Source organism: Ruegeria sp. CF4, assembly GCF_056537345.1.
The window spans coordinates 334692-390337 of the sequence record NZ_JBQFRJ010000002.1; the positions used below are offsets into that span (position 1 = coordinate 334692).

The 55646-nt window shown below is 59.3% G+C and carries 53 protein-coding genes (1 of these 53 only partly in view); 22 read left to right on the forward strand and 31 right to left on the reverse strand.

The features are described 5' to 3' along the window. The first annotated feature begins 158 nt into the window (after window positions 1-158). From ACR0NF_RS08385 to ACR0NF_RS08400, 4 genes are all read left to right on the forward strand, one after another. The gene (locus ACR0NF_RS08385) at window positions 159-878 is read left to right on the forward strand and encodes a helix-turn-helix transcriptional regulator (protein ID WP_480470886.1); all 720 of its coding nucleotides are present in this window, start codon (window positions 159-161) and stop codon (window positions 876-878) included. An 81-nt stretch (window positions 879-959) separates the two neighbouring features. Next, window positions 960-1598 carry an acyl-homoserine-lactone synthase gene (locus ACR0NF_RS08390; RefSeq protein WP_480470885.1) on the forward strand — a complete coding sequence of 213 codons (639 nt, stop codon included), beginning with the start codon at window positions 960-962 and terminating at the stop codon, window positions 1596-1598. A 61-nt stretch (window positions 1599-1659) separates the two neighbouring features. Continuing rightward, window positions 1660-3192: an ATP-dependent DNA helicase gene (locus ACR0NF_RS08395; RefSeq protein ID WP_480470884.1), complete on the forward strand. Its 1533-nt coding sequence runs from the start codon at window positions 1660-1662 to the stop codon at window positions 3190-3192. Then, window positions 3189-3917, forward strand: a complete 729-nt coding sequence (locus ACR0NF_RS08400; RefSeq protein ID WP_480470883.1) for an SDR family oxidoreductase — start codon at window positions 3189-3191, stop codon at window positions 3915-3917. Before ACR0NF_RS08395 ends, ACR0NF_RS08400 begins: the two co-directional genes overlap by 4 nt. Window positions 3918-3920: 3 nt before the next feature. Here the strand turns inward: ACR0NF_RS08400 and ACR0NF_RS08405 are convergent, their stop codons facing one another. From ACR0NF_RS08405 to ACR0NF_RS08465, 13 genes are all read right to left on the reverse strand, one after another. Continuing rightward, window positions 3921-4685, reverse strand: coding sequence for a TIGR02186 family protein (locus ACR0NF_RS08405; protein WP_480667269.1), 765 nt, complete (start codon window positions 4683-4685; stop codon window positions 3921-3923). A gap of 1 nt (window position 4686) precedes the next feature. Continuing rightward, window positions 4687-5607, reverse strand: a complete 921-nt coding sequence (locus ACR0NF_RS08410) for a sulfite exporter TauE/SafE family protein (protein WP_480470881.1) — start codon at window positions 5605-5607, stop codon at window positions 4687-4689. A 227-nt stretch (window positions 5608-5834) separates the two neighbouring features. Next, window positions 5835-6845 (reverse strand): ABC transporter permease, encoded by a 1011-nt coding sequence (locus tag ACR0NF_RS08415; protein ID WP_480470880.1) that lies wholly within the window; start codon window positions 6843-6845, stop codon window positions 5835-5837. Next, window positions 6845-7939, reverse strand: coding sequence for an ABC transporter permease (locus ACR0NF_RS08420; RefSeq protein WP_480470879.1), 1095 nt, complete (start codon window positions 7937-7939; stop codon window positions 6845-6847). The genes ACR0NF_RS08415 and ACR0NF_RS08420 overlap by 1 nt, the downstream gene beginning before the upstream one ends. Before the next feature lie 3 nt (window positions 7940-7942). Continuing rightward, window positions 7943-9472: an ABC transporter ATP-binding protein gene (locus tag ACR0NF_RS08425; RefSeq protein ID WP_480778064.1), complete on the reverse strand. Its 1530-nt coding sequence runs from the start codon at window positions 9470-9472 to the stop codon at window positions 7943-7945. A gap of 81 nt (window positions 9473-9553) precedes the next feature. Beyond that, on the reverse strand, window positions 9554-10552 hold the full coding sequence (locus ACR0NF_RS08430; protein ID WP_480778065.1) for a BMP family lipoprotein: 999 nt from the start codon (window positions 10550-10552) through the stop codon (window positions 9554-9556). A 149-nt stretch (window positions 10553-10701) separates the two neighbouring features. After that, entirely contained in the window at window positions 10702-11121 is a 420-nt protein-coding gene (locus ACR0NF_RS08435; protein ID WP_480659310.1) for a GNAT family N-acetyltransferase, read from the reverse strand. After that, a complete protein-coding gene (gene tsaB, locus ACR0NF_RS08440; RefSeq protein WP_480659311.1) occupies window positions 11118-11705 on the reverse strand; it encodes a tRNA (adenosine(37)-N6)-threonylcarbamoyltransferase complex dimerization subunit type 1 TsaB in 588 nt (195 codons plus the stop codon). The genes ACR0NF_RS08435 and tsaB overlap by 4 nt, the downstream gene beginning before the upstream one ends. Further along, window positions 11695-12258: a NifU family protein gene (locus tag ACR0NF_RS08445; RefSeq protein ID WP_480470874.1), complete on the reverse strand. Its 564-nt coding sequence runs from the start codon at window positions 12256-12258 to the stop codon at window positions 11695-11697. Before ACR0NF_RS08445 ends, tsaB begins: the two co-directional genes overlap by 11 nt. Before the next feature lie 69 nt (window positions 12259-12327). Beyond that, complete coding sequence (locus ACR0NF_RS08450; protein ID WP_480778066.1) at window positions 12328-12921, reverse strand: DsbA family protein; 594 nt, start codon at window positions 12919-12921, stop codon at window positions 12328-12330. A 9-nt stretch (window positions 12922-12930) separates the two neighbouring features. Next, window positions 12931-13386, reverse strand: a complete 456-nt coding sequence (locus ACR0NF_RS08455) for a universal stress protein (protein WP_480470872.1) — start codon at window positions 13384-13386, stop codon at window positions 12931-12933. 53 nt (window positions 13387-13439) lie between these two features. Next, window positions 13440-14303, reverse strand: coding sequence for a branched-chain amino acid aminotransferase (locus ACR0NF_RS08460; RefSeq protein ID WP_480778067.1), 864 nt, complete (start codon window positions 14301-14303; stop codon window positions 13440-13442). Between the two features lie 58 nt (window positions 14304-14361). Beyond that, the gene (locus ACR0NF_RS08465; RefSeq protein WP_480778068.1) at window positions 14362-14823 is read right to left on the reverse strand and encodes an Lrp/AsnC family transcriptional regulator; all 462 of its coding nucleotides are present in this window, start codon (window positions 14821-14823) and stop codon (window positions 14362-14364) included. Between the two features lie 129 nt (window positions 14824-14952). On the opposite strand from ACR0NF_RS08465, the gene ACR0NF_RS08470 reads away from it, so the two are divergent. Further along, window positions 14953-16002: a Glu/Leu/Phe/Val family dehydrogenase gene (locus ACR0NF_RS08470; RefSeq protein ID WP_480778069.1), complete on the forward strand. Its 1050-nt coding sequence runs from the start codon at window positions 14953-14955 to the stop codon at window positions 16000-16002. Window positions 16003-16050: 48 nt separating this feature from the next. Here the strand turns inward: ACR0NF_RS08470 and trpS are convergent, their stop codons facing one another. After that, complete coding sequence (trpS, locus tag ACR0NF_RS08475) at window positions 16051-17079, reverse strand: tryptophan--tRNA ligase (protein ID WP_480778070.1); 1029 nt, start codon at window positions 17077-17079, stop codon at window positions 16051-16053. Window positions 17080-17165: 86 nt separating this feature from the next. Between trpS and ACR0NF_RS08480 the strand changes: the two genes are divergently transcribed. Next, window positions 17166-17852: a rhomboid family intramembrane serine protease gene (locus ACR0NF_RS08480; protein WP_480470867.1), complete on the forward strand. Its 687-nt coding sequence runs from the start codon at window positions 17166-17168 to the stop codon at window positions 17850-17852. Window positions 17853-17856: 4 nt separating this feature from the next. Here the strand turns inward: ACR0NF_RS08480 and murJ are convergent, their stop codons facing one another. The 3 genes from murJ to ACR0NF_RS08495 are packed head-to-tail and all read right to left on the reverse strand — an operon-like array spanning window position 17857 to window position 23346. After that, on the reverse strand, window positions 17857-19398 hold the full coding sequence (gene murJ / locus ACR0NF_RS08485; RefSeq protein WP_480470866.1) for a murein biosynthesis integral membrane protein MurJ: 1542 nt from the start codon (window positions 19396-19398) through the stop codon (window positions 17857-17859). Then, entirely contained in the window at window positions 19395-22154 is a 2760-nt protein-coding gene (locus ACR0NF_RS08490) for a [protein-PII] uridylyltransferase (protein ID WP_480778071.1), read from the reverse strand. Before ACR0NF_RS08490 ends, murJ begins: the two co-directional genes overlap by 4 nt. Window positions 22155-22173: 19 nt before the next feature. Next, window positions 22174-23346: a penicillin-binding protein activator gene (locus ACR0NF_RS08495; protein WP_480778072.1), complete on the reverse strand. Its 1173-nt coding sequence runs from the start codon at window positions 23344-23346 to the stop codon at window positions 22174-22176. An 87-nt stretch (window positions 23347-23433) separates the two neighbouring features. Here ACR0NF_RS08495 and rsmI point away from each other — a divergent pair, with 87 nt between their 5' ends. The 3 genes from rsmI (at window position 23434) to gshB (ending at window position 25658) form a co-directional block, all read left to right on the forward strand. Further along, the gene (rsmI, locus tag ACR0NF_RS08500) at window positions 23434-24291 is read left to right on the forward strand and encodes a 16S rRNA (cytidine(1402)-2'-O)-methyltransferase (RefSeq protein ID WP_480778073.1); all 858 of its coding nucleotides are present in this window, start codon (window positions 23434-23436) and stop codon (window positions 24289-24291) included. Window positions 24292-24294: 3 nt separating this feature from the next. Continuing rightward, window positions 24295-24663, forward strand: a complete 369-nt coding sequence (locus ACR0NF_RS08505) for a YraN family protein (RefSeq protein ID WP_480778074.1) — start codon at window positions 24295-24297, stop codon at window positions 24661-24663. 62 nt (window positions 24664-24725) lie between these two features. Then, window positions 24726-25658, forward strand: coding sequence for a glutathione synthase (gshB, locus tag ACR0NF_RS08510; protein ID WP_480778075.1), 933 nt, complete (start codon window positions 24726-24728; stop codon window positions 25656-25658). Here gshB and ACR0NF_RS08515 read toward each other — a convergent pair. From ACR0NF_RS08515 to cobU, 4 genes are read right to left on the reverse strand one after another with little or no spacing between them, the layout of a single operon-like run. Then, window positions 25655-27169: a YifB family Mg chelatase-like AAA ATPase gene (locus ACR0NF_RS08515; RefSeq protein WP_480778076.1), complete on the reverse strand. Its 1515-nt coding sequence runs from the start codon at window positions 27167-27169 to the stop codon at window positions 25655-25657. The genes gshB and ACR0NF_RS08515 overlap by 4 nt on opposite strands. 47 nt (window positions 27170-27216) lie before the next feature. Next, window positions 27217-28101, reverse strand: a complete 885-nt coding sequence (locus ACR0NF_RS08520) for a glutathione S-transferase N-terminal domain-containing protein (protein WP_480470859.1) — start codon at window positions 28099-28101, stop codon at window positions 27217-27219. 58 nt (window positions 28102-28159) lie between these two features. Then, complete coding sequence (locus ACR0NF_RS08525) at window positions 28160-28738, reverse strand: histidine phosphatase family protein (RefSeq protein WP_480778077.1); 579 nt, start codon at window positions 28736-28738, stop codon at window positions 28160-28162. Beyond that, complete coding sequence (gene cobU / locus ACR0NF_RS08530; RefSeq protein WP_480470857.1) at window positions 28735-29256, reverse strand: bifunctional adenosylcobinamide kinase/adenosylcobinamide-phosphate guanylyltransferase; 522 nt, start codon at window positions 29254-29256, stop codon at window positions 28735-28737. Before cobU ends, ACR0NF_RS08525 begins: the two co-directional genes overlap by 4 nt. Before the next feature lie 101 nt (window positions 29257-29357). On the opposite strand from cobU, the gene ACR0NF_RS08535 reads away from it, so the two are divergent. From ACR0NF_RS08535 to ACR0NF_RS08555, 5 genes are all read left to right on the forward strand, one after another. After that, window positions 29358-30236 carry an RNA polymerase factor sigma-32 gene (locus ACR0NF_RS08535; RefSeq protein ID WP_480470856.1) on the forward strand — a complete coding sequence of 293 codons (879 nt, stop codon included), beginning with the start codon at window positions 29358-29360 and terminating at the stop codon, window positions 30234-30236. Continuing rightward, window positions 30233-31054, forward strand: coding sequence for a ChaN family lipoprotein (locus ACR0NF_RS08540; protein WP_480470855.1), 822 nt, complete (start codon window positions 30233-30235; stop codon window positions 31052-31054). Before ACR0NF_RS08535 ends, ACR0NF_RS08540 begins: the two co-directional genes overlap by 4 nt. Window positions 31055-31116: 62 nt before the next feature. Next, a complete protein-coding gene (gene coaBC / locus ACR0NF_RS08545; RefSeq protein ID WP_480778078.1) occupies window positions 31117-32313 on the forward strand; it encodes a bifunctional phosphopantothenoylcysteine decarboxylase/phosphopantothenate--cysteine ligase CoaBC in 1197 nt (398 codons plus the stop codon). Between the two features lie 27 nt (window positions 32314-32340). After that, the gene (gene dut, locus ACR0NF_RS08550; protein WP_480471920.1) at window positions 32341-32796 is read left to right on the forward strand and encodes a dUTP diphosphatase; all 456 of its coding nucleotides are present in this window, start codon (window positions 32341-32343) and stop codon (window positions 32794-32796) included. Continuing rightward, window positions 32796-33845 (forward strand): HesA/MoeB/ThiF family protein, encoded by a 1050-nt coding sequence (locus ACR0NF_RS08555; RefSeq protein WP_480667279.1) that lies wholly within the window; start codon window positions 32796-32798, stop codon window positions 33843-33845. Before dut ends, ACR0NF_RS08555 begins: the two co-directional genes overlap by 1 nt. Window positions 33846-33928: 83 nt before the next feature. On the opposite strand, the gene ACR0NF_RS08560 is transcribed toward ACR0NF_RS08555, so the two are convergent. After that, window positions 33929-35140, reverse strand: coding sequence for a trans-sulfuration enzyme family protein (locus tag ACR0NF_RS08560; protein ID WP_480778079.1), 1212 nt, complete (start codon window positions 35138-35140; stop codon window positions 33929-33931). 141 nt (window positions 35141-35281) lie between these two features. Between ACR0NF_RS08560 and ACR0NF_RS08565 the strand changes: the two genes are divergently transcribed. Beyond that, complete coding sequence (locus ACR0NF_RS08565) at window positions 35282-37297, forward strand: M3 family metallopeptidase (protein WP_480778080.1); 2016 nt, start codon at window positions 35282-35284, stop codon at window positions 37295-37297. On the opposite strand, the gene ACR0NF_RS08570 is transcribed toward ACR0NF_RS08565, so the two are convergent. The 6 genes from ACR0NF_RS08570 to ACR0NF_RS08595 are packed head-to-tail and all read right to left on the reverse strand — an operon-like array spanning window position 37294 to window position 43852. After that, window positions 37294-38226: a 2-hydroxyacid dehydrogenase gene (locus tag ACR0NF_RS08570; RefSeq protein WP_480778081.1), complete on the reverse strand. Its 933-nt coding sequence runs from the start codon at window positions 38224-38226 to the stop codon at window positions 37294-37296. The genes ACR0NF_RS08565 and ACR0NF_RS08570 overlap by 4 nt on opposite strands. Window positions 38227-38235: 9 nt before the next feature. Beyond that, complete coding sequence (gene rodA, locus ACR0NF_RS08575; protein ID WP_480667283.1) at window positions 38236-39375, reverse strand: rod shape-determining protein RodA; 1140 nt, start codon at window positions 39373-39375, stop codon at window positions 38236-38238. Continuing rightward, the gene (gene mrdA, locus ACR0NF_RS08580) at window positions 39372-41321 is read right to left on the reverse strand and encodes a penicillin-binding protein 2 (RefSeq protein ID WP_480667284.1); all 1950 of its coding nucleotides are present in this window, start codon (window positions 41319-41321) and stop codon (window positions 39372-39374) included. Before mrdA ends, rodA begins: the two co-directional genes overlap by 4 nt. Next, a complete protein-coding gene (locus ACR0NF_RS08585; protein WP_480667285.1) occupies window positions 41318-41854 on the reverse strand; it encodes a rod shape-determining protein MreD in 537 nt (178 codons plus the stop codon). The genes mrdA and ACR0NF_RS08585 overlap by 4 nt, the downstream gene beginning before the upstream one ends. Beyond that, complete coding sequence (gene mreC, locus ACR0NF_RS08590) at window positions 41847-42749, reverse strand: rod shape-determining protein MreC (protein ID WP_480470846.1); 903 nt, start codon at window positions 42747-42749, stop codon at window positions 41847-41849. The genes ACR0NF_RS08585 and mreC overlap by 8 nt, the downstream gene beginning before the upstream one ends. A 56-nt stretch (window positions 42750-42805) precedes the next feature. After that, window positions 42806-43852 (reverse strand): rod shape-determining protein, encoded by a 1047-nt coding sequence (locus ACR0NF_RS08595; RefSeq protein ID WP_480471919.1) that lies wholly within the window; start codon window positions 43850-43852, stop codon window positions 42806-42808. A 155-nt stretch (window positions 43853-44007) separates the two neighbouring features. Between ACR0NF_RS08595 and ACR0NF_RS08600 the strand changes: the two genes are divergently transcribed. Then, the gene (locus ACR0NF_RS08600) at window positions 44008-44793 is read left to right on the forward strand and encodes a 23S rRNA (adenine(2030)-N(6))-methyltransferase RlmJ (RefSeq protein ID WP_480470845.1); all 786 of its coding nucleotides are present in this window, start codon (window positions 44008-44010) and stop codon (window positions 44791-44793) included. 170 nt (window positions 44794-44963) lie between these two features. On the opposite strand, the gene ACR0NF_RS08605 is transcribed toward ACR0NF_RS08600, so the two are convergent. Continuing rightward, entirely contained in the window at window positions 44964-46538 is a 1575-nt protein-coding gene (locus ACR0NF_RS08605) for a 2-isopropylmalate synthase (protein WP_480659337.1), read from the reverse strand. 275 nt (window positions 46539-46813) lie between these two features. On the opposite strand from ACR0NF_RS08605, the gene ACR0NF_RS08610 reads away from it, so the two are divergent. Next, complete coding sequence (locus ACR0NF_RS08610; protein WP_480778082.1) at window positions 46814-47479, forward strand: SDR family NAD(P)-dependent oxidoreductase; 666 nt, start codon at window positions 46814-46816, stop codon at window positions 47477-47479. 6 nt (window positions 47480-47485) lie between these two features. On the opposite strand, the gene ACR0NF_RS08615 is transcribed toward ACR0NF_RS08610, so the two are convergent. Beyond that, entirely contained in the window at window positions 47486-48976 is a 1491-nt protein-coding gene (locus ACR0NF_RS08615; protein ID WP_480778083.1) for an MORN repeat-containing protein, read from the reverse strand. A 152-nt stretch (window positions 48977-49128) separates the two neighbouring features. Here ACR0NF_RS08615 and ACR0NF_RS08620 point away from each other — a divergent pair, with 152 nt between their 5' ends. The 3 genes from ACR0NF_RS08620 to ACR0NF_RS08630 all read left to right on the forward strand — a co-directional run bounded on the left by ACR0NF_RS08620 (window position 49129) and on the right by ACR0NF_RS08630 (window position 52811). Next, the gene (locus ACR0NF_RS08620) at window positions 49129-50787 is read left to right on the forward strand and encodes an NAD+ synthase (protein WP_480778084.1); all 1659 of its coding nucleotides are present in this window, start codon (window positions 49129-49131) and stop codon (window positions 50785-50787) included. A 274-nt stretch (window positions 50788-51061) separates the two neighbouring features. Then, on the forward strand, window positions 51062-51328 hold the full coding sequence (locus tag ACR0NF_RS08625) for a hypothetical protein (RefSeq protein WP_480470840.1): 267 nt from the start codon (window positions 51062-51064) through the stop codon (window positions 51326-51328). A gap of 151 nt (window positions 51329-51479) precedes the next feature. Beyond that, window positions 51480-52811: an NAD(P)/FAD-dependent oxidoreductase gene (locus ACR0NF_RS08630; protein WP_480470839.1), complete on the forward strand. Its 1332-nt coding sequence runs from the start codon at window positions 51480-51482 to the stop codon at window positions 52809-52811. Between the two features lie 4 nt (window positions 52812-52815). On the opposite strand, the gene ACR0NF_RS08635 is transcribed toward ACR0NF_RS08630, so the two are convergent. Continuing rightward, window positions 52816-53748: an MBL fold metallo-hydrolase gene (locus tag ACR0NF_RS08635; protein ID WP_480778085.1), complete on the reverse strand. Its 933-nt coding sequence runs from the start codon at window positions 53746-53748 to the stop codon at window positions 52816-52818. 116 nt (window positions 53749-53864) lie between these two features. Here ACR0NF_RS08635 and ACR0NF_RS08640 point away from each other — a divergent pair, with 116 nt between their 5' ends. Further along, window positions 53865-54299, forward strand: coding sequence for a DUF1801 domain-containing protein (locus ACR0NF_RS08640; protein ID WP_480659348.1), 435 nt, complete (start codon window positions 53865-53867; stop codon window positions 54297-54299). A gap of 60 nt (window positions 54300-54359) precedes the next feature. Continuing rightward, on the forward strand, window positions 54360-55646 hold the 5' portion of the coding sequence (gene gltX / locus ACR0NF_RS08645) for a glutamate--tRNA ligase (RefSeq protein ID WP_480778086.1). Its footprint extends 39 nt past the window's final position; 1287 of the gene's 1326 nt are visible here — the first part of the coding sequence; its start codon is at window positions 54360-54362; its stop codon lies off the right edge, out of view.

Genomic DNA, 55646 nt, shown 5'->3' on the forward strand with positions numbered 1-55646 from the left:
GATGGCGCAAAATGAGTGGATACTGGACGTATTGTCGGACCTCAACGCCTTTGCGGTGGCAAACGGGTTAATCGCGCTTGCCGAACAGCTTGACGATACCAGGCTGATCGCTGCGGCCGAGATCGCGTCCTTGAAGGATGAGGCTTGCGCGCCGACGAATGGTAACACAATTCGATTTGAGCCAAATCCTCGAGGATTTGGAAAGCACCAGCACGCTTGAAGAGCTGACCAATGTTTCGGTCCAATTGCGAGACCGGTTGCAGATCGATCACATCACCTATCATTGGGTTGACGGCGCCGGAGACCAATATGGGTTTACCACTTACTCGGACGCTTGGGACGAACGATATCGGGACAAGAATTACCATCGGATTGATCCCGTCATATTAGGCTGTTTTCAGCGCTTTCATGCGGTGGACTGGAAGCAATTGAATTGGTCCGGCAAGGCAGTGCGCGCCTTTTTGGATGACGCACTGGCGCATGGCGTTGGCAATCAGGGCTATTCAATCCCGTTGCGCGGTCCAAGCGGGCAATTTGCGCTGTTTACGGTGAACCACAATTGTGACGATAAGACCTGGCAGAGCTTCATTGCGACTTATGGTCGTGATCTGATTCTTGTGGCGCATTTTCTGAATCGCAAAGCGCTGGAATTTGCCAAGGATCGGCAACCGGAAGCCACGCGCAGCCTCTCACCACGTGAAATAGATGCCATGACGCTGTTGGCGCTCGGCTATAGCAGGGCGCAGGTTGCGCATTCACTTTCGATCTCGGAACATACATTGCGCGCCTATATCGAAAGTGCGCGCGCCAAACTGGGCGCGCAGAACACGACTCATGCCATCGCAACGGCGCTCAGCCGAGGTTTAATAGTCGTTTAACGACCGTACGTTGCCCAAACTGCAAATTAACCACAAGTACGTACCCCCTTTGTTCCAAGTGGACGACAAGGGGAATACGTCATGTTGCGTTATGTGTACGCGGACGAGCTACATAAATTTCCAGCTCTGGCCAGGGGGATGTTTCGGGACCGCGCCGATCAGTTCAAAACCCGGCTGGGATGGGATGTGAAGGTTAACGAACACGGGGAAGAGCGGGATCAATATGACGATCTGAACCCGCTCTATGTGATCTGGGAAGAGGCGGATGGCAGTCATGGCGGATCGATGCGGATCCTGCCGACGACTGGCCCGGTGATGGTAAACGAAGTATTCGGGCACCTGACCGGAGGCAGCCCGATCTGTAGCCCCTTGATCTGGGAAGTGACGCGGTTTTGCCTGTCACGCACCGCAAGCGCGCATACGGCGGGGGCCATCATGCTCAGTGGGGGCGAGGTGATGGAAGGCTTTGGCCTGACTCACATCGCGGGCGTGTTTGATGCGCGCATGATCCGGATCTACCGCATGATCGGGTCTTCACCGGTGGTGCTGGGTTCGGAAGGGGCTGGTCGGGATCAGATATCGGTCGGTCTGTGGCCTTATTCGGCAGACGATTGTAACCGGGTTGCGGCCCGTGCGGGCATCCCGCGTGAGCTGTCCCGACTGTGGTTCAAGACGGCGTTCGGCAACACCGCACAGCATCGGTTTGCTTTGTCCGCCTGACCCGGGTGGAAATCGCATTCGGTGTCTGGTGGCGGGCGGCGCGTCCCTGTAGGGTCGCGCCATGTCCTTGCCCCAAGTCACCTTTTCCGAAGATCAGGCCACCGCCTTCGACAACATTGCCGAGATGTTGCGCACCGCCGGTGTCGACCTTCACGACGATGCTCTGCTGAAACTGCCGGGAGGCGGGCAATCGGGTGTCATGGCTGTGATTGGTAAGGCGGGATCGGGTAAAACCCTGTTACTGGCCGAGCTTTATAAGGCGTTGGCCGAGTCCGGAGTCAACCTGATCTCGGGCGATTTCGAAAGCCGCAAAGCCCGAGATAAGCGCAGCCTTGCGATCCTTGCCCCGACGAACAAAGCCGCCAGCGTATTGCGTTTGCGTGGTGTGCCCGCGACGACCATTCATCGCATCCTATACACTCCGGTCTACGACCCGGAATATGAGCGGATCGCGGAATGGTTGGCCGGCAATGACGAACGGCCCGAGATTGAGGGGCTGACGGACGAGGCGCTGGATCGTGCTGCCGCGTTTTATGCCAACAACAAATCCATCCCGGGTGCTTTGGCTGCGGCCGGATTGCGTGGATCCGACTTCATCACCGGCTGGAAGCGCCGAGAAGAGCCTTTGGACATCGGCTTCGTTGATGAGGCCTCTATGCTGGACGATCGCCAGTTCGAGGATTTGAAGGAGATTTTCCCTACATTGCTGCTGTTCGGTGATCCCGCGCAGCTGGCGCCTGTGAATCAGTCGGGCTCAATGGTGTTCGACAGCTTGCCAGAGCCGCGCAAACAGATTTTGCACCGGGTGCATCGGCAGACAGCGGACAACCCGATCCTTGACCTCGCACATGCACTGTCCGACCCGGCGATGGGATTTGAGGATTTCGAACGTCTGATCGAAGAGACTGCCCGTAAGGACGACCGTGTGATCTGGGGGCAAAGGGTCGAGGTTGATCTGATGGCGCGCAGCCCGGTTCTGGTCTGGCGCAACGCCACCCGAATTCGTCTGATCCAGGCATTCCGCAATGTTCATGGTGCGCCAGAGACAGAGTTGCTGGAAGGTGAGCCACTGATTTGCGATGGCATTGAACTGCCTTTGAAGCACCGCAAGAAGCGGCTGGACCTTGAGGCGCGTGGCCTGATCAAGGGCGCGCAGGTCATCTATCTGGGTCCCGGTCGAAAGCCTGGGTTCTCGCGCCTGCACGTCATGGGGGCCGAAGACCCCCAGGTCAGCGCGGCATCGATTGTACAGATCGAAAAACCGGATGAGGAAGAGCCGTTCATTCCCTATGCTGCCCGTATGGGGGCCACATTTCTGCACGGTGCTGCCGTGACGATTCACAAGGCGCAGGGGTCCCAGTGGGATACGGTTCAGGTGTTCGCGCCCGATATCTACGCTGCTGCCCGCATGGGACGGACCGAGGCAGGGCAGCCCTTGTGGAAGCGCCTTGCTTATGTGGCCATCACCCGTGCGCAGGAGCGGCTGGTCTGGGTGGTGCGTAATCGGTTGTCCAAGCCGACCCACCCCCTGCGCGTGGACGATTTGCGGGCCGAGGCTGCGCCTGCACTGACTTTAGAGGCAGAAGAGACATGAAAACGATCATAGTCACCGGCGCTAGTTCGGGCATAGGCCGAGCGACGGCCGAGCTATTCCTCTCCGAGGGATGGGTCGTCGGATTGTTGGCGCGCAGCGCGGACAAGCTGCACGAGATGGCCGACCGGCGCGACAACGCAGTTCCTCTGGTCGCGGACGTGACCAATCCTGATGCCGTTACAACCGCCTTCTCTGAGTTCATGGCGAAGGCCGACCGACTGGATGTCCTGTTCAACAACGCTGGCATTTTCGCGCCCGGCGGCACCATCGACGAGATCGCGCTTGAGGACTGGTACAACTCGGTCAATGTAAACCTGAATGGCATGTTTCTATGCGCCCGTGCAGCGTTTGCAGCCATGCGGGGACAGCAGCCTCAGGGTGGGCGGATCATCAACAACGGTTCGATTGCGGCCCATGTGCCGCGCCCGAACTCGGTACATTACTCGGCGACAAAACACGCAATTACCGGCCTGACCCGCAGCCTGTCTTTGGATGGGCGCGCGTTTGGTATCGCCTGCGGACAGATCGACATTGGAAATGCGCGCACACCGATGATTCAGGATCTGGTCGACAAGGCCATCGCTGCAGGGAAGACGCCCGACCCAACCATGGATGTCGACGATGCAGCCCGTTCGGTTTTGCATATGGCCAGTTTGCCGCCCGAGGCGAACGTGCAGTTCATGACCGTCATGGCAACAACCATGCCCTATATCGGACGTGGATAGCGCTTAATTCTCGCGCAATAACCGGAAGGCGGTCGATGCCCCCCAACCTGCAGCGATGGCGATAGCCAGCGACATCAGGCCGTACCAAATCGGCTGCTGACGGGACATATTATATAGAAACCGTTCCAACCCCACCTTACGTACGTCGATCGAGGTCTCAAAGCTTGATACGACATTGCCGCCGCGGGTCAGGAAAATACGGGCGGTATAGTCACCTTCGGTCAGGTCCGAGGGCATTTCGATCGATGTGCGGAACAAGGTTTGCTCATCCACCGCAACGGTGTTTTCCCGGATCGAATACAGCCCTTCGCTTTCGCGGATGCGAATAACCGCAGCCGCAAAGTCTTGCGCGCCCTGAATGTTCATATCTGCGCCAACCGACCGGATGGCGCGCTCGATCGAAACCTTGTTACGCAGATCTTCGGTGTTGGTCAGTACCTCGCCAAACGGTGCACTGGTGGCAACCGCGTAAAAGCTGGGGGCAAGATCGACGACAAGACTGTCAGTGTTCACCCAGATGCCAAACTTCTTTTCTTTACGCCGCACGGTGACGGGTTCGGATGGGCCGACGACCGACACGATCACTTCAAGCGGAGGTCCTTCAGGGATCGGAGCTTCGCGCTTGACCGCACCAAAGACAAGAATTTCCGAGCCGTCGAAATTCGCGGTGATCGAAACGCGGTCCTGAGACAGGCCAAGAACAACCTGTTCTTCCTCGGCGTAAGCCGGCAGGCAGATCAAGCACAGGGCGGCGATCAGACGCAACATCTCAATGACCTCCCGCATCGCCCAGTGAATACAGCTCAGCCGGTTGCAGCAGCAGGTCCAGCGCGAGTTTGCCACAAACCACCAGAACAAGGGCAGCCAGCAGAACACGCAGCTGCTCGGCTGGCATCCGCGCTCCGATCACCGTACCGATCTGAGCACCAACCACGCCGCCGACCAGCAGCAGAACCGCGAGGACTACATCAACCGTATAGTTGGTGGTGGCGTGCAGCATGGTGGTGAACGCCGTCACAAAGATGATTTGGAACAGCGAAGTTCCGACCACCACCTTGGTAGGCATCCCAAGCAGGTAGATCATCGCAGGCACCATGATGAACCCGCCACCCACGCCCATGATCGCGGACAGAATGCCAACAAACAGCCCCACCATCACTGGCGGGATGACCGAGATATACAGCCCCGAGGTCCGAAACCGCATCTTGAACGGCATCGCGTGCACCCATCCGCGTTGACGGCGCTTTGGCGCTGCGCCGCCGCCCTTGCGGGACTTGCGCAGGGCATTTAGGCTCTCGATAAACATCAGGCTGCCGATTACGCCCAGGAAAACGACATAGCAAAGCTTGACCAGCAGATCGACCTGCCCAAGGCTTTTGAGATAGTTGAACAGGATCACACCTAGGGCGGCCCCAATCAAGCCACCGACCAGAAGCACCGTTCCCATTCTAAGATCAACCGTTCGGCGCCTGAAATGAGCCAGAACGCCCGAAAAGGACGATGCGACGATCTGATTGGCCTCAGTCGCGACCGCAACGGCAGGGGGTATGCCGATGAAGAACAAAAGCGGCGTCATCAGAAAGCCGCCGCCCACTCCGAACATGCCAGATAAGATCCCCACCATGCCGCCCAGTCCAAACAGCAAAAAGGCATTTACGGAGACTTCGGCAATCGGAAGATAGATTTGCATGGCTTCTTCTAAACGGGAAGGGTCACGCCGCGCGCGGCAGCGGATCCCGGGACAACGTAAAACTCAACAGACGAAGCGCACGCAACAGCTTGGCCAGTAGGTGCCTGAGCTGCAGAGTTGTTGCGGGGCAAGTCCATACCTCTTTAGAACGGTTGCGGCATACAAAATCAACTCCGTATGCCGCTTTGCAGCAAACAGGACTGCAGGGCAGTCCAGAACTGGCCTTATCAGCGCTCTTTCACATAGGGTTCGCCGCCTGCGCGTGGCGGTACAGCTTTGCCTACGAACCCGGCCAGGATTACCACGGTCAGGATGTAAGGCAGGGCGTCCATGACCTGTACTGGTATCACCACTCCGCCCAGATCGATGTTCTGGAATCGAAGTGCGATGGCCTGCAGCAGCCCGAACAACAGGCAGGCCCACATGGCATGCCAGGGCCGCCATTTCGCAAAGATCAGGGCGGCCAAAGCGATGAACCCGCGCCCTGCGGTCATTTCTTTCACGAAACCTGCTTGCAGCGCTGTTGCCAGATAGGCCCCTGCGATCCCGCACAGCACACCGCAGATCGCTACAGCCGCATAGCGCAGGCCGACGACCGAGACACCGGCGGTATCCACCGCTGCCGGGTTTTCGCCAACCGCGCGCAGGCGTAGCCCGAACCGGGTGCGGAACAGAATCCACCAGGTCAGCGGCACCATCAGGAAGGCCGTATAGACCAGAACGGAATGGCCGGACAGAAGCTCGGAATAGATCATATGCGGGACGTTGGTTTCGGACATCAGTTCGGAAACCGGTTGCCCGGTCAACTCGGCGTCCGTGGGGCCGATGGCATAGGGGAACTCAGCGGATTCAAACCGCCCACCGCCGAACAGGGACGGTGTACGACCGCCCTGCTGAAACCAGCTCTGCGCCACAAGAACCGTCATGCCAGAGGCGAGGAAATTGATCGCAACGCCCGAGATCAGCTGGTTGCCCCGGAACGTGATCGATGCAAACCCATGTAACGCCGAGAGGACCAGAGAGGACGCGATCCCCGCCAGCAGACCGAGCCAGACCGATCCGGTTACCGCGGCCACGGCAGCCGAGAAGAAGGCTGACATCAGCATCTTACCTTCGAGGCCGATGTCGAAGATGCCCGCACGCTCGGAATAAAGCCCTGCCAAACAGGCAAGCAGCAGAGGTGTTGCCAGACGAATGGTCGAATCCAGAACCTGGATGAGAGTCAGGAAGATATCCATCAGGTCGATCCCTTCCGGAAGCTCAGGAACAGCTTTTCAAGCGGCATCCGTACCATGTTGTCGAGTGCGCCGGTAAACAGGATGACCAGCGCCTGAATGACCACGATCAGCTCGCGGGGGATCGATGTCCACAGCGCCAGTTCTGCGCCGCCCTGATAAAGGAAGCCAAACAGGATTGCGGCCAAAAACACGCCGAACGGGTGCGAGCGACCCATCAGCGCCACCGCAATCCCGATGAACCCGGCCCCCTCGGTCGAGTTCAAAACCAGCCGTTCGGCCTCGCCCATCACGTTGTTGATCGCCATCAGGCCTGCCAGAGCGCCCGAGATCAGCATGGCAATGATGGTGATCTTGACCGGCGAGATACCGGCGTAAACAGCCCCGGTTTCCGAATGGCCGTAGGCGCGGATTTCATACCCCAGACGCGTGCGCCAGATTAGAGCCCAGACAACGACGCAGGCGATAAGCGCCACGAAGAACGAGATATTCGCAGGTGCGCCGCGGAACATCACGTTTTCGGCTGTCGAGAACATGGACTGAAAGGTCGGCAGATGCACCGCCTCGGGGAAGCGCGCCGTCGCCGGGTCTTGCGAGCCTTGCGGGCGCATCACGTTGACCAGCATGTAGTTCAGGAAAGCGGCGGCGATAAAGTTGAACATGATCGTGGTAATCACGATATGGCTGCCGCGCTTGGCTTGCAGATAGGCCGGGATCGCGGCCCAGGCTGCACCAAAGATCATCGATGCGGCGCAGGCGGCCAGCAAAGCAATGGTCCAGTGCGGCCAGGGCACGGATAGGCAGACGATAGCAACGCCTAAGCCCCCCAGCATGGCCTGACCTTCCCCACCGATGTTGAACAGGCGCGCGTGAAAGGCCACCGCAACCGCCAAACCGGTGAAAATGAAGTTGGTCGCGTAATAGAGTGTGTATCCCCAGCCATAGGTCGACCCGAGAGCGCCGGTAACCATCAGGTTCACCGCTTCAATCGGGTCTTCTCCGATCGCGAGGATGACAAGTGCCGAAAGGATTGTGGCCAAGAGCAGGCTGATCAGCGGGATCAGTACCACATCGGCCCATTTGGGCATTTTTTCCATGATTCAGGCGGCCTCTCCTGCAACACCGGCCATCAGCAGGCCCAGTTCTTTTTCATCCGTCTCGGCGGGCAGACGCTCGCCCATGATATGTCCATCGAACATCACCGCGATCCGGTCCGAGAGCGAGAAGATTTCTTCCAACTCGACCGAGACCAGCAGGATCGCCTTACCCTGATCGCGCAGGGCGACGATCTGTTTGTGAATGAATTCGATCGCACCGATATCCACGCCTCGCGTGGGCTGACCCACCAGCAACAGGTCGGGATTGCGTTCGATTTCACGCGCAACAACGATCTTCTGCTGATTGCCGCCGGAAAAGCTCTTGGCGGTCAGCCAGCCATTAGGCGGACGCACGTCGAATTTTTCGATCTTGGCTTCCGTGTCGGCGCGCAGGGCGGCATTATCCATGAAGATGCCGCGCTTGTAGGCAGGATCGCGGTGATAGCCGAAGGCCACGTTTTCCCACGCGTGAAACTCCATGATCAGGCCTTCGCGCTGTCGGTCTTCGGGGACATGGGCGATGTGCTGCGCGCGCCGCGCCTGACCGTCCGAACCCGCACCGCTGAGAGCAAGAGGTTCTCCGTTCAGTTTGATTGATCCTTGACCGGGCCGCATTCCGCCCAAAACCTCAAGCAATTCGGATTGCCCGTTTCCAGCAACCCCGGCGACGCCCACAATCTCACCCGCGCGGACCGTCAGGTTGATGCCTTTGACACGCTCGACCCCGGCACCGTCGATGACGCTGAGATTTTCGATCTCAAGAACCGGCTTGCCCGGTTGGGCAGGTACTTTGTCGACCTGCAGTAACACCTTGCGGCCCACCATCAATTCGGCCAGCTCCTGTGGGTTGGTGTCGGCGGTTTTGACGGTCGCCGTCATCTCGCCCCGCCGCATCACCGAGACCGTATCGGTGTTTTCCATGATTTCCCGCAGCTTGTGGGTGATCACGATGATAGTCTTCCCCTCGGACCGCAACCGGTCGAGGATACGGAACAGTTGATCGGCTTCGGCAGGGGTCAGAACGCCGGTGGGTTCGTCCAGAATCAGTATCTCGGCTTTGCGGTAGAGCGCTTTCAGGATTTCGACCCGCTGCTGCATGCCCACACCGATCTCATCGATGCGTTTGTCCGGATCGACAAACAGCTCGTATTCTTCTTCGAGCGCTTTCAGTTCCTTGCGGGCTTTCGCCAGCGATGGTGCAAGCAGCCCACCATCTTCAGCACCTAGAACGATGTTTTCCAGAACGGTGAAGTTTTCCACCAGTTTGAAATGCTGAAACACCATCCCGATGCCCGAGGCGATAGCGGCCTGACTGTCGGGAATGTCGGTCTTGGTTCCGTTGATCCAGATCTCACCTTTGTCGGCTTTGTAGAAGCCGTAGAGGATGCTCATCAGCGTGGATTTGCCCGCACCGTTTTCACCGATGATCCCGTGGATCGTGCCGGGGGCGACGCTGATGGAGATGTCTTTGTTAGCCTGAACCGGCCCAAAGGCTTTGGAAATCCCTTTGAGCTCAATGGCGGGGACGGTCATGTCTTGTCCTCAATTGCCGAAGGGGCCGCATGCGGCAGAATGGTTGCGAGGCGGAGGACATATCCACCGCCCCGCGCGATATCAGAACTGCAGTGCCGGGCAGCTGTCGTTCTCGTAATAGCTGACAACACTCACGTTGCCGTCGATGATATCCTGACGGGCCTTGTCGACCGCGGCTTTCATGTCATCGGAAACCAGCGGAGCGTTGTTTTCGTCCATCGCATAGCCAACGCCATCTTCGGACAGGCCCATGACGAATACGCCGGTTTCAACGCCCTCACCCGCTTTCATCGCTTCATAAACGGCGACGTCCACACGTTTCAGCATCGAGGTCAGAACTTTGCCCGGATGCAGGTGGTTCTGGTTGCTATCCACACCGATAGACAGGATGCCCTCGTCCGCAGCGGTCTGCAGCACGCCAACACCGGTACCGCCAGCAGCGGCGTAAACCACGTCAGCACCCTGGCTGATCTGCGCTTTGGTGAGTTCTGAACCTTTAACCGGGTCGTTCCATGCCGCCGGAGTGGTTCCGGTCATGTTTGCAACCACGTTGATATCGGGGTTCACGGCTTTGGCGCCTTGCGCATAACCGCAGCCAAAGTGACGGATCAGCGGAACATCCATACCGCCGATGAAACCCACGGTGCCGGATTTGGACGCCATTGCCGCCATCATGCCGACCAGATACGAACCTTCATGTTCGGCGAAACCGACCTGACGCAGGTTAGGCGCGTCCAGCCATGTCACGTCGACCACAACAAAGGTCGTGTCCGGGTAGTCGGCCACAACAGCGCTGAGCGGGTCGGCCATGCCGAAGCCCATGGTGATGATCGGGTTCGAGCCCGCTTCGGCAAAGCGGCGCAGGGCTTGTTCGCGCTGGGCCTCGGACTGCATCTCGATCTCGCGGTAGGTGCCGCCGGTCTCTTCCGCCCAGCGTGAAGCACCGTTATGCGCCGCCTCGTTGAACGACTTGTCGAACTTGCCACCCAGATCGAAGATCAAGGCGGGTTCGGCCAGTGCCGCGCCAGCTGTCAGTGCAACCGCTGCTGCGGCGCCCATCAAGGATTTCATAAGGATCATTTGTTACTCCCGTTGGTTATTATCGGTCTGGGGCCAATATACCCCGCCACCCACTCAGAGCGAGCATACTTGTTGTGATGGCGGGAATTAAGGCCGTTTGCAACAGCCCCGGTCAACTGAATTTTGATCGGCTGGTCAAAAAAATTGGATTATTTGCTGTCTAAGTGGCGTTCCATCATGATGGCATCCACTTTCGGGCCGTTATTGCGCCGATAATAGGCAGTGCGCCGTCCGCAGGGCGTATATCCAGACATTTCGTACAATGCGATGGCCGCAGTATTGTCCGCAGCGACCTCAAGAAACGCCCGCGATGCCCCCAGTTGCTGAGCGCGAGCTTGCCAATCTGCCATCACCCGCCGGGCAAGGCCTCGTCGTTGGTATTTTGGGTGAGTCGCGATGGTCAGCAGTTCTGCCTCATCCGCGATTACCTGAAACAAGGCAAAGGATCGCTCGTCGCCAGCAAGATGGGTGAATCGTCCGTTCAGCAGATCAGCAAATTCTGATGCGCTCCAGGGGCGGGACTGCGTAAAAGCCGCCGCATGGATCTTGGCGAGCGCGTCCGGAGTCATTCGTCCAGCAGGACCGGTGGCACATCGCGCGACGGTGCGGCATCGGCAGGCCTGACATAAAGCGGAGCTGGCGACGTTTGGGTGGATTGCCAGCGGCGGGCCGCCAGTTGCGCAATCGCCTCAACCTGACGGGCAGGTTCATCGCAGAAGAACAGGGGGGCAAGCGTTTCCGCTTCGTTGCGAGCGACCAGGCGCGGTGTTGTGTCGGGCTGAATATAGACCTGTTCGCGTGGTGCTGGAATCGCGGGGATCTGACCCGGGGCAGCCAGTTCCGCCAATGCATCGAACCCGGATACTCCGACCGCTGGAACGCTGAGCCCCAGCGCGAGTCCGCGCGCGGCAGAGACAGAGATCCGAATACCGGTAAAGTTGCCTGGGCCAATGCCGACGCCGATCGCATCAAGGCTTTGCCAGCTTCGCCCATTCCGCGTCAGCAGCTCTTCGAGCAACGGCATGAGCCGTTCGGCCTGACCGCGGGTCATGGGCTCGACGATTGTGTCGATGATCTGATCGCCACACAGCAAAGCGGCCGCGCAATGCGCGGCCGATGTGTCAAATGCCAGAATCGTTGGGTCAGACCGCAACGGGGCGTACCTCGGTTACCTCGGGGATGTAGTGGCGCAGCAGATTCTCAATTCCCATCTTCAGCGTCAGAGTCGAAGATGGGCAACCCGCGCAAGCCCCTTGCATGTGCAGATAGACAACGCCGCGGTCAAAGCCGTGGAAGGTGATGTCACCGCCGTCCTGCGCAACAGCGGGGCGCACACGGCTGTCCAGCAGGTCTTTGATCTGGTTGACGATTTCAGCATCTTCGCCGGTATGCTCGGCATGGCCCGAGGCGGTTTGCGCGTCTTCTCCCATTACCGGTTGGCCGGACTGATAATGCTCCATCACCGCGCCAAGGATGGCGGGTTTGATGTGGTCCCACTGAACGTCATCAGATTTTGTGACAGTGACAAAATCGTTGCCAAAGAACACGCCCGTCACACCGTTCACCCCAAATATGCGCTGTGCCAGAGGTGATTTCTCAGCCGCTTCGGCGCTTGGGAAATCTGCGGTCCCTGCTTCCAGAACCGTCTGACCGGGCAGGAATTTCAAGGTGGCCGGGTTGGGTGTGGATTCGGTTTGGATGAACATGGCGCGGCTCCGTTTGCGGTCTCATTGATATGCGCGCCCGGGTCGGGGAAGTCAAGATTTGGAATGGTTCTAAATTGATGCGGCGTAAGAAATCGCATCATCCAGACGGTCATCACCCCAGAACAGCTCATCCCCGGCAACAAAGCTAGGTGCGCCGAATATATCCAGCGCTTTGGCCCGGTCGACCTGCCCGAACAAAGCGGCCTTGATTGCAGGGTCATTGATACGGTCGATCAAGTCAGGTGATGCATCCGCAACCGTCAGGCAATCTGCCAGAAACTGCAGGTCGGAAACATCCCGACCCGCGCCAAACTGCCCCAAATAGACGGCGCGGGAAAAGGTCGCACGTTGGTCAGGATCGTCGATGGCGAGCGCAAGGCGCGCCGCTTTCAGACTGTTCTGAGGGAAGATGTCCGGGCGCTTGAGCGGTAGCTCGCGCGCAGCGCAGAGACGCTCCGTATCGCGCCACATATACCGACCTTTTGCAGGATAAAGGTTAAACGGTGAGGTTTCCCATCCCTGTGCGGCAAAGATCGGACCCAATAAGAAAGGCTGCCATTCGACGGTCACGCCATGATCCGAGGCCACTGTCTCGACCCGCATTGCGCTGAGATAGGAATAGGTCGAGGCGAAATCGAACCAGAACTGGAGTTTCGCGCTCACGGGTCGGCCTCAGGTAATCTCTTCAAGCTTTTCCTTGCTCAGATCGCCGGGCACGATGGTGATCGGGATCGGCAGGCTACCTGAGTTGCGGGTCAGTTGCGTTACCAATGGGCCGGGGCCTTTCTTGTCGGTGCCTGCACCCAACACCAGAACGCCGATCTCGGGGTCGGATTGAACATGTGCGATAATCTCGGGCACCGGGTCGCCTTCGCGAATGGCCAATTCGGGTTCAACTTCTTGCTTGTCGCGCATCCATTTGGCGAAAACTTCGTAATGGGCGTGAATGCGTTCACGAGCCTCTTCGCGCATGACTTCTGCCACGCCAATCCAGTGGTTGAATTCGTCCGGAGGAATGACGGACAGGATCGTGACACCACCGCCCGTATGCGCCGCGCGCATGGCCGCAAAACGCATTGCATTCAGGCATTCGCGGCTGTCATCCAGAACGACCAGGAATTTACGCATATTTGTCCCCTGACTGTTTTCGCGATCATGCCCGACCGGGCATGCACTGGCAACTAGCGGTTGCTCGCGGCCCAATCCCAGTACATCTCGCGGGCGCGGCGGGCAACAGGGCCGACCTGATATTGCGTGTCATCCAACGCGGTGACCGGAGTCACCTTGCTCATGTTGCCGGACATGAACACCTCATCGGCGTTGTGGAAATCATCAAAACTCAGAACGGTTTCGTGCACGGCCACGCCATCTGCGCGCAGGTTCTTGATGTGGCGGGCGCGGGTGATCCCGGCAAGAAATGTACCGTTGGGGATGGGGGTGAAAACCTCTCCATCGCGGACCATGAAGATATTGGCCGTAGCCGTTTCGGCCACGTGACCCATCGCATCCGCCACCAGAGCATTCGAGAACCCTTTGGACCGCGCCTCGGCCAGCATTCTGGCGTTATTTGGATAGAGGCAGCCAGCCTTGGCATTTACGACGGCAGATTCCAGCACTGGGCGACGAAACCGTGTAGTTGTCAGCGTGACCGAGGTCGTTTCGGGGGCCATCGGAATGGCTTCGAGGCAGATCGCAAATCCCGTGCTGTTTTCCTGCGGCACAATCGCAGTAACATCGCCGTCGATGCCCCAATACATTGGGCGGATGTATACGGCGGTGTCGGGCGCATAGGCCTCAAGCCCTTCGTGAACCAACTCAACCATCTGTTCAGTTGTGACGGTCGGAGACAGCATCAACGCCTCGGCAGAGCGGTTCACGCGGTCGCAATGAGCGTCCAGGTCAGGCGTCAATCCGTCGAAGAACCGTGCGCCGTCAAAAACCGACGACCCCAGCCATGCGCCGTGGTCGGCTGCGCGCATGATTGGTGCGTCCCCGTCATGCCATTGACCGTCGAAATAGGTGCGGATGTTTGTGCCGACTGCCATCGTGTTCTCCCTCAGTTCGGGGAAAACCTAGGTTGGGGCTGGCGCAAGGTCCAGTGGTTTATCCATGATGCAACGGCAGTGCTTCGCGTTTGACCATGGTGCGCAGCGCGAAGTTCGATCTGAGGTTTCGAATCCCCGGTATCTGCATCAGCCGGTTTTCCAAGAACGCATCAAAGGCGTTCAGATCTTTCGCCACAACGCGCAGCAGGATGTCCCGAGATCCGGTCATCAGATAGCATTCCATCACTTCGTCGCACCGACGGATCGCTTTCTCAAACGCATCGATCGCATTGCGGTCCTGCTTCTCCAATTCGACCGAGACAAAGATGGAGACGCCAAATCCAAGCTGTTCAGGATCGACCTGCGCGGCATAGCCCGTGATGATGCCATCGCGCTGCAAACGCTCCAGCCGCCGTGCGCAGGGGGTTGGAGACAGCCCGACATGCTCAGCCAGATCGATGACGGTCATGCGGCCATCTTTTTGCAGGGCGCGAATAATCTTTGCGTCTATGGCGTCCATAGAGGAAGTACCTATTAGTTTCTATGTTCTTAGAGAATAACTCCAATCTAAGGCGATATCCAGCTGTACAATGGCGAAAATCTCTCGCCTGAAAGTGGCAAACTCTTCGGGACATTCCGGAGGAGGCTTATGAAGATCACTGAAGTTGATGCGCCCGGGCACGAGCGCGTTGTTGAATTCAAAGACAACGCGCTGGGCCTGTTGGGCTATGTTGCAATCCACTCAACCCAGCGCGGACCAGCGGCTGGGGGCGTGCGGATGCGGCCCTATGGTCACGCGGCCGAGGCGCTGCAGGACGTGCTGCGCCTGTCGCGTGGCATGACGTTCAAGAATGCCGCAGCCGATCTGCCGCTGGGCGGTGGTAAGGCGGTGATCATCGGTGATCCCGGCATCGACAAATCACCTGAACTGCTCAAGGCTTTCGGGCGCGTCGTGCAGAGCTTGAACGGGCTTTACTGGACTGCCGAGGACATGGGCATGACACCCGCCGACATGGCACATATCGGGGCGCAGGCGGATTACGTGGCCGGTCTGGCCGACGGAGCCTTCGCCAGCGGCGATCCGTCGCCCATTACTGCGCGCGGGATTTTCAACGCAATCCGCGTAACCGCACGGCACCGGTTCGGGAAGGCCGATCTTGATGGCTTGAGGGTCTCGATCCAGGGGCTGGGCCATGTGGGTGAGCATCTCTGCCATTTGTTGCACGACGCGGGCGCGCATTTGATCGTTACCGATATCGATGCACAGCAATCGGCGCGCGTTGCCGAACGGTTCAACGCGAAGGCGGTTGCGCCCGACGCGATTTACGGTGTCGAGGCCGACATCTTCGCCCCCTGCGCCATCGGTGGTATCCTGAATGAAACCAGTATCCCGCTGCTGCGGGTCGGGGCAGTTGCAGGCGGTGCAAACAACCAGTTGGCCAATGACAGCGACGCGCAACTGTTGCACGACAGGGGCATCCTCTACGCGCCGGATTTTGTGGCAAACGGTGGTGGGATCATCAATGTCGCGACCGAGATTCTGCGCGTGGCTGATCGCGAAGATTGGGTGGCGCACAGGTTACAGGCGCTGGAGCAGACCATGGATCGTATTCTGATGCGAGCGAAGGCTGAGGCGATCAGCCCGCACGAGATTGCCGAGGCCATTGTATACGAAACGCTGCGTGCCGAAGCCGCTTGAAGCAAGTAACGCCGCCCTTATTGGGGCGGCGTTCCATTGGTTGAGAGATCAGGCTTTGCCTGCGCCCACCATTCCGACAATCTCATAGGTCTGCTGCAGGATCGGAGCGGCAATCTCACGCGCGCGTTCGGCGCCGCGTGCGAGAATCTGATCGATCTCGGCCTCTTCCCCCATCAGGCGTGCCATCTCGGACGAGATTGGCGCCAGTTTTGAGACTGCCAGTTCGGCCAGCATCGGCTTGAACTCACCAAATTGCTTGCCACCAACTTCAGCCAGAACCTGCTCGGCCGTCTGGTCGCTGAGCGCGGCATAAATGTTCACCAGATTGCGCGCTTCGGGACGTTCGGACAGGCCATTGATCTCAGACGGCAGAGCATCCGGGTCGGTCTTGGCCTTGCGGATTTTCTTGGCAATGGTGTCCGCGTCGTCGGTCATGTTGATCCGAGTCATATCCGATGGGTCAGAGGACGACATCTTCCGCGATCCATCCCTTAGGTTCATCACGCGCGGTGCAGGTCCTCCGATGACCGGCTCGGTCACAGGGAAAAAATCGACGCCGTAGTCGTGGTTGAACTTGATCGCGATGTCACGGGTCAGTTCCAGATGCTGTTTCTGGTCCTCGCCCACAGGTACGTGGGTGGCGTGATAGACCAGAATATCCGCTGCCATCAGTGCAGGATATGCAAAGAGCCCCAGCGAGGCGTTCTGCGCATTCTTGCCGGCCTTGTCCTTGAACTGAGTCATCCGCTGCATCCAACCCATCCGAGCGATACAGTTGAAAATCCACGCCAGTTGCGTGTGCTCGGGTACCTGACTTTGGTTGAACAGGATCGACTTTTCCGGGTCCAAACCCGCGGCGATGAAACCCGCGCAAACTTCGCGTGTTTTCTCGCGCAGCCGGACCGGATCCTGCCAGACGGTGATGGCATGCAGATCGACCATGCAATAGACCGTCTCAAAATCCGGCCCTTGCATATCAACAAAACGCTTGAGTGCACCCAGATAGTTGCCAAGGTGCAGGTTTCCCGAAGGCTGGATGCCGGAGAACACGCGCGGCGTGAATTGGGTCTCGGTCATCGAAGGGAACTCCCGTCTGGAAAAATCAGTCCCCGTCGCTTACCCATGAGGTCAAGGGACGTCAACAGCCGCAAAGGTAAAGCCCAATGAGCAGTGAGCATTATACCCCGCCTGTGAATCCTCTGCCGCCTGTGGTTGTGGCGCTGACGTTGTTCATTATGGGGATTGAAGTGGTCCTGCAACTGGGCGCGCGTGGGATCGTTGGTGGGCCGTCGGCAGTGGGCTGGCGGCTGGATGCGTTGCAGCAGTATACGTTCTCCCCCGACATCTTCGACTGGATGATGCAGAACGGGCGCTGGCCATTCGAACATGTGATCCGCTTTGTCACTTATCCCTTTGTCTCGGCCAATTTTACGCAGGCGATCTTTGTCTGTGTCTTTGTTTTGGCGATGGGCAAGATGGTGGCAGAGGTGTTTGGCAGCGTCGCGATGCTGATCATCTTTGTGCTGTCCGGTGTCGGTGGTGCGCTCGCATATGCGGTGCTGCTCGATCCTGCGTATCCGCTGGTTGGAGGATTCCCGCCCGTCTACGGGCTGATCGGCGCGTTTACATGGCTGCTCTGGCGCAAGCTGTCTTTGGTCGGGGCGAACCAGTCCCGCGCCTTCAGCCTGATTGCGATGCTGATGGGTATCCAGTTGCTGTTCGGTCTGCTCTTTGGCGGTACGTCGGACTGGGTTGCGGATCTGGGCGGATTTGCCACCGGGTTCGGCCTGTCGTTCTTTCTGGCTCCGGGTGGATGGGCGCGTATCGTAGGCAGGATACGCCGCGATTGAGCGATTATCCGCGTCGCAGCGCGGTGCGGAACTCCGACAGTTTGAAGGCCCCGAACAGGTGGCCGAGTGCGAAATAGACGACCCCCGCCGTTGCGATCAGCAGCAGCAGCGCGAGATAACGCAGACCAGAAAGCTCGAAGGCCCAACCAAAGAGATGAATGGCTGCATAGAGCACGACCCCCATCCCGATTGAGGCCGCAACGATCCGTCCCGCCCGGCGCTTGAACCGGTCATCAAAGCGCGCTTCGTCCCCGAATTGCCGCGCACCCAGCGCCAGCAACAGGACCATCACCCATCCGGCGGTTGAGGCGGCGATGGCGGGCGCGATCCAGCCGACCACGGGATAAAGACCAAAGGCCAGAACGGCGTTCATCACCATCGCAACAACGGCATAGCGGAACGGAGATTTCGTGTCTTCCCGGGCAAAGAACAATGGCTGCAACAGCTTTTGCAGCACGAAAGCAGGCAGGCCGATTCCATAGATGGCGACGGCCAGAGCTGTGGCCGCGGTATCCTCGGCGGTGAACTGGCCGCGTTGAAACAGAACCGAGACCAGTTGCACGGGTATGATCACAAAAGCTACGGTTGATGGGATGGTCAGTAGTAGCGTGAACTCTCCGGCTCGGGAAAAGGCATTGCGTGCGCCGTCCCTGTCGTCGGCCCGCAGACGTCGGGATAGATCGGGCAGCAGGACGATGCCTACGGCGATCCCGACCACGCCCAAGGGTAGTTGGTACAGGCGATCTGCCGCGAACAACCAGCTAACAGCTTTCTCAGTTTTCGAGGCCACCAACTGCCCGACTACCAGATTGACCTGTGTCACCCCCATGGCCAGCGCGGCAGGTACCGCGATACGCACCATTCGTCGCATTTCGGGGCTGAGTTTCGGCAGGCCGGGACGGATACGGATGCCGGCGCGTTCGGTTGCGACCCAGACCAGCGCAAGCTGAGCAACGCCTGCGACAGGGATAACGGCGATCAACCAGCGGATCACTTCGCCGCCCGAGAGAGTTCCGAAGATCAGTGCGGAACAGGCGAAGATGTTCAACAGAACCGGCGCAGCGGCGGCAGCAGCGAACCGGCCAGTGGCGTTCAGCACCCCGGAAAACAGCGCGGCCAGCGACATGAACAGGATGTAAGGGAAGACGACATAGCCATAGTCCACCGCCAGATCGAAGCGTTCGTCGCCATAGAACCCCTCGGCCGTGATCCAGACCAGCGCGGGCATGAAAACCATCGCCAAACCGACCAACGCCAATACGGCTATGGCCAGAAGATTGAAGGCATCCTGTGCGAAACCTTCCGCGTTCTCGCCCCCTTCCAACCGTTTGGAGAACATCGGCACGAAGGCTGCGTTGAACGCACCCTCAGCGAAGAAACGGCGGAACATATTGGGCAACCGGAAGGCAGCGACGAAGGCGTCCATCACCGGACCCGGCCCGATATAGGCGGTCAGCAGGATTTCCCGCAGGAAGCCAAGGATACGGCTGGCGAGCGTCCAGAAGCCCACCGTAAAGAAACCCGAAAACAGGCGGATCTGCTTCATGAGGCGGCGCGCTCGGCGCCCTCGGTGATGGCCTTGCGCAGCTTTGATTCAAGTGCGCGCTGCTTGCTTTCCGAGTGGTATTTCAGCCCGAACATATCCTTCACATAGAAGGTATCGACAACTTGTTCACCATAAGTCGCGATAACGGCGTTGGCGACATAGACATTGGCCGCGGCCAGCGTGCGCGCGAGGTCATAGAGCAGACCGGGGCGATCGCGGGTGTCGACCTCGATGATCGTGTAAATCTCGGACCCGTCATTGTCGAAGGTGATATGGGTCGGCACATTAAAGGCGCGTTCGCGTTTCTTGATCTTGTCGCGCGATTTCAGGGCGTCACGCGCCACCACCTCACCCTTCAGTGTCTTGTGGATCATCTGGGTCAGGCGCGGTATGCGCGACGTCTCATAGGGATGGCCCTCGGCATCCTGAATCCAGAAGGCATCCGTCACATATCCATCCTTGGTCGTGTAGCTGCGCGCATCGACGACGTTGGCGCCGACCAATGCCAAAGCCCCGGCGATCCGCGCAAAGATCCCCGGATGGTCCCCCATGGCAAAACAGGCCCGCGTCGCGTCGCGATCTTCGTCGGGGTGCAGGCGAATTCCCATTTCTCCGGGATCGCCGCTGTCCTCCAGCGCTTTCAGCATCTCGGCAAACTCGACATGGGTCGAGAGATTAAGACCTTGCCAATAGGGATCGTAGTGCCGCCCGGTCTCGGTTTTCAGATCGGCTTTGGACCAATCGGCCAACTCAGCCCGTAGCAGTTTTTTCGCCCCGGCACCGCGATTGGCGCGGTTGAGGTCTTCCATCCCCGTTTCCAACGCACGCTTGGTTTCAGCGTGCAGCGCGCGCAGCAGGGTGGCTTTCCAGTTGTTCCACGTATTCGGGCCAACGCCGCGAATATCGCAAACGGTCAGAACCGTCAGCAGGTCCAGCCGTTTGACCGTCTCGACCGCCTTGGCGAAATCGCGAATGGTGCGCGGGTCCGAGATATCGCGTTTCTGCGCCATATCCGACATCAGCAGGTGATAGCGCACCAGCCATTCCACCGTTTCGGAATCCGATTTGTTCAACCCCAGCCGCGGGGCCACCTTGCGCGCGATCTGCGCACCAAGGATCGAGTGATCCTCGGGCCACCCCTTCGCGATGTCATGCAGCAGCAGCGCCACATACAGCACCTTGCGGTTGACCCCTTCCTTGAGGATAGACGAGGCCAGTGGCAGCGACTCGATCAATTCACCGCGTTCGATCTGGGCGAGGTTTACGATGCATTGGATCGTGTGCTCATCGACCGTATAGCTGTGATACATATTGAACTGCATCATCGCCACGATGTGCTCGAACTCGGGCAGGAAGGCCGACAGAACCCCCAACTCGTTCATCCGTCGCAAGGCGCGCTCGGGGTTGCCGTGTTTCAACATCAGATCAAGGAAGATGCGCTGCGCTTCCTTGTCGGTGCGCATACCCTCGTCGATCAGACGCAGATTTGCGGTGACCAGACGCATTGCGTCCGGGTGGATCAGCATCCCGGTGCGCAAGCCTTCTTCGAAGAGCCTTAGCATATTCAGCTTATCTGACAGGAAGGTGTCCGGGTCTGCGATATCCAACCGACCATGCACAACCCTATATCCGGCCTTCACCCGGGGCCGGCGGCGGAAGATGCGTTCCAGCAGCGGTGCGCCTTTCATATGGGCCGCTTCCAACTTGGTCAGGAAGATGCGGGTCAACTCACCTACGCGCGTTGCTTCGCGGAAATAGCGCTGCATGAATACTTCGACAGCACGCCGCCCTGCGCGGTCTTCATAACCCATCCGCGCGGCAACCTCGACCTGCAGGTCGAAAGTCAGCTGCTCAGTGGCGCGGCCGGTCACCAGATGCAGGTGAGAGCGCACGGCCCAGAGAAAGTCTTCGGCCTGAACAAACCCTTTGAATTCATCTGGTGTGAACAGACCCAGCGGGACCAGCTCGGCCACATCCTGAACGCCGTAGATATACTTGGCGATCCAGTAGAGCGACTGTAGATCGCGCAAGCCGCCCTTGCCCTCTTTGACGTTGGGCTCGACCATATAGCGTTCACCCTGTTTGAGGTGTCGCTCGTCACGCTCTTTCAGTTTGGCTTCGATAAAATCACGCTCAGTGCCTTTGAAAAGATCCGCTTTCAGCCGCGCCTCAAGCTCTTCGGCCAGCTCTTTGTTCCCGGCCAGATAGCGCTGCTCCAACATGGCGGTGCGAATGGTGAAATCGTCACCCCCCAGTCGCAGGCAATCCTTGATCGTGCGGGATGAGTGGCCGACCTTCAGCCGTAGATCCCAAAGGATGTAGAGCATGGATTCAATCACGCTCTCGGCCCAGGCTGTGATCTTGTAGGGGGTCAGGAACAGCAGATCGACATCGGATGAGGGCGCCATTTCGCCTCGGCCATAGCCGCCCACAGCCAGCACGGCGATCTTTTCGCCCTGCGTCGGAGTAGCCAGTGGATGCAGATGCTCGCTGGCCACGCGCATCGCAGTACAGACCAGTTGATCCGTCAGATAGGTGTAAGAGCGCGTCAGCGGACGCGCATCAAAGGGGGCTTTGGCGAATGCGTCGGCGATGGCCGCGCGCCCCGCCTTCTGAGCGTCGCGCAGGATGCGGACGGTTTCAGCCCGCAGAGCCGCATTGTCCGCACCACTTTCAACGGCGGCGGACAGGTTGGCTTGAATACCGACCGAGTCAAAAATCCGGTCAGCGGGGCAGATCAGTTTGTTGTCAGGCATGGTTGCCTGCGCCGGTTGCTCAGAATCCGGCGCCAGAGAAGCTTTGTGGGGCAGGGTCAATCACAACCACCTGTTTGTTCTGGATCGTGGCAACCGCCAGACCGCGTTCGTTGGTACCGTTAGGACGCAGGCGGAAGATACCGCCGACACCCTGAAACCCTGCATTCTGGGTCAGGGCTGCCCCAGTCAATGCATTGGATTTGCCTTGGCTGACCAAGGCGCCAATGGCCGCGATTCCGTCATAGGCCAGGCCACTGATCGGATGCGGGGCTTCGCCATAGGTGTTGTTGTAGCGTTGGCGATAGGCTTGCGCTTTGGCCGGATCCGGCAATGCAAACCATCCGCCCTGAACGCCTGGCAATTCTAGCGTCTGTGCCGGGATGTCCCAGCGCGTCAGGCCCATATATTGCACATTGGCCGGAGAAACACCCGCCTCGGGCAGCAGCTGGCTGAACAGCGGCAACGCACCTGCAGTCGTCGCGGTCAGGAAGATCGAATCCGCACCGGTCGACTCCACTGTGGCCTTGATGGTTGGGACAGAATTGATCACACCCTGCTGAGATCGATCATAAGCTACGGTGCCAGCATTATTTACTCGGCTGCTGCTGAGTGCCGTTGCGATTGCGGATTGTCCGAGTTGGCCTGCCGAGTCATTGCTGTGCACGATCACCGTGCCGGTTTTGCCCTGTCGTCCAGCGAAATTGACCAGACGATTGGCGGTGTTCTGGAAGGTCGGCCCCAGGACATAGACATTGCCACCCGCAATGCTGGTGTTGTTCGAGAAGGACAATACATTGACGTTGTTGTTGAGAACCGCAAGGCCCGCCGCATTCGCTGCTTGCGCATAAACCGGACCCAGAATGATCTTGGCCCCATCCGCAACAGCTTGCTGAGCGACCGTTGACGCCGTTCCTGCATTGCCCGCGGTATCGTAGACGCGGAGATCAATTTTCACATTTTGCAAATCTGCCATCGCCAGACGCGCCGCATTCTCGAGGCTCCGCGCCAGCGCAGCGTCCCCCGATTGTGACGAGCCGCTAGGCACCAGCAGCGCCACCGGCACGGGATCAGAGGTATCGATCGAGGGGCCTCCGCCGATACCGCCGACTTCACAGGCGGCCAGAAAGGCGGCGGTGGCCAGAGCAATGGCGGATTTCGCCAGTTTGCGTGTGGGCTTGCAAACGGTAAACATCTAAATGAAAACTCCCTGATCCGGCGTCTGAGGGCACCTTGGTCTATTGATCCGCGATAATAAACGTCACGCTGTGAGGGTCCAGCTTTGAATTTCCAAAAGACAAGATTGGCCCCTGGCCTGTACTTTGTTGCCACTCCTATCGGAACCGCGCGCGACATTACGCTGAGGGCGCTCGACGTGTTGGCCTCGGCCGATATGATCGCCGCCGAGGACACCCGCAGCCTGCGGCGGTTGATGGAAATTCATGGTGTTCCGTTAGAGGGTCGCCGAATCCTTGCTTATCACGACCACAGCGGCGCTGGTGCGCGCGGCAAGATACTCGAAGCGCTTGGGGCTGGGCAGTCGGTCGCTTATGCCTCTGAGGCCGGGATGCCGCTGATCGCCGATCCGGGCTACGATCTGGGCCGGCAGGCGGCTGAAGCTGGTTTTGCGGTTACCTGTGCGCCCGGCCCTTCAGCGGCGCTGGCTGCGCTGACTTTGGCGGGTCTGCCGACCGATGCATTCTTTTTTGCCGGGTTTCTACCCAACGCCTCGGGTGCACGTCGGACCCGAATCGAGGCGCTGCGCGATATTCCCGGAACGCTTGTCTTTTACGAATCCCCCAAGCGTCTGGCCAACTGCCTTGTCGATATGGCGGATGTGTTGGGCGGCGATCGGCAAGCTGCTGTGTGCCGCGAGCTGACAAAGAAGTTCGAAGAGGTCCGGCGCGGAACGCTTGCCGAGTTGGCGGCAGGATATGAGGGAGCCTCGGTCAAAGGAGAGATTGTTCTGCTGGTGGATCGTGCGCATTCGCAAACCGTTAAGGAATCTGACGTAGAAGAGGCTTTGAGACAGGCTTTGGAAAGTCATTCGGTGCGCGATGCGGCGGATCTGGTGTCAGAAATGTTCAATCTGCCGCGCCGCCCGATTTATCAGAAAGCCCTGAAGCTGGGTAAGGGATGAAATATGGGGCGATCCGTGCGGGGTTCGGTTTCTTATCACGCGGGGCAGGCTGCAGAGCTTTGTGTTGCAACCGATTATGAGCGGCGCGGCTATACGATTGCGCATCGCAGGTGGCGCGGCGCAGGGGGTGAGATTGATCTGATCGCCCGGAACACCGATGGCATCGTGTTCATTGAGGTCAAGAAAAGCGCGAGTTTCGCATCGGCTGCGGCCCGGATCAGCCCCCGGCAGATTGAACGCATCTGTGCCTCAGCCGCCCAATTTCTTGAGCATGAACCAGATGGGCAATTGACGAATGTGCGCTTTGACGCAGCCTTGGTTGATGGCAGTGGTGCGGTTGAAATTATCGAAAACGCCTTTGGTCACGGCTGATCGCCATTGAACCCGATAGGTCTCTGCGCCATGTATCGGGCGTAGAACGTAAGGGACAAGCCATGAAAATCGCCTTTCAGATGGACCCGATCGGGGCCGTGGATATCAATGCCGACAGCTCGTTCCGTTTGGCCGAAGAAGCACAGGCCCGCGGGCATGAGCTGTTTTTCTACGGCCCGGACCAACTGGCCTATCAAGAAGGGCGCATAACCGCGCGTGGTCATGACATGACGGTTCAGAGGGTGCAGGGTGACCCGGCTGTGCTGGGTCCGGAGCGCGAGGTCGATCTGGCCGATTTCGATGTCATCTGGCTACGGCAGGACCCGCCATTTGACATGCATTACATCACCTCGACCCATCTGCTGGATCGCCTGAAAGGGCAAACGCTGGTCGTGAACGACCCCTTCTGGGTGCGGAACTATCCCGAAAAACTCCTGGTGCTGGATTTCCCCGACCTGACCCCACCAACGACGATCGCGCGGGATTTGCAGACCATCAAGGCGTTCAAAGAAGAGCATGAAGATATCATCCTCAAACCGCTCTATGGCAATGGCGGCGCCGGGGTGTTCCGGCTGGATGCGAATGACCGTAACCTGACCTCTTTGCACGAGTTGTTCACTGGCTTCTCACGTGAGCCGCTAATCGTGCAGAAGTTCTTGCCCGATGTGCGTAATGGCGACAAGCGGGTGATCCTGGTCGATGGTGAGGCTGTGGGCGCTATCAATCGCGTTCCGGCTGAGGGCGAGACACGTTCGAACATGCATGTGGGCGGGCGGCCCGAGAAGGTTGGTCTGACCGAACGGGACATGGAAATCTGCGCCGCAATCGGCCCGCTGCTGAAGGAAAAGGGTCAGATCTTCGTCGGGATCGATGTCATCGGTGATTATCTGACCGAGATCAACGTGACCTCGCCCACCGGTATTCAGGAGCTTGAGCGTTTCAACGGCGAGAATATTGCCGAGAAGATCTGGCAGGCGATTGAAGCAAAGCTTTAGGCCCCAACCTTGGCGCTGATGCGAAAGCTCAGCGCCTCGGCGATATGCGGGCGACGAATGTCCGCCTCGCCGTCCAGATCTGCGATGGTGCGGGCAACCCGCAGAATTCGATGAAAGGCGCGGGCGGATAAGCCAAACCGTTCTGCCGCGTTCAGAAGCAGCTCCTTGCCTTCTGCGTCCGGCGTTGCGCATTCTTCCAGAAACGTGCCTTCGAGGTCGGCGTTCTGACGTGCAGCATGCAGGTCAGCGAACCGTTCAGCCTGTACCTCCCGTGCCGCTTCGACGCGCGCGGCAACGGTGGCTGAGCTATCGCCCGAGGGTGGCAGATCAAGATCGGTAAACCCGACTGGCGGAACCTCGATCCGCAGATCAAAGCGGTCCATCAAAGGCCCTGAGATACGGCCCAGATAATCCTCGCCGCAGACCGGGGCGCGGGAACAGGCGCGCGACGGGTCGGTCAGGTAGCCGCATTTGCAGGGGTTGGCTGCCGCCACCAGCATGAACCGGCAGGGGTATTTGACGTGCGCATTTGCACGGGCGACCATGACCTCTCCGGTCTCGATGGGTTGGCGCAGGGTTTCCAGAACAGTGCGCGGGAACTCGGGGAATTCGTCCATGAACAGAACGCCGTTATGCGCCAGCGAAATCTCTCCGGGTTTGGCACCTTTGCCGCCACCGACAATGGCCGCCATCGATGCGGTGTGATGGGGTTCGCGAAACGGGCGTGCCCGGCTGATACCACCTTCGTCCAGCAAACCGCAGAGCGACTGGATCATCGAAGTCTCCAGCGCTTCAACGGGCGTTAATGGTGGCAGAATACCGGGCAGCCGTGCCGCCAGCATGGATTTGCCGGAACCGGGCGTGCCGATCATGATCAGGTGATGCCGTCCTGCTGCTGCAATCTCCAGCGCGCGTTTGGCGCGTTCCTGGCCTTTGACATCCCGCAAATCGCGCGCGCTGGGCGATAGGCTGACCTCGCCCGGAGTCGCGGCGGGCAGCGCTGATTGGCCGGTGAAGTGACGGACCACATCGCCCAGAGACCCCGCGCCGATGACTTGAGTGGCGTCGACCCACGCCGCCTCGGAGCTGGATGCTGATGGGCAGAGCAATGAACGGTCCTCGGCTGCGGCGGTCATGGCGGCGGGCAGAGCGCCAACGACGGGAACCAGCGATCCGTCCAACGAAAGCTCGCCCAAGGCCACAGCCCCTTCGGCGGCATCGGTTGGTATAATCTCAAGCGCCGAGAGCAGCGCTACTGCGATGGGCAGATCGAAGTGGCTGCCCTCTTTCGGCAGGTCGGCAGGGGACAGGTTGATGGTGATCCGCTTGGACGGAAGCGCGATCGCCATCGAACTCAGCGCACTGCGTATCCGATCGCGCGCCTCGGATACGGCTTTGTCGGGAAGCCCGACGATGGAAAAGGCCGGAAGGCCCGGCGAGACGGCACATTGAACCTCGACCGGGCGGGCGTCAACGCCCTGAAAGGCAACGGTATGGGCGCGGGCGACCATGGCAATCCTGTTCTTGGTTAACAGGACGTTGCTGCCATGGTTGCGGTTTAGGAATGGTTAACGCCAGCCACCATTGCGGTGAATTTCGGCCATGCGCCCGGATCGGCAACGGTTTTGTCACGACAAGACGGATTGCAGAAGCCCCAGACTTGACCGTCGAGCTCAAGGTAGTCCGTAACAGGTTTACCGGAATACGGGCAGCCCGTGTTGACCGATGGGCCGGTTTCAACGGCTCTTGCCTTTAAGGATCCACCAATCGGCCAGTTCTGTTCAGGCAGGTTTTGCGGATAGGGAAAGGGATCATAAGAGATTGTCAGGCCCATCGCGCGCCACTGGCGGACAGGCGAATCCGACAGAAGCTCAAGGCAATAGGCACGATTTGCCTCAGACACCGGCAGGCCATAGCCAATGATCCGCGCAGCAACCGGAGCGTAAAACACATCTGCTAGGGAATAGGCCCCGAATAGCGGGCCGGTTTCTGCACCCGAGACGTTGCGGGCATGTGCCCACAGTGTCTCGATCCGGCTTAGGTCGGACAGCGTGTCCGGTGACGGCTTGAATCCCTCCCAGCAGTGCCGCAATTGCATCGGGCATTCGCCCCTTAGGGCCGAGAAGCCTGCGACCATCTCAGCGCATAGCCAGCGGGCCGTTGCGCGCGCCGCGGGACCGGCGGGCCAAAGCCCAGCCTCAGGATGTCGCTCGGCCAGTGTTTCTGCCATGGTGAGGCTTTCGCCGACCACGGTTCCGTCCGGCAATCTCAGGGCCGGGACGAGGCGGGCGGGGGCCAGAGACTCCATATCCGCAGCCATTGTTCCGGCATAAAGGCCAATCATGTGAGAGCGGTAAAGCAGGCCGAATTTCTCGAGCATAAGCCACCCGCGCAGGGACCAGCTGGAAAACAGGCGGTCGCCGATGAAAAGGTCATAGGTCATGTTTGAACGATGTCGGATCAGGTGGCGCAGGTAAATCGTTGATTTGTGCGTAAGTCCATCACGGTTGATGATTGATGCGGCCCACGGACCAGCGGTCGCCGTGATGGGTAATCTCGGTGACCGAGAGGTTGTCGATCCTATGGCCAAAGGCCTCTTGCGCGTCGACTTCCAGCGCGCGCTGGACCTGGGTCAGGATCACACCGAAATGGGCCACTACGATTAGATCACGCCCGGTATGGGCCGAAATCAGCGTATCGATGGCTGCATCAACCCGTGTGCGCACCTCGTTCCAGCTTTCACCACTCGGTGGACGCACCTCGCCCGGATTGTCCCAATAAGCAAAGCAAAGTTCGGGGTCTTCGGCTTCGATCTCCTTAAAACCGCGCAGCTCCCAACTGCCAAAGTTGATCTCGCGCAGATCGCGGTGATGCGGCAATCGTTTCCGTGCGCCCTGAATGGCACTGGCGGTGTCGGCCGCGCGCGACAGGTCGGATGAGATCACGATTGCATCAGTCGGAAGATGGGCAGAGAGGCGATCAATCGCTGCCGTATCACTCAGGTCAGCGGGCAGATCGGACCAACCGACCATGGTTTTTGCATGAGTGGGCCCGTGCCGGACCAGATGCAGCCGGGTCACAGGGGCGCACCTTTCAGGACCAGAGGCAACCCGGCGGTTACTTGCACGACCCGATCCGCCTGGGCAGCCAGCGCGATGTTCAGCCGTCCCTGCGCTTCGCGAAAGCGGCGGGACAGGGCGTTGTCGGGGACGATCCCATGGCCGACTTCGTTCGATACGATGACGATCTGCGCTGCGCAGTCTTTCAAGGCGCCAAGCAATTTTGCCTGAACCTGATCAAGATCGGCTTCAGCCAGCAAATGATTTGTTAGCCACATGGTGGCACAATCGATCAGGCAGACCTGATCTTCCGTCAGCTTCGCCAGCTCGGGAGGCAGCTCAAAAGGTGCCTCTATTGTCACCCATTTGCTGCCTCTTTGTGCAATATGTTGCCTAACTTTCTGGCGCATCTCATCATCAAACATTTGTGATGTGGCCAGATAAACCCGGCTTTTCCCTGTGGAAACAGCAAGTTGTTCGGCAAAAAGCGACTTTCCCGAAGCCGCGCCGCCCAACACAAAGGTTAAATTGGGGTGCACTTTTATTACCTTTCTGGTGATCCACCCGGTTTTGTTCTGCGTATCGACCTCAGGTCGGCAAGACAAGCCCGGTCTATAGCCTGTGGTAAAGGGAGAGTTGCATGGCACTGGACAACGCAAACGATTTTTCGATGTCCCGACAGGCAATGAAGGCTGAGTTGCTGGATGCCGAGACCGAATTGAAGCTGGCTTATGCCTGGCGTGATGACCGGGACGAGCAGGCCCTGCATCGTCTGATCACCGCTTATATGCGCCTGGCGATTTCGATGGCGGCCAAGTTCAAACGCTATGGCGCGCCGATGAACGACCTGATCCAAGAGGCCGGGCTGGGCCTCATGAAGGCTGCAGACAAGTTCGATCCGGATCGGGGTGTGCGCTTTTCGACCTATGCGGTCTGGTGGATCAAGGCCAGCATTCAGGACTACGTCATGCGCAACTGGTCCATGGTGCGCACTGGCTCGACCTCATCTCAGAAGTCGTTGTTTTTCAACATGCGCCGGGTGCAGGCACGGTTAGAGCGCGAGGCCGCGACCGAGGGTCTGGATCTGGACCGACACCAGTTGCATCAGATGATCGCTTCTGAAATCGGCGTTCCCCTGCGCGATGTTGAAATGATGGAGGGGCGGCTTGCCGGGTCCGATTTTTCCCTGAATGCGGTTCAGTCGACGGACGAAGACGGGCGCGAGTGGATTGATGCGCTGGAAGATGATCGGGAGCAAGCGGCTGAAACCGTAGAAAACAGTCACGACAGGCAACAGCTGCGCGAATGGTTGGTCACCGCGATGCAGGCGCTAAATGATCGTGAACGTTTCATCGTGCGCGAACGCAAGCTGCGTGAACCGTCGCGGACGCTGGAGAGCCTGGGCAAGGAACTCGGACTGTCAAAGGAACGTGTACGTCAGCTTGAGGCTGCAGCTTTTGTTAAGATGCGCAAGAACCTTGAAGCGCAATCGCGCGAGGTGCAACACTTCTTCGCATGAAACTCTTTGCGATTCTTGTAGCGTTTGTGCTGTTTGCAAGTGCTGGCCAAACGGTCCGCGCTGCAGAATTGATACCTGACGATGTATTGGAAGCCATGCAATCGGCAGATGTCGTTATCTTGGGCGAAATTCACGACAATCCGCGGCATCACCTCGTCCAGACCGAGGCGATCGAAGCTATTGGGCCCTCGGGCGTGGTCTGGGAAATGGTGACGGAAGAGGGCGCTCAGCGTTTGGCGCAGAAGGCGGCGGCCAACCCCGAGGAATTGTCACGGATTCTACGCTGGGCCGAATCCGGATGGCCCCCGCTCAGCATGTATTATCCGGTATTCCAGGCGTCGAATGCTCCGGTTTACGGTGCGATGGTCCCACGAACTGCTGCGCGGGCCGCGATGGAACGGGGCGCAGCCACTGCGCTGGGTGCGGATGCGGCGCGATATGGGCTGACCATTCCGCTCTCACCCGAAGATCAGGCGGCGCGCGAGGCAGATCAGCTTGCGGCTCATTGCGACGCGTTGCCTGCCGAGGCTTTACCGCAGATGGTGGCGATCCAGCGTTTGCGCGATGCCGTTCTGACACGTGCCATCCTGCGTGCCACCGATGAAACCGGTGGCCCGGTTGCCGTGATCACCGGCAATGGCCATGCTCGCAAGGATCGCGGTATCCCCACATTCCTGTCGCGCTTGCGTCCGGGGTTGAAGGTCTTCGTTTTGGGACAGTCCGAGGACGGTCTCATCTCTGGTGAGTTTGATGCGGTGATTGACAGCCCCATTGTCGAGCGTGAAGACCCCTGCAAAGCCTTTGAGACACAGAATTAACTGCTGGAACTGCCCGGCTGCCTTGCCTAATGTCGGGGCCGACCGGGACGGAAGGGCAAGACATGTTGGCAACCAAACGCATTCTGCTGATCATCGGCGGCGGGATCGCGGCCTATAAGTCGCTGGATCTGATCCGACGGCTGCGCGAACGCGGTGCAGCGGTGACACCGGTGCTGACTCGTGCGGCAGAGGAATTCCTGACCCCCTTGTCCGTTTCGGCACTGGCCGGAGAGAAAGCCTATCGCGATCTGTTTGACCTGACCGATGAAGCCGAGATGGGGCACATCCAGCTATCACGTTCTGCTGATCTGATCGTGGTGGCGCCTGCGACTGCTGACCTGATGGGCAAGATGGCCGGGGGGCTGGCCAATGATCTGGCCTCGACGCTGCTGATGGCAACCGACACGCCGGTTCTGTGTGCGCCTGCTATGAACGTGCGGATGTGGGATCACCCAGCGACGCAACGCAATCTGGCGCAACTGCAGGCGGACGGTGTCCGTTTCGTGGGTCCGAATGAGGGCGATATGGCTTGCGGCGAGTACGGCCCGGGCCGCATGTCGGAACCGCTGGAGATCGTGGTTGCGATCGAGGCGCAGCTCGGTGATGGGCCGCTCAGGGGCAAACGCGTGCTGGTAACTTCTGGCCCGACACATGAACCGATTGACCCGGTGCGGTATATTGCGAACCGGTCCTCGGGCGCTCAGGGGACGGCAGTGGCACGGGCGCTGGCGGCGCTCGGGGCAGAGGTGGTTTTTGTCACCGGACCTGCCGAGGTTGCGCCACCCGAAGGGGTTCAGGTCGTGCCGGTCGAGACGGCGCAAGAGATGTCCGATGCGGTCGAGGCCGCTTTGCCCGTGGATGCAGGGGTCTTTGCGGCTGCGGTAGCGGATTGGCGCGTTGCGACGGCCACGGACAAGAAGCTGAAGAAAAGCCGAGACGGTTTGCCTACTTTGGAATTCGCCGAGAATCCGGACATCTTGAAACGTGTAGCGCGGATGAAGGCGGGACGCCCTGCGCTCGTTGTAGGTTTTGCCGCCGAGACGGATAACGTGATTGAGCACGCAATCGCGAAACGTGCGCGCAAAGGCTGCGATTGGATCGTTGCGAATGATGTGAGCGCGGCGACGGGTATCATGGGTGGCTCTGAGAATGCGGTGATTCTGATCTCGGACGAAGGGGCTGAGGAATGGCCGCGCATGGGCAAGGACGCGGTGGCCGAACGATTGGCGCAGAAGATTGCCGCGGTTTTGGCAGGGTAAACTCCGTAGAAAATGAGAGGTTTGGGGATGGTTGCAATTCGTGTGATCCGCGAGGACGGGGCCGATCCCTCGATCCCGTTGCCTTCGTACGAAACTACGGGGGCCGCAGGGGCGGATGTTCGGGCCAATCTACCGGGAAAGGCAACAATTACACTGGACCCCGGTCAACGCGCCTTGGTGCCTACCGGCCTGCGGATCGAGATTCCGCAAGGGTTTGAGGTGCAGGTCCGCCCGCGCTCGGGTTTGGCCCTGAAACACGGCATCACATTGCCGAACACGCCCGGAACCATCGATAGTGACTATCGTGGTCCTCTCGGTGTGATCGTGCTGAACGCAGGTCAGGACCCGTTCGAAATCACCCACGGAGAACGCATCGCCCAGCTTGTCGTCGCTCCAGTGGTGCAAGCCACATTCGAAGCCACCGACACGCTGTCTGAAACCGACCGGGGCGCGGGCGGTTTCGGTTCGACCGGGCGCGGCTGATGCTGCTGGTCCTGATCCTTGCGGCAGGCCTATGGGGGATCGGCTATATCGCGGGTGTGTCCCGTACCGCGCGGATGGCATCTGTCGGCACGCTGCTGATCGGTGTCATCATCGCTCAGCTGGTGTTGCCCGAGGCACATCCGTTGCGTCAGGCAACCGGCGGCTCTGCTGCGATGTGGCTGATCCTTGCTGGCTCTGCGGTGCTGGTTCTGCTTTATGGGCGAGGCGTGAAAGCGTTGCGAAACCGAGCGGAAGCTGCCGAGCCCAAGGAACCTAAAATGCCCTCAGATCAGTTCACCGAGACCGAGCTGGAACGCTATGCCCGCCACATCGTCCTGCGAGAGCTGGGCGGCCCGGGGCAGAAAAAGATGAAACAGTCGCGGGTTCTGGTGATCGGGGCTGGTGGTCTGGGTGCGCCTGCCTTGCAATATCTGGCTGCGGCGGGCGTTGGCACAATTGGTGTGATTGATGATGACGAGGTTGAAAACGCCAATCTTCAGCGGCAAGTGATCCATCGCGATGCGGATATCGGGATGCCCAAGGTATTCTCGGCTCAGGCCGCGATGCAGGCGCAGAACCCGAACGTGACTGTTCTGCCCTATCACCGTCGGCTCACGGAAGAGATCGCTGCAGATCTGTTCACCGACTTCGATCTGATCCTCGACGGCACCGACAATTTCGACACACGCTATCTGGCCAACCGAACCGCAGTCGCGCTGGGCAAGCCACTGATCTCGGGCGCTCTGTCGCAATGGGAAGGTCAGCTGAGCGTCTTCGACCCCGCCAGGACCGGTCCCTGTTACCAATGTATCTTCCCCGAAGCCCCGGCCCCCGGCCTTGCCCCATCTTGCGCCGAGGCGGGCGTGATCGGACCGCTTCCCGGCGCCGTCGGGTCAATGATGGCAGTGGAGGCGATCAAGGTCATTACCGGGGCCGGGCAAGCGCTGCGCGGCGAGATGTTGATCTATGACGCCCTCTATGGCGAAAGCCGCAAAATCAAACTTTCCAAAGCTGCCGATTGTCCGATCTGCGCAGGTGTAGGTGCTTAAAGCAACCGCCGCGTGCCACAGGCACGCGGTCCAACCCCGCCAAGGTGCATCTTTGATGCACGCTGCGGGGGCGGGAGCGTTCCTTAACCCAAAGCGCGATCCAGATCGGCAATCAGATCTTCGGCATCTTCCAGACCAACAGACAGGCGGAAAATCCCGTCGCCCGTATATCTGCGGTAATCTTCCAGTTGATCTCCCTGCAGTTTGAAAGAAGTCTCCATCAGGCCTTCGGTTTCCATCCAGAAAATCAAACTGCGATGGTGTCCCAATGACACTGCGTAATGGATGACCTCCAGGCGTTCGATCATTTGCTGCGCAATGCGCTCTCCGTCAGCAGTACTACCGACCTGGAACGAAATCATGCCTGATGTGTTCGACATTTGCCGTGCAGCCAGCTCTGCCTGCGGGTGCGAAGACAGGCCCGGATAAATCACTTGTGAAACCCGTGGATCCGCTTCAAGCCACTTTGCGACCTCCATGGCACCGGACTGGTGCGCCTTCATACGCAATGGCAGGGTCGACGCGCCTCGGGCAATCAGCCAGGCATTGAACGGAGACAGGATTCCGCCGTGATGGATGCTCGCCTCGGCACGCATCTTGGATATCAGCTCGGCCGATCCGGCGACGGCCCCACCGACGGCATCGCCATGCCCGCCGATATATTTCGTGATCGAATGCATCGTCAGATCGACACCCAATGCGACAGTGTCCATGCCCAGGGGCGAGGCAAAGGTTGCGTCGCAACTGTGCAGCGCACCAGCCTCGCGCGCCAATTGTGAGACGGCCGCCAGATCGGTCAGGCGGTTGATCGGGTTCACCGGGGTCTCCGTATGGATCAGCCGCGTGTTGGGCCGTATCGCGGCTGCGACCGCTTCCAGATCAGACATATTGATCGCCGAAATCTCGATACCCATCCGCGGCAAGGTCTCACGCGCAAGTTCAGCGACGCCAGCGTAAGAGACATCCGAGACGATCAGATGATCGCCAGTCGACAGGAAAGTAAGGAAAATGGCCGATGCTGCCGCCATGCCTGAGGCCGTCGCCAAACAGGCCTCGGTTCCCTGCAGGGCCGCAATCTTGGCCTCCAACCCCGCGACTGTCGGGTTCGCCCAGCGGGAATAGAGATAAGGGCTGTCCGGCGTCAGATCATGCGCAGAGAATCCAGCCAGATCCTCAACAAGGTAGGTCGAGCTCATATGGATCGGGGGGGCCGATGCATTGGTCGCGGTGTCGGGTGGATCGCCCGCATGGATTGCGGTTGTCATGATCCCGGCGGAACGGTTCGATCTGGTCATGTCCTGTCTCCTTTGACAGGGACACTGCGCAGGCGAGATCGCTCGCGCAAGCGGGTTTGCGACAGAATCCGATCTTTCCGATCCGCTGCCTCTGGACCATTGCCCCCGGCCTACCTAGCTTGACCAGCAAAGGAGATCAGAATGACGAACCCGATCCTGTCCGACTGGACAACTCCGTTTGAACTCGCCCCCTTTGCCAAGATCTCGGATGACGATTTTTCCCCTGCTCTGGAAGAGGCACTGAAGGCCCATAACGCGCAGATCGAGGCGATTGCGGCCGACCCTGAAGTCCCAACATTCGCCAATACCATCGAAGCCTTAGAGGCCGCAGGCGAGCAATTGGATAAGGTCCTGTCGGTGTTCTTCACGGTTGCGGGCGCGGACAGCAATCCCAAGCGCGAAGAGCTGCAGCGCGATTTCTCACCGAAACTGGCGGCGCATTTTTCGGGGATTTCATCCAACAAGACTTTGTTTCGGCGCGTGGCTGATCTGTGGGCACGCCGCGATGAGCTGCGTCTGAGTGACGAACAGGCGCGCGTTCTGATGCTGTCGCATCGTGGTTTCGTGCGCGCAGGTGCTGCGCTGGAAGGTGATGCCGATGCGCGCATGCAAGAGATAAAGGCACGGCTTGCCTCGCTGGGCACGTCCTTTACCCAGAACTTATTGGCGGACGAGCGCGATTGGTTCATGGAGCTGACCGAGGATGATCTGCAGGGCCTGCCTGAATTTGCGGTCAATGCCGCACGCGCTGCAGGGCAGGAGAAGGGCGTGGACGGCCCTGTAGTTACGCTCTCGCGGTCGATCATTGTGCCGTTCCTGCAATTCTCGCCGCGCCGGGACTTGCGCGAAAAAGCCTACCGCGCTTGGACTGCGCGCGGCGCGAATGGTGGCGACACTGACAACCGGGAAATTGCGGCGGAAATTCTGCGCTTGCGTGAAGAACGCGCCAAGCTCCTAGGCTATGACAGCTTCGCCGAGTACAAGCTGGAAACCGAGATGGCCCGCACGCCGGACCGTGTGCGTGAGCTGTTGATGGACGTATGGGAGCCCGCCAAAACCCGCGCAGACGCGGATGCTGAAGTGTTGACTGCAATGATGCAAGAGGATGGCGTCAATGGCCCGCTGGCGGCTTGGGACTGGCGCTACTACGCTGAGAAACGCCGCAAGGCCGAACATGATCTGGATGAGGCAGCGCTGAAGCCCTACCTGCAGCTGGACCGGATGATCGAGGCGTCTTTTGCCTGCGCCAATCGCCTGTTCGGACTGGAATTTACACCGCTGGATGTGCCGCTCTACCACCCTGATTGCCGTGCATGGGAGGTGACCCGCGACGGGCAGCGCATCGCGGTGTTCATCGGGGATTATTTCGCGCGCGGATCAAAACGCTCGGGTGCATGGTGCAGCGCGATGCGAGGGCAGGCGAAATTCCCGAAAGTGCAGGCCCCGGTCGTGATCAATGTCTGCAACTTCGCCAAAGGTGACCCGGCGCTGTTGTCCTATGACGATGCGCGCACGCTGTTTCATGAATTCGGTCACGCGCTGCATCAGATGCTGTCCAATGTGACTTACGAAAGCATCTCGGGCACCTCCGTTGCGCGTGATTTTGTTGAACTGCCCAGCCAGCTTTATGAACATTGGCTGGAAGTGCCCGAGGTTCTGGCCGAATTCGCCACCCATGCCGAGACGGGCGCACCGATGCCGCAAGAGATGCTGGAAAAGGTGCTGAAGGCGGCCAATTTCGATCAAGGATTCCAGACGGTCGAGTATGTGGCCTCGGCTCTGGTCGATCTGGCATTCCATGACGGCGCTGCACCCGCTGATCCGATGGCGAAACAGGCCGAGGTTCTGGCCGATATTGGCATGCCATCCGCCATAGGAATGCGCCACGCCACCCCGCATTTCGCCCATGTGTTTGCAGGCGACGGATACAGCTCGGGCTACTACAGCTATATGTGGTCCGAGGTTATGGATGCCGATGCTTTTGCGGCGTTCGAAGAAGCAGGCGGCGCATTTGACCCAGAACGCGCCAAGGCGCTGGAGGACAATATCCTCTCAACCGGTGGTTCGCGTGAAGCGGAGGAGTTGTACCTGGCATTCCGCGGGCGTCTGCCGGGGGTCGAGGCCTTGCTGAAGGGTCGCGGGCTGATCGCGGCCTAATACCCCAGTTCGCGGTCAACGAGGTGGAGAAAGGGCTCGCCCGCTTCACCTCGGCGAATGTTCTCGCAGATCACCTGAGCGGCGGTCACCGGTCGGGTCTCAGATGCAATATGGGGCGTCACCGTCACATTCGGATGCGCCCAATAGGGATGCTCGGTCGGCAGCGGTTCGATGCGGAAGACGTCTAGCGTGGCATGTCCGACCTGCTCTGAATTCAGTGCGGTCAGCAGGGCGTCATCATCGATCAGAGGTCCGCGGCCCGGGTTGATGATCTTGGCCCCTTTTGGCAATAGGGCAAGCGATTCTGCGTTCAGCGTGTTTTCGGTCGCCGGCGTGTCTGGCAGTAGCAGAACCACGATCTCGGCCTGAGACAGGGCATCACGCAGGCCGTCCGCCTCGTGCAGGCAGGTCACTCCGAGAATGTCCTTTGCGGTCCGGCTCCAGCCGATGACGTGAAAGCCCAAATCCGCCAGCGCCCGCGCCGCAGCCGCGCCCAGCTCACCCAAACCCAAAACGACCACGGTGCGTTGGGATGACAAAGGCGGTGCATCCGGTTCCCATGTTGCATCCTGTTGGGTGATGTGGCGGTCCATGCCGAGGTGATAGCGCAGCACATGGCCCACCACCCATTCCGTCATGCCCTGTTTCAGCCCGCTGTCCACCATGCGCGTCAGCGGTACGGCCAGGGTCTCATTGCCCGATATGCTTTCTACCCCGGCCCAAAGACTGAACACCGCCTTGAGGCGGGTGAACGGGGTGAAATCCCGCAGCCCCCCGTTCGGGGCATAGACCACATAATCGACCTGATCTGCGGGGATGTCTGTGGCCAGATGAAAATCCAACCCAGCCTCGGTTAGACCCTTGCGCAGCAGCGGTTCATATTCCGGCCACAACCCGGGGCGGGCGGAAAACAGGACGTTAACGGGCATTGGTACCTCTTAGCGGGGACGATGGATATGGGCGCTTTGCACGATGCCGAAGGCGGCCATCAGCACCAGCATGGCCGAGCCGCCATAGCTGACCATCGGCAATGGCACACCGACAACCGGGGCAAGCCCCATGACCATCGACATGTTAACGGCAAAGAACAGGAAGAAGTTCAGCGCAATGCCCAGCGTCACCAGGGACGAGAACCGATCTTTGGTTGCCAGAGCCGTGACCATGCAGAAGATCAGGATCATGGCATAGAGGATCAGCAGGGTGATACCGCCGACGAAGCCAAACTCTTCGGCCAATGTGGTGAAGATGAAATCGGTGTGTTTCTCGGGCAGGAAGTTCAGCCGTGATTGCGTGCCCTGCATGAACCCGCGCCCGTTCCAGCCGCCCGAGCCTAAAGCGATCTTGGATTGGGTGATGTGATATCCAGCCCCCAACGGATCGGTTGAAGGGTCCAGAAAGGTATCAATCCGGCGGAACTGGTAATCTTTGAGCAATTGCCATTCTGTTCCGCGACTATTGAAAACGGTGGCGATCAGGCCGACCCCTGCCGCAATTACGGCGGCGAAATAGGCCCAGTGGACACCGGCGAGGAACATCAAACCTCCGCCTGCCGCCAGCAGCAGGATCGAAGTGCCGAGGTCTGGCTGACGTAGGACCATAAAGGTCGGGATCAGGATCAGAATGACTGGGATGATCACCCAGAGTGGTCGCGATGTTTTATGGGCAGGCAACCAGTCGTAATAGGCAGCCAGCACCATCACCAGCGCCACTTTCATCACCTCAGAGGGTTGGAGTCGCATGAAGCCGAGGTCAATCCAACGCTGCGCACCCATGCCGATCGTTCCAAACAGCTCCACCACGATGAGCAAGCCGATTGAGCCCAGATAGGCCACGACCGACATATTTCGCCAAAACCAGATCGGCACAAGCGCAATGATGAACATGACCGTTAGGCCCAGACCGAACCGTTCTATCTGCGGTTCAGCCCATGGTGTCCATGACCCACCGGCTACCGAATAGAGCATCAGGAAACCTGCGCTCGCCACGCTGATCAGCAGCAGGGTCAGCGGCCAGTTCATATAGAAGAACTTGCGGAACCCGGAGGGCGTGGATTTGACGGCGTATTCGAGATAGCTCATGCGCGGTCCTTCACGTCAGGACGCGCTTTGGGGCGGCGATCCCCCTCAAGCTGTTTTTGTTGTTCCTTGATGCGCTCACGATCACCGGTCGGATACGCCTCAAGCGGGGGCGTTCCATCGTAAAGCGCTTGCAGCATGATGTCGCGCGCCACTGGGGCCGCGGCCTTTGAGCCGCCGCCGCCATGTTCAACCACAACAGCGACTGCGTATTTAGGATTGTCGTAGGGTGCGAAGCTAACAAACAGTGCGTGGTCGCGGCGCTCCCATGGAAGATCCTCGTTGCGGATCACGCCGGCGGCGCGTTCGGCCTTTGTGATGTTGCGCACCTGACTGGTACCCGTCTTGCCTGCCATACGGAACTCGTCCGCGATGATACGGCTGCGATAGGCCGTGCCGCGCCGGTCATTCGAGACCGAGAACATGGCTTTGCGCACCTGTTCCAGATTGTTTCGGTTCACCGCCAGAGGTTCGCCCGCTCCCGAGGGCTGTTCTACCCCGTTGATCGAGCGAACAAGGCGCGGTGTCACCGCTCGTCCGGTCGCCAGCCGTGCCGTCATCACCGCCAACTGCAGCGGTGAAGCCAGCATGAAGCCCTGACCGATCGAGGCGTTCGCCGTGTCACCAATCAGCCATTCCTGCCCGTGCACCCGCTCTTTCCAATCCTGGTTGGGGGTTAGGCCAGCCGCCACGGCGGACATCGGAATATCGTGCTTGACCCCCAGTCCAAAGGTGCGCGCCATCTCGGATATCTTGTCGATGCCAACCCGCAGGGCGACATCATAGTAGTAGACATCGCAGCTGCGCTTCAGCGACAGTTCCAGATCAACAGTTCCATGCCCGCCGCGTTTCCAGCAGTGGAATCGGCGGCTACCGACCTTCAGATGACCGGGGCAGTATACTGTGTTCGACGGGCCGATCACTCCGGCTTCAAGCGCAGCCAGCGCGGTGATCATTTTGAAGGTCGAACCGGGCGGATAGGTGCCCTGCACCGTCTTGTTGGCCAGCGGGCGGTACTTGTCATTGGTTAGCGTGCGGTAATCAGCAACTGAAATACCGCGAACAAACAGGTTTGGATCGAAGCTTGGGGCCGAACTGATGGCGCGGATATCGCCGGTTTCGCAGTCGATCACAACGGCGGCAGCACTTTCTCCGGCCAGGCGGGCTTGCGCGTATTGCTGAAGATCGGCGTCGACCGAGAGTTGCAGATCCGCCCCGGCAGTGCCTTCCTGCCGGTCGAGTTCACGCATCACGCGGCCCGTCGCGTTAACCTCGACCCGCTTGGCACCGGCTTTGCCGCGCAACGCGATTTCCTGTTTGGATTCAAGACCGACTTTTCCGATCTGGAACCGAGGGATGCGCAGCACCGGTTCGGGGTCGTCGATCTGGCTGAGATCATAATCGCTGACCGGGCCAACATAGCCCACCACATGGGCAAAATCCTCGTACCGAGGGTACTGACGCGTCGATCCCACCTCGGGCGTGACACCGGGCAGGGCAGGGGCGTTGACGGCGACTTTCGAAATATCTTCCCATGTGACCTGATCGGCGAGCGTGACCGGCAGGAATGGAGCAGAGCGGCGCATCTCGGCTTTCGCGCGCTCAATCTCGTCTTGGGTGAGGGGGATCAGTTCAGATAGCTTGGTAATGACCTTGTCGATATCGCCTGCATCTTCGCGCACCATCACGATGCGATAAGATGGCGAATTCTGACCGATGATCTGCCCGTTGCGATCATAGATCCGCCCGCGTGTCGGGGGGATCAGACGGATGTTGATGCGGTTTTCCTCGGCCAGCAGACGGTATTCATCGGCCTGATCTACCTGCATAAACCGCATGCGGGCCGCCAGCCCGCCAATGAACGCGGCCTGCAACCCGCCTAAAACCAGCGCCCGGCGGGGCAGCCGCTTATAGGCGAGGCCTTGTGATTTCGGTTTGCGCTGCTTCATGCCCGTGCCCCCGGGGCTGTGCTGTCAGTGACAGACTTGCGACGCACGCCAAACGCGCTCTGACTGAGCAGGGCGATCACAGGATAAGCCGCAATTGTCAGAACAACTTGTATCACCACCGGTCCCAGCGTTGCCTGTTGCACAGACAGAATAGCAAGAATGACGCGGTTGAGCACAAAAACTGCCGTGATCACCGCGCCTACGTTGGTCCATTCGCTGACGAACCCGCCATCCCGCATCCCCGGCGCAGCATTGCGCAGATAGGCTGCACCCAAAACGACCAGCGCAGCCATCAGCCCCGGAGGACGTTGTAGCAGTAGATCAGCCATCAGCATCACGAACGCAATCGCAAGGATCGGCACATACTCCGGGCGGCGCAGCACCCATGCAAAAGTCAGTGCAATCAGGATATCCGGAAAGGGCCATCGATCCGGCTTGCTGTCGAGCGGCAGCAGGTGCAGGAACATCACCAGCACCGCAAGCGCGATATAAAGCCCGCGTTTCAGCCAGAGATGTGAGGTTGGCCTATCCATCGGTAACCTCTTGCGGAGTGAGTGCAGCCGCAGGTTGCCGGGGTCCGACGATGCCGCCGGGGTCTTGAATGGGTTGGGCGGATTGGAAGCGCAGGACGCGCAGGAACTCGAGCCGTTCAAAATCGGCTGAAAGCCGCACGCGCAACCTGCCGCCCGGATCGACGGCAATCTGACCGATCAGCAATCCACCTGGAAACACGCCGCCATCTCCGGATGTCACAACGCGATCTCCGGGGCGGACGAACTCGCGATTCTCGAGGAACTCAACCAGCGGCGATGCGCTGTTGTCACCTGCGATCAGCGCGGTTTGACCCGAGGGCTGAATGGTTGCCGGTATCGCGCTGGATGCATCCGTCAGCAGGATCACCCGCGCCGTATCCGGCCCAACCCCCGAGATACGTCCGACCACGCCGATCCCGTCCATCGTGGCCCAGCCATCGACGATCCCATCACGCTCGCCCACATTCAGCAGCACGGATTGCCGGAAAGGTGAGCCACTATCGGCCATCACCACGCCGGTCACATATGTAAGCCGGGGATCAAGCCGCACATTGTTCAGGTCCAACAGGCGCGCGTTCTCCTGCTCCAGCTGCAGCGCGGCCTCTTTCCAGGCGCGCATCAGGCGCAGCTCGCTACGCAGCTCCTGATTTTGTTCGCTCAGGCGCTGATAGCTTTGGAAGTCCCGCACAAGATTGACGGCACCAGTGACCGGCACCATCGCCCATTCCATCGAAGGGACAACCGTATCCACCACCTGCGCCCTGAACCGCTCGACACGCGGGCTATCGATGCGCCAGACCAGAAAGATCGCCAGCAAGCACAGAACCACGATCCCCAGCAGCAGGCGGCGCAAGGGGGTTGTGTATTCATCGCGCTGTGATCGGTCCTTTGCCACAGGTTACCTTCCCGTGCTGCTCGTGCCCGAGGTCTTACCCTATCAGGGTGCGCGCCTTAGCTGTCGTAGTCAATCGCGTGGCGCAGTTGTTTTTCGTATTCCAAAGCCTTGCCGGTGCCCAAAGCCACACAATTCAGGCTTTCATCGGCGATCGACACGGCCAGACCTGTCTGTTCGCGCAATGCAAGGTCCAGATCGCCCAGCAGAGCACCACCACCAGTCAGCATCACACCCCGGTCGACAATGTCGGCTGCCAGATCGGGCGGAGTGGTTTCCAGTGCGGTCATCACGGCCTCGCAGATCTGCTGGACGGGTTCCGACAGCGCCTCGGCCACCTGTGCCTGGCTGATCTCGATTTCCTTGGGTACACCGTTCAGCAGGTCGCGACCGCGGATATGCATCGACTGGCCGCGGCCGTCGTCGGGCATGCGGGCGGTGCCGATGGTGGTCTTGATGCGTTCGGCAGTGGATTCACCGACCAACAAGTTTTGCTGACGACGCAGGTACGAGATGATGGCCTCGTCCATACGGTCTCCACCGACGCGAACCGAGCGCGCGTACACGATGTCGCCCAGCGACAGAACGGCCACCTCGGTGGTGCCGCCGCCGATATCGACAACCATGTTGCCGGTTGGGTCGGTGATCGGCATCCCGGCACCAATCGCGGCCGCAATCGGCTCGGCAATCAGGCCCGCGCGCCGCGCGCCAGCAGAGAGAACCGACTGGCGGATTGCACGCTTTTCGACCGGTGTCGCGCCATGCGGGACACAGACGATGATTTTGGGCTTCGAGAATGTCGAGCGCTTGTGCACCTTGCGGATGAAATGCTTGATCATCTCCTCGGCGGTGTCGAAGTCGGCAATGACACCTTCGCGCATGGGGCGGATGGCCTCAATAGAGCCGGGGGTCCGGCCCAGCATCAGCTTGGCATCTTCACCGACGGCCAGAACCTTTTTCACTCCATCCTTGACGTGATAGGCCACGACGGATGGTTCAGACAGGATCACGCCACGCCCTTTGACATAAACCAGCGTATTCGCCGTCCCGAGGTCAATTGCCATGTCTGCTGAGAACAGGCCGCCCAGATTGCCAAAGATGCCCATATTTTCACTGATCCCATTTGTCAGAATTTCCACTGCCCGCGACTCGACGGTTCCGGGACGGATGCCTTATAGGGTGCCAACTCGCCCGGTTAAAGGGCTGATTCCGCGACAATCAGCACCTTTCCGCCTTATTGATAGGGACTTTAGAAGGCAAAATGCTCTCATATCAACACATTTACCACGCTGGAAATCTGGCTGATGTGCAAAAGCACGCATTATTGGCATGGACGCTGCGTTATCTGACGCAAAAGGACAAGCCGATCAGCTATGTCGAGACGCATTCCGGTCGCGGTCTTTATCATCTTGATGCGGCCGAAGCTGTCCGAACAGGCGAAGCTGTCGCCGGGATCGCGCGCGCGCAACAGGAGGGGTGGTTTAGTGCAGAACATCCGATGACCCGCGTGCTGAAGGCGGTGCAGTCCCGTCATGGCGCTGCGGCCTACCCGGGATCACCATTGATTGCGGCCAATCTTTTGCGGGAACAGGATAGTCTGCATTTCGCCGAGCTACATCCGGAGGAGTACGCGGCGCTGTCACTGGCGCTGTCGCCCTACGGGGCAAAGGTTTATCGGCAGGACGGTTTCGAATTGGCCCAGTCCTTGCTGCCTCCGGTGCCAAGACGTGGAATGATGCTGATCGACCCCAGCTATGAAGTGAAGGCGGATTACGAGCGGTTGCCGGGGTTGATCGCCAAGCTGCACCGCAAATGGAATGTCGGAGTGATCGCGCTTTGGTACCCGATCCTGACGGATGCACGCCACAAACCCATGGTTTCGGCATTGGGTGCCGCGGGCTATCCCAAGTCGATTTGCCACGAGGTGAATTTCCCGCCGGTGCGCGAAGGGCATCGAATGGTTGGGTCGGGTATGTTCATGCTGAATGCGCCTTTTGGCATCGAAGATGAGATCGATCGCCTCTCGGACCTGTTCGCAAAACTCTGAGAAGCTGGATGATAAGAGTACGGAATTGCTCCCGCCTCGTTTGCCAGCATCAAAGATGCCGTCAAACGAGTTGGGCCCGGCAGCGCGCCGCAGGCGCGCTGCCGGGCCCAAAGCCGCAAGGGGGTTCGGCGTAGCCGGGCACCCGCGGATGCGGGAGCCCTCCCCTTTGATCAGGTCAGGTCTTTGTAGCTGATCTCGCGCGTATCGGCACCCGGGCCAGCCTTTTCGCGACGCATGATCAGACGGTTCAGGGCATGGATATAGGCTTTGGCCGAGGCCACAACGGTATCCGTATTCGCAGATTGACCGGTGGCGATCATGCCGTCCTCTTCCAGACGCACGGACACAGTGGCCTGCGCGTCGGTGCCTTCGGTCACTGCATGAACCTGATAAAGCTGCAGATGGGCCTTGTTCGGGTAGATCGCACGGACCGCCTTGAAGGTCGCGTCCACAGGACCGTCACCGTGTTCCGTCGCGATGATATCTTTGCCATCGACCTCCAGTTCCACGGTCGATTCTGCCTGACCACCGGTGCCGCAGGTGACCTTCATCGAGACGAGCTGCAGGTGATCGTTGGCCTCATCATCGTCCAGCGTCATCAGCGCTATGAGGTCATCATCAAAGACCTCTTTCTTGCGATCGGCCAGATCCTTGAACCGCACGAAGATATCCTTCAGCTGGTTGTCCCCAACCTCATAGCCCAACGTTTCAAGCTTGTCGCGCAGCGCAGCGCGACCTGAGTGCTTGCCCAGCGGCAATGAGGTGCCGGAGAGGCCGATATCCTCTGGCCGCATGATCTCGAAATTCTCGCGGTTCTTCAGCATCCCGTCCTGATGGATACCACTTTCATGGGCAAAGGCGTTCTTGCCGACGATGGCCTTGTTGAACTGCACCGGAAAGCCCGCCACAGTCGCCACCCGGCGCGAGATATGCATGATCTTGGTGGTGTCGATACCGGTATTCCATGGCATGATGTCGTTGCGGGTGCGCAGCGCCATCACCACCTCTTCCAGCGCCGTGTTGCCTGCGCGCTCGCCCAATCCGTTGATGGTGCATTCGATCTGGCGTGCGCCACCCGCGACAGCGGCCAGTGAGTTCGCGGTCGCCATGCCAAGGTCGTTGTGGCAATGGGTGGCAAACACCACTTCATCCGCGCCGGGCACGGTTTCGATCAGGCGCTTGATCAGGTCCGCGCTTTCGACCGGAGCGGTGTAACCCACGGTGTCCGGGATGTTGATGGTGGTTGCGCCCGCCTTGATCGCGATTTCGATCACGCGGCAGAGGTAGTCCCACTCGGTCCGAGTCGCATCCATCGGCGACCACTGCACGTTTTCACACAGATTACGGGCGTGGCTGACTGTTTCGTGGATTTTCTCGGCCATCTCGTCCTGAGTCAGGTTTGGAATGGCGCGGTGCAGCGGGGACGTACCGATGAAGGTGTGAATACGGTTTTTTTCAGCGTGTTTCACCGCCTCCCAGCATCGATCGATATCGGCGAAATTGGCGCGGGCCAGACCGCAGATGCGGCTGTTTTTCGAACGCTGCGCGATCTCGGACACGGCCTTGAAGTCACCTTCGGAGGCGATGGGGAAGCCAGCCTCGATAATGTCGACACCCATCTCGTCCAGCAGTTCGGCAATCTCAAGCTTTTCGTCATGGGTCATGGTTGCGCCGGGGCTCTGCTCGCCGTCGCGCAAAGTGGTATCGAAGATCACGACGCGGTTTTGGTCGGTCACGTTAGTCATGGGAATCTCTTTCTTCTTCTGTCCTAAAGCCTATGGCGCGCGGGCGTCCTCCTCTGAGCGGGCGCGCCGGATGGCACGCTCAGAGGCGGATTAGGATCAGTAGGCCACGCAGCGACGCACCGCGAAAGGCGGTGTCGGCAACAAGGATATCTGCGCGGTTGATCATGGGGTTGAGCTTATACAGCGCGGGGCGCGATTGAAAAGAAGGAAATTCAGTTGCGGTGAAATTTGGATGCACAGTTGATGGGGCGGGTTTTCCACCTAGCTCGTGCAGCATGAAAAACGCATTGATAATCGGCGCATCCGGCGGAATTGGTCGCGCCCTGAGTACATGCCTGCAGTCGCAGGGTCGGGCTGTGACCCATCTGTCGCGATCCGGGGATGGGTTTGATCTGACCCAACCCAAAGTGGTGGACCAGATGTTGTCCGACCTTACCGGCCCATTCGACGTGATCCTGGTTGCATCCGGCGCATTGGAGATCAATAAAACGCCGCCTGAGAAATCTATTCGGGCAGTCACAGCACAGGCGATGATGGATCAGTTTGCCCTCAATGCGGTGGGTCCGGCGCTGGTTCTGCGCCATGCGCCTCGTCTGCTGCCGCGAGATCGCCGGGCGACGATTGCCGTACTGTCTGCGCGCGTCGGGTCCATCGGCGACAATCGGCTGGGTGGCTGGGTCAGCTATCGCGCGTCCAAGGCGGCGGTGAATCAAATCGTTCATACGGCAGCGATTGAACTCGCACGGACGCATAAGCTGGCCATGTGCGTCGCGTTGCATCCAGGGACGGTCAAGACCGCCTTTACCGAGAAGTACCTGGGCCGCCATCCCGCCGTTGAACCCAGTGAAGCCGCAGCCAATTTGCTTTCCGTTATCGACGGTCTGACACCGGCCGAAACGGGAGGGTTCTATGATTGGGCTGGGAAACCCGTGCCCTGGTAGGCGGTATCAGCCGTCATTTGCGTCCGTGTTGGTCGGATCCGATTCAGGTTCTGACGCTTCGGCGTCGGTCGCTGAGGTCGCCGGCTCAGGTGGCGTTTCAGCTTCGCTTGCCAGCGTGTCATTGTCCCAGACACCGGTTTCAACCTCACCACCGGCATAGCGCATGGTGCCGTCGCCATGGCGTTTGTTGTCGAGGAAATTGCCTTCATAGATATCGCCGGTCTCGTAGGTGGCCGCGCCAAAGCCGTTGATCTTACCATCGACCCAAGCGCCGGTATAGCTGAACCCGCCGGGTCGGGTGAGTGTGCCCTGACCCTGACGTTTACCATCCTCGAAATCACCTTCATAGGCGGTGCCATCCGGGAATGTAGCCTTACCCTTGCCATGCCGAACTCCGTCAATCCATTCGCCGTCGTATTGATAACCATTGGCAAAAGTCAGCACGCCTTTGCCGTGGCTCCGGGCATTCCTGAACTGTCCCTTGTAAACGGTGCCGTTGGGGTAGCTCGCGGTTCCAGAACCTTCGAAAATACCCGCCACCCAATCGCCATCATAGACGGTGCCGTTCGGGTATGTCGTACGGCCTTTGCCGTGCGGAAGGTCATCCTGAAAATCGCCTACATAGACCGAACCATCCGCATAAGTCACTTCGCCCAGGCCCTGAATCTGACCGTTTTGCCACTCGCCGCTATATCGAAAACCGTCGGTACCGGTGAAGGTTCCCTGCCCATTGCGCATATCATCGGCGAAATTGCCCTCATAGACGGCGCCATTGGCATGTGTGACCTTGCCTTCGCCCTGCCGTCGTCCATCGGCCAGAGTGCCCTCATAGACATCGCCGTTGGCATAAACCAGACGCCCGGTGCCAGTCATCGTATCCTCGACCCAGTCGCCGGAATAGGTGAAGCCGTCGGCCATGTTCTGCGCGCCCGTTCCGTGGCGTTGTCCGTTTTTGATGCCGCCTTCATATGTGCTGCCATCGGAATAGGTGATCTTGGCCGTGCCCTCTTTCCGACCCTCAATCCAGTCACCGTCATAAACATATCCGTCCGGGCCGGTCAGCACGCCTTTGCCGTGGCGCTTGGCATCCTCAAAGGCACCTACATAGCGCATGCCGTTGGTGTATTCTGCGATACCCGCTCCATTGATCGCGCCCTCGGACCAGTCGCCTTCATAAGTGCGTCCATCGGCATAGATGATCTTACCGCGTCCCTCGGGCCGGCCTTTCGAAAAATTTCCTTCATAGACAGCGCCATTGGCGTATCGTGCGATTCCCTGGCCCTGAATCTCACCTTCGACCCATTCTCCGGAATATTCGAACCCGTTGGGCAGGCGATAGGTTCCCGTCCCGTGACGCAAGCCGTTTTCAAACGTGCCTTCATACACGCCACCCACATCGTCATCCGCAATAACGACCTGGCCGTCTTGCTGGGCGATGGTCGCCTGCGCCAACAAGGCAAGCGTTGCTGCGGCAATTGAGATGCGGATCGCGTTCATGGTCGTACCTGCCTGCGGGGTAGATTGAATGTGGTTCTGGCGCAAAACTAGGATACCGCTAAAGGCAGAGCAACGGCTTTTGCCGCATTTGCCTTTTACTTGCGCTGTGATCTGCTAAATCCCTGAAAGACTGACGAAGGCAAGAGGGCAAGATGGCCGATCGTTTCCGTATCACTCTGGCGCAGCTGAACCCTACCGTGGGGGATATCGATGGCAATGCTGCCAAAGCCGCCGTTGCATGGGCCGAAGGGCGCGATGCGCAGGCTGATCTAGTGGCGTTGCCCGAGATGTTCATCACCGGATACAACACGCAGGATCTGGTTATGAAGCCGGTGTTCCATCGCGCTGCCATGGCGGCGATCGAGGCGCTGGCCGAACAATGCGCCGAGGGTCCTGCGCTGGCGATCGGCGGGCCGTGGGTCGAAGGAGGCAAGCTCTACAATGCCTACCTGATCCTCAAGGGCGGTCGGATCGTCAGCAAAGTTCTCAAGCACCATCTACCCAACGAAACTGTTTTTGATGAGGTTCGGCTGTATGATGCAGGCCCTCTGGGTGGGCCCTATGCGGTTGGTAACATCCGTATTGGCAGCCCGATCTGCGAGGACGGCTGGCATGAAGATGTGGCCGAAACGCTTGAGGAAACCGGGGCCGAGTTTCTGCTGATCCCCAACGGTTCGCCCTATTTCCGTGACAAATATGACATCCGGCTGAACCACATGGTCTCGCGCGTGGTCGAGACCGGGTTGCCTCTGATTTATCTGAACATGGTCGGCGGTCAGGATGATCAGGTGTTCGACGGCGCCACCTTCGGCCTGAACCCTGGCGGAGAGCTGGCGTTTCGCATGCCGGTCTTTGACGAGGCGGTACAGCATATCGACTTACTGCGTGGGGAGGACGGCTGGCAGATCGTGCCCGGTGATGTCGTGCCCCAACCCGACACATGGGAGCAGGACTATCGCGCGATGGTGCAGTCGCTGCGCGACTACATGGGTAAGACCGGGTTTGGGAAAGCGGTTTTGGGCTTGTCAGGCGGCGTCGACTCGGCGCTTGTGGCGGCCATCGCAGTGGACGCCATCGGGGCAGAAAATGTGCGCTGCGTGATGCTCCCTTCGGAATATACCAGCCAAAGCTCGTTGGACGATGCCGAAGCGGTCGCGCAGGCACTGGGCGTACATTATGATTTCGTACCGATCGCACAGGGACGGGCCGCGGTGACCGAGACTCTGGCACCTTTGTTTGAAGGCCGGAACGAAGATCTGACTGAAGAGAACATCCAATCCCGACTGCGAGGGCTGCTGCTGATGGCGATCTCGAACAAATTTGGTGAGATGCTACTGACTACCGGCAATAAGTCCGAGATCGCGGTGGGGTACGCCACGATTTATGGCGACATGAATGGGGGCTACAATCCGATCAAGGATCTGTACAAAACCCGCGTGTTCGAAACCTGCCGCTGGCGTAACGTCAATCACCGCGATTGGATGATGGGGCCTGACGGCGAGGTCATTCGCCCCTCGGTCATCGACAAGCCACCGAGCGCTGAGTTGCGCGAGGACCAGAAGGACAGCGACAGCTTGCCGGATTACCCCATTCTGGATGCGATACTGGACATTCTGGTGGATCAGGATGGCTCGGTCGCGGATTGCGTGGCCGCCGGGTTTGACGAGGCTGAGGCGCGGCGGGTCGAACATCTGATTTACATCAGTGAATACAAGCGCTTTCAATCTGCGCCGGGCACGCGGCTGACGCCAAGGGCCTTCTGGCTGGATCGCCGCTATCCAATCGTGAATCGCTGGCGCGACAGAAAGTAACGCTGCGCATATACTTATCGTTTACGGTTGCTCCGCAATCGGGTTCTTAAAGCTGGATTGTTTATCTATTCCAGTCTCTTGGCCAGATTTTCTCGGCGTTCTCCTTGCCTCGTGGTCCATTTTTTGCCACATTTATGACAGGGGTTTGCCTCATCTGGGGCAAGCGTGACGTAATCTGGTGGCTAAGCCTACGTTACTAGGTTCAAGGCCGGATTTATCGAACTGGGTAAAGGCATCCGTGTTTGGGATGTCAGTAAAAGTATTGGTGGTCAAAATGACTTATGGTTACGACAAACCGCTTCACGCGCCGACGCAACTGAAAACGATGGAGTCGCCGCCGCGTGAGCTGAATGAAGAGGCGCTGGATGCCTCAATCGCGGACATCCTGAGACAGGAAGCGCCTGCACTGACAACGGAAAAGCAACCTGCGCGTGCAGAGTTTCCAGTGTTGCGACCGCAGGAACCTTCGTTCGTGCGGCCTGAGCCGGGCTTCGCCTCTGCGCTGCGCCAGAAATGGGCGCAACTGTCCGGCGCAGCCTGAGCAAGCAAGGAATAAGTGCAGCAGTTTGAGTTGCGCTTTGGCCGAATGGCCACAGGTCAGTGGAAACCCTCGTGGTTGCGTGGGTTCCGCATTGTCAGCGCGGTGGTTATCGGGCTGGATACCGCTTCGATGACCCAATTCCGAGCGACTGATGCCTGGCCCCACTCCGACGCCTGTCGAGTCTGATCTCATCCTTCCGAAACGCGTAGATGTCGTCGTCATAGGCGGCGGAATAATCGGTGCGTCGACCGCGCTTGAACTGGCTGAACGGGGCGTGTCCGTTCTACTCTGCGAGAAAGGTCGGATCGCGGGCGAACAGAGCTCACGCAATTGGGGGTGGGTGCGGCTTGGAATGCGCGACCCGCGCGAGATTCCCTTGATGACGCAAGCCATCCACATCTGGCAGGGCTTGGATGAGCGGACCGGGCGCGAGACGGGCTATGTCCAATCCGGCATTCTGTTCGGCGCTTCGGGAGCCAGAAGTGAAGGCAACCTGATCCGTTGGTTGAAGAATGTCGAGGGGATGCAAACCGGTGGTCACATGGTATCGGGGCCTGAACTGGAGGACCTGCTGCCTGACAACACCCTGAACCTGCGTGCAGCGCTCTATATGCCACAGGATGGACGGGCCGAACCTCAATGGGCTGCTTCGGCTATCGTCGAAGCCGCGCGGGATCGAGGCGCTGCGGTCATGACGAATTGTGCGGTGCGCAGCGTCGATATGCAGGCGGGACGAATATCGGGGGTTTTTACAGAACGGGGTCGAGTGGCCTGCAGCCATGTCGTTCTGGCAGGTGGCGCGTGGTCGCGCCTGTTTGCCGGAAATGCGGGGATTGAGCTGCCGCAGTTGAAGGTGATGAACACCGTGATGCGCTCGTCTCCGACGGATGCCGGACCTGAAGCTGCGTTTTGGAGCGATGAGTTTGCAATTCGCAAGCGATCAGATGGTGGCTATTCGATTGCATCGGGCCATGAGAACACGGTCGACATCGTTCCCGACAGCTTTCGGTTGGCCCGGCAGTTTCTACCTGCCTTCCGTCAGGAATGGCGTTCACTGCGCTTTCGTCTGTCCCAGCGATGGCTGACTGAGATGCGACAGGACCGCAAATGGTTGCCGACCGATGTGACTCCGTTTGAGCATTGCCGGGTTTTGGATCCCGAGCCGTCGCAGAAGGTATTGCGGCGCGCCTGGGCGCAGGCACGCAATGCTCTGCCCGCGCTGGATGCTGTCGAGGTCGTGCAAAGCTGGGCCGGAATGATTGATGTTACACCAGATGCGGTCCCGGTTATCTCGGGCGTCGAGCGCGTGCCGGGTCTGTACATCGCAACCGGATTCTCGGGCCATGGGTTTGGCATCGGCCCCGGCGCAGGTCGCCTCGTGGCCGATCTAGTAATGCAGACCGCGCCATGTGTTGATCCGGCCGCCTTTCGCCTGTCCCGTTTCACGGACGGTTCAAAGGTGCGGCCGGACCCAGGATATTAAGGTCTTAACCCATCATCTGATAGCTGACAGGGACAAAGCGGAATCCGTCGCCGCGGGTCTCGACGAAACCGGCAGCAGGGAAGGGCATGTGATAGCCGATCATTGGTACCTTGTCCGCGGCCAGCATGCCCAGAACATTGCGCCGCGACTGCGTGGCGGCCGCTTTGTCCATATCAAAGCGCACTTCCCATTCAGGGTGTGCGAAGGACCAGACGTAGTGATTTGCAAGGTCGGCTGTCAGAACAAGACGCTGGCCGTTGCTTTCCAGATGATAGACCATGTGCCCCGGCGTATGCCCAAACGCCGCGACCCCTGTGATACCCGATGCAACCTCGCCACCGTCACCGATGAAGGTCATCTTTTCGGCCAGTGGCGTGACTTTGGCTGCAACCAGATCGCCGACCCGGTTGCCCGCGTCCTGTGCCGCCCAGAAATCATACTCGGGCGCAGCGGTCACATAGCGCGCGTTGGCGAAGGTCGCAGCGTCATTGGTGGTCATGCCGCCAATATGATCGGGATGCATGTGGGTAATGACAACCACATCAATCTGATCAGGCGTCACGCCCGCATCCGCCAACGCGGCCTGAATGCCACCTTGTCCAAGGCCGGTATCGAACAGAACCAGCTCGGACCCTGTGTTGACCAGCGTGGGCGTAAAGAAGAACTGCGCAACGTCCGGGGAAATAAAGTTCTCGGCCGAGACATTTGCAAATTCTTCATCAGACGCCCCGCCGCCGAAAATCTCTTGGGCGCCGTCGCGGGGCAGGCTGCCGTCTAGCAATGTGGTGACGGTGAAATCGCCCAGCGTAAAGGATTTGGCGATGGTTGAGTTGGCTTTGGTTTCGGTCCCGGCGGCCAAGAGCGGGGTTGCAGCTGCGGCAAACGGCAAAACAGCTGCGGAGCCTAGTGCAGCGCGGCGTGTGAGTTTGATGGTCATTTTTGTTCTCCCTGTCAGAACACCAATAGATGAGTTAGGTCAGCGTGAGTCTCTTGCCAGTATATACTGAGATGATATGGGCTGCGGGGATGAACATTGCGTGTTAAATTTTGTTTATGCCGCGATCTGAGAACAAGACTGTCCCCACCCGCGAAAGCGTCCAGGCGTTTCTGTCATCCGTGCAACCGGCGATGAAGGCCGAAGATGCACGAACGCTGGACAGGTTATTTCGCGAAACGACCGGGTTCGAACCGGTGATGTGGGGGCCGTCGATTGTGGGTTATGGCCGTTATCACTACCGCTACAAATCCGGGCGCGAGGGGGAATTTCTGGCCACCGGCTTTTCCCCACGCAAGGCGGCGCTGTCGATCTATATCATGCCCGGCTACACGGATTTCAGGGATATCCTGCGCCGGTTGGGCAAGCACAAGCTGGGCAAATCATGCCTCTATGTGAACAAGCTGGCTGATATCGATCTGGATGTTCTGGGCGAACTGATCCGCGCCGGTCTGGAAGACCTCGGAGGGCACTGGCCGGTCCAACCGACCTGAACGCCTCTACTGGACAATTCGCCAATCCTGTGACAAGAGCCGCGCCAACAGGAGACATCCATGACCACCACCCGTTTCGCCCCGTCGCCCACAGGTTACATCCATGTGGGCAACCTGCGCACCGCCCTGATGAACTATCTGATTGCCCGCAAGGAGGGTGGTACGTTCATCCTGCGCATCGACGACACCGACCCCGAGCGGTCGAAGGAAGAATACGTTGATGCGATCAAGCAGGATCTGGACTGGCTGGGCCTGCACTGGGACCGGGTGGAGCGCCAATCTGAACGACTGGATCGCTATGCTGAAGCTGCCGACAAGCTGCGTGAACTGGGGCGCTTCTATGAAGCGTTCGAAACGCCGACTGAGCTTGACCTGAAGCGCAAGAAGCAACTGAACATGGGCAAGCCACCGGTTTATGACCGCGCGGCGCTGAACCTTTCGGATGCCGAGAAAGAAGCCATACGTGCCGAGCGCGGCAATGGTGTCTGGCGCTTCAAGCTGGATCACGAGCGGATCGAGTGGAAAGACGGTATTCTGGGTGACATCTCGATCGATGCGGCCTCGGTTTCCGACCCGGTGCTGATCCGTGGTGATGGTCAGGTCCTCTATACGATTGCGTCCGTGGTCGATGACACCGAGATGGGTGTGACCGATGTTGTGCGCGGCTCGGACCATGTGACCAACACGGCGACGCAGATTCAGATCATCGAAGCGCTGGGCGGTGCTTGCCCGCGTTTCGCACACCACTCGCTGCTGACCGGTCCGCAGGGTGAGGCGCTGTCGAAACGCCTGGGTACGCTGGCCTTGCGTGACCTGCGTGAGCAGGGCGTTCAGCCGATGGCGCTGCTGAGCCTGATGGCGCGCCTGGGTTCGTCCGATCCGGTCGAGCTGCGGTCTGACATGGCCGAATTGATCGAGGGCTTCGACTTAAACCGTTTTGGCGCAGCTCCGACCAAATTCGACGTGCAGGATTTGTTTCCGCTGACAGCGAAACATCTGCAGTCGCTGCCGCTGACCGATGTGGCAGAGGCTGTTGCGGATGCGGGCGTGCCGGCAGAATTGGCCGAGCCGTTCTGGCAGATGGCGCGCGAGAACATTACCACTCTGACCGATCTGAAGGGCTGGTGGGAGCTCTGCCGTGATGGGGCCGAGCCGCTGATTGCCGATGAGGATCGCGCGTTTATCACCGAGGCTATCGCTCTGCTTCCAGAAGGCCCGTTTGACGGCGAGACTTGGGGTGTTTGGACCAAAGCTGTGAAAGAGGCCACCGGCCGCAAAGGCAAAGGTCTGTTTATGCCGCTGCGCAAGGCACTGACGGGTATGGAGCGTGGGCCGGAAATGGCGGCA

What these genes read in the sequence shown, in the direction of transcription:
- ACR0NF_RS08385 (WP_480470886.1), top strand. Translation starts at nt 159, where the DNA reads ATGGTAACACAATTCGATTTGAGCCAAATCCTCGAGGATTTGGAAAGC.
- ACR0NF_RS08390 (WP_480470885.1), top strand. Translation starts at nt 960, where the DNA reads ATGTTGCGTTATGTGTACGCGGACGAGCTACATAAATTTCCAGCTCTG.
- ACR0NF_RS08395 (WP_480470884.1), top strand. Translation starts at nt 1,660, where the DNA reads ATGTCCTTGCCCCAAGTCACCTTTTCCGAAGATCAGGCCACCGCCTTC.
- ACR0NF_RS08400 (WP_480470883.1), top strand. Translation starts at nt 3,189, where the DNA reads ATGAAAACGATCATAGTCACCGGCGCTAGTTCGGGCATAGGCCGAGCG.
- ACR0NF_RS08405 (WP_480667269.1), bottom strand. Translation starts at nt 4,685, where the DNA reads ATGTTGCGTCTGATCGCCGCCCTGTGCTTGATCTGCCTGCCGGCTTAC.
- ACR0NF_RS08410 (WP_480470881.1), bottom strand. Translation starts at nt 5,607, where the DNA reads ATGCAAATCTATCTTCCGATTGCCGAAGTCTCCGTAAATGCCTTTTTG.
- ACR0NF_RS08415 (WP_480470880.1), bottom strand. Translation starts at nt 6,845, where the DNA reads ATGGATATCTTCCTGACTCTCATCCAGGTTCTGGATTCGACCATTCGT.
- ACR0NF_RS08420 (WP_480470879.1), bottom strand. Translation starts at nt 7,939, where the DNA reads ATGGAAAAAATGCCCAAATGGGCCGATGTGGTACTGATCCCGCTGATC.
- ACR0NF_RS08425 (WP_480778064.1), bottom strand. Translation starts at nt 9,472, where the DNA reads ATGACCGTCCCCGCCATTGAGCTCAAAGGGATTTCCAAAGCCTTTGGG.
- ACR0NF_RS08430 (WP_480778065.1), bottom strand. Translation starts at nt 10,552, where the DNA reads ATGATCCTTATGAAATCCTTGATGGGCGCCGCAGCAGCGGTTGCACTG.
- ACR0NF_RS08435 (WP_480659310.1), bottom strand. Translation starts at nt 11,121, where the DNA reads ATGACTCCGGACGCGCTCGCCAAGATCCATGCGGCGGCTTTTACGCAG.
- ACR0NF_RS08445 (WP_480470874.1), bottom strand. Translation starts at nt 12,258, where the DNA reads ATGTTCATCCAAACCGAATCCACACCCAACCCGGCCACCTTGAAATTC.
- ACR0NF_RS08455 (WP_480470872.1), bottom strand. Translation starts at nt 13,386, where the DNA reads ATGCGTAAATTCCTGGTCGTTCTGGATGACAGCCGCGAATGCCTGAAT.
- ACR0NF_RS08460 (WP_480778067.1), bottom strand. Translation starts at nt 14,303, where the DNA reads ATGGCAGTCGGCACAAACATCCGCACCTATTTCGACGGTCAATGGCAT.
- ACR0NF_RS08465 (WP_480778068.1), bottom strand. Translation starts at nt 14,823, where the DNA reads ATGGACGCCATAGACGCAAAGATTATTCGCGCCCTGCAAAAAGATGGC.
- ACR0NF_RS08470 (WP_480778069.1), top strand. Translation starts at nt 14,953, where the DNA reads ATGAAGATCACTGAAGTTGATGCGCCCGGGCACGAGCGCGTTGTTGAA.
- trpS (WP_480778070.1), bottom strand. Translation starts at nt 17,079, where the DNA reads ATGACCGAGACCCAATTCACGCCGCGCGTGTTCTCCGGCATCCAGCCT.
- ACR0NF_RS08480 (WP_480470867.1), top strand. Translation starts at nt 17,166, where the DNA reads ATGAGCAGTGAGCATTATACCCCGCCTGTGAATCCTCTGCCGCCTGTG.
- murJ (WP_480470866.1), bottom strand. Translation starts at nt 19,398, where the DNA reads ATGAAGCAGATCCGCCTGTTTTCGGGTTTCTTTACGGTGGGCTTCTGG.
- ACR0NF_RS08490 (WP_480778071.1), bottom strand. Translation starts at nt 22,154, where the DNA reads ATGCCTGACAACAAACTGATCTGCCCCGCTGACCGGATTTTTGACTCG.
- ACR0NF_RS08495 (WP_480778072.1), bottom strand. Translation starts at nt 23,346, where the DNA reads ATGTTTACCGTTTGCAAGCCCACACGCAAACTGGCGAAATCCGCCATT.
- ACR0NF_RS08505 (WP_480778074.1), top strand. Translation starts at nt 24,295, where the DNA reads ATGGGGCGATCCGTGCGGGGTTCGGTTTCTTATCACGCGGGGCAGGCT.
- gshB (WP_480778075.1), top strand. Translation starts at nt 24,726, where the DNA reads ATGAAAATCGCCTTTCAGATGGACCCGATCGGGGCCGTGGATATCAAT.
- ACR0NF_RS08515 (WP_480778076.1), bottom strand. Translation starts at nt 27,169, where the DNA reads ATGGTCGCCCGCGCCCATACCGTTGCCTTTCAGGGCGTTGACGCCCGC.
- ACR0NF_RS08520 (WP_480470859.1), bottom strand. Translation starts at nt 28,101, where the DNA reads ATGACCTATGACCTTTTCATCGGCGACCGCCTGTTTTCCAGCTGGTCC.
- ACR0NF_RS08535 (WP_480470856.1), top strand. Translation starts at nt 29,358, where the DNA reads ATGGCACTGGACAACGCAAACGATTTTTCGATGTCCCGACAGGCAATG.
- ACR0NF_RS08540 (WP_480470855.1), top strand. Translation starts at nt 30,233, where the DNA reads ATGAAACTCTTTGCGATTCTTGTAGCGTTTGTGCTGTTTGCAAGTGCT.
- coaBC (WP_480778078.1), top strand. Translation starts at nt 31,117, where the DNA reads ATGTTGGCAACCAAACGCATTCTGCTGATCATCGGCGGCGGGATCGCG.
- dut (WP_480471920.1), top strand. Translation starts at nt 32,341, where the DNA reads ATGGTTGCAATTCGTGTGATCCGCGAGGACGGGGCCGATCCCTCGATC.
- ACR0NF_RS08555 (WP_480667279.1), top strand. Translation starts at nt 32,796, where the DNA reads ATGCTGCTGGTCCTGATCCTTGCGGCAGGCCTATGGGGGATCGGCTAT.
- ACR0NF_RS08560 (WP_480778079.1), bottom strand. Translation starts at nt 35,140, where the DNA reads ATGACCAGATCGAACCGTTCCGCCGGGATCATGACAACCGCAATCCAT.
- ACR0NF_RS08565 (WP_480778080.1), top strand. Translation starts at nt 35,282, where the DNA reads ATGACGAACCCGATCCTGTCCGACTGGACAACTCCGTTTGAACTCGCC.
- ACR0NF_RS08570 (WP_480778081.1), bottom strand. Translation starts at nt 38,226, where the DNA reads ATGCCCGTTAACGTCCTGTTTTCCGCCCGCCCCGGGTTGTGGCCGGAA.
- rodA (WP_480667283.1), bottom strand. Translation starts at nt 39,375, where the DNA reads ATGAGCTATCTCGAATACGCCGTCAAATCCACGCCCTCCGGGTTCCGC.
- mrdA (WP_480667284.1), bottom strand. Translation starts at nt 41,321, where the DNA reads ATGAAGCAGCGCAAACCGAAATCACAAGGCCTCGCCTATAAGCGGCTG.
- ACR0NF_RS08585 (WP_480667285.1), bottom strand. Translation starts at nt 41,854, where the DNA reads ATGGATAGGCCAACCTCACATCTCTGGCTGAAACGCGGGCTTTATATC.
- ACR0NF_RS08595 (WP_480471919.1), bottom strand. Translation starts at nt 43,852, where the DNA reads ATGGGCATCTTTGGCAATCTGGGCGGCCTGTTCTCAGCAGACATGGCA.
- ACR0NF_RS08600 (WP_480470845.1), top strand. Translation starts at nt 44,008, where the DNA reads ATGCTCTCATATCAACACATTTACCACGCTGGAAATCTGGCTGATGTG.
- ACR0NF_RS08605 (WP_480659337.1), bottom strand. Translation starts at nt 46,538, where the DNA reads ATGACTAACGTGACCGACCAAAACCGCGTCGTGATCTTCGATACCACT.
- ACR0NF_RS08610 (WP_480778082.1), top strand. Translation starts at nt 46,814, where the DNA reads ATGAAAAACGCATTGATAATCGGCGCATCCGGCGGAATTGGTCGCGCC.
- ACR0NF_RS08615 (WP_480778083.1), bottom strand. Translation starts at nt 48,976, where the DNA reads ATGAACGCGATCCGCATCTCAATTGCCGCAGCAACGCTTGCCTTGTTG.
- ACR0NF_RS08620 (WP_480778084.1), top strand. Translation starts at nt 49,129, where the DNA reads ATGGCCGATCGTTTCCGTATCACTCTGGCGCAGCTGAACCCTACCGTG.
- ACR0NF_RS08625 (WP_480470840.1), top strand. Translation starts at nt 51,062, where the DNA reads ATGACTTATGGTTACGACAAACCGCTTCACGCGCCGACGCAACTGAAA.
- ACR0NF_RS08630 (WP_480470839.1), top strand. Translation starts at nt 51,480, where the DNA reads ATGCCTGGCCCCACTCCGACGCCTGTCGAGTCTGATCTCATCCTTCCG.
- ACR0NF_RS08635 (WP_480778085.1), bottom strand. Translation starts at nt 53,748, where the DNA reads ATGACCATCAAACTCACACGCCGCGCTGCACTAGGCTCCGCAGCTGTT.
- ACR0NF_RS08640 (WP_480659348.1), top strand. Translation starts at nt 53,865, where the DNA reads ATGCCGCGATCTGAGAACAAGACTGTCCCCACCCGCGAAAGCGTCCAG.